Below are 57,671 nucleotides of genomic sequence, written 5' to 3'. Positions count from 1 at the left end.
GCTTGTTGATGGGATTGCGAGTCAGGGGCGAAACGGTCGAAGAAGTCACCGGCGCAGCCTCCGCAATGTGCAAGCGAATGCCGCAGGTCGAGGCGGCATGCGACCCCATCGATATCGCTAGCACGAGCGACACCGTTGCCTATTCGGTCGACGTGTCGACGTGCGCCTCCTTTATCGTCGCCGGCGCCGGCGTTCCTGTTGCCAGGCATGCCAACCGCGTTGCGTCCTCAGGTTCAGGCGCAGCAGACGTGTTGGCGCGTCTCGGGGTCAAGGTCGATCTTAAGCCTGAGGCCGTTGCACGTTGTGTGCACGAAGCCGGCATTGGCTTCTTGTTTGCGTCAGCCCACTATCCGGCGGCCCAGCGCGTTGGCCAGATCCGGACGGCACTTGGGACCCACACGATCTTTAATCTGCTAGGGCCTCTGTCCAATCCGGCCAGGGTCAAGCGGCAGACCGTTGGTGTATTCTCTCGCGAATGGATCCAGCCTCTGGCGTACGTGTTGAAGAACCTCGGTGCCGAATCGGTATGGGTGGTTCATGGCTCGGACGGGCTCGGCGAAATAACCCTCACCGGCCCGACCTTTGTTGCCGCGCTTGAGGCGGGTACAGTCCGCGTCTTCGAAGTGACGCCGGAACAAGCCGGGCTTCCCCGCTGCCGCAACGACGCGCTGGAGAGCGGCAGCGATGCCGAGGCTAATGCCGTCGCGTTGCAAAACGTGCTCGATGGCTCACCAGGTCGATTTCGCGACGCAGCACTTTTGAACGCGGCGGCGGCATTGATCGTGGCCGGCCGGGCCTCGACGCTGCAGGAAGGCGTAGCACTTGGACAAGATGCGCTTGACCGTGGCGCGGCAGCCGCTCGACTGAAGCGCTTGATCGCGGTTTCCAACGCGTGACAGCCGAGGAGATGTTCCAAAGTTCCGACGAAGGCCGACGCTCACAAGCGCGCACAGATTGCAGCTACGAATGGGCGTCGCTTCCGCGGGACATCGAGGAGCATGCGCCACCTGCCCGCGCCCAGATCAAAGCAATTCGCGTTAAGGGCGCGGTGCGGGAGCCAACCCTGTTCATCGGCGAGAGCCTATTGCAGTCCCCTATTGCCGAGGTGGGGACCCAACGGCGTGCGCTGCGCTCCAAAGGAGATAATCAGATGATGTCCTCGCAGAACGTGGAAGCACACGGATCTATCGCAATGATCGAACGCATCATTCGGAAGTTTCGCGAATTGATCGATAAAGATAGCTCCATCCCGCCGGAGCTGCGGGGTGTTCTGCACGCGACGCTCGATGAGCATCTTCTCGATGCAAAAAAGCGTGTTCTCTTATGAGTGCATTAAGCGCGCCGATGCCGCAACGCGGCGAGATATTGCACGTCCGTCAGGTCATCATTGAGCTGATCTAGAGGACATCGATGTCATACCCGGTCTCAATCCGTGAACGCTGGTCACACATTGCGACACCGCGCGCCCGATTGCAGGCGCAAGAGGAATCCAAGTCATCTCTGGGTAACGGAGGAATCATAAATGCAGTATAACTCCAGAGGCAGATCATGAGCCAGCAGTTCGTTCCTGTGGTTGGGGACATGCCGTCTGTCCAGCCGGCAGAGTTCCGTCAGGCCATGCGAAATCTGGCCAGCGGTGTGGCCATCGTAACGACCGGAAGGGCCGCCGGACGACGTGGACTGACGGTGAGTTCTGTAACGTCCATCTGCATGGAGCCGCCGTGCCTGCTCGTCGGCATCAATGCCCACTCTGAGGCGCATGATCAGATACTCGCGAGCGGCAGTTTTGGAATCAGTCTTCTCCGCGGTGATCAGAAGGACCTTGCGCTGAGTTTTGGCGGTCGGGAGGAGGCGAAAGGTGTTCACCGCTTCGATACCGCTTCCTGGGATCAGGGCGTCCTCGATGTACCGCTATTGGCGAACGCATTTTGCGCGCTCGAATGCGTTTTGTATGATCATAAGATGATTGGCACACATACGATCTTTATCGGACGAATTGTCGCGGCCCGGGCCGGTCACGGCAATCCATTGATCAACTACCAGGGCGCACTTCGACCCTTGCCGCCTGATCGAGTGCGGTTGTACAGAATGCCGTCAGGACGGCAGAAGCGTTGAACGGACGATCGATAGTGGAGCGGTAGTCATCGAACAATCGTCGGGGCAACTGGTGGATGGATTTGGTCTTTTACAGGGTTCAGCTTGTATTGAAAAGTCCGCGCACCTCGCGACTAACTAACGCCGTACGGCAGCTTGAGCCTGCATAGTCCCGACGAAAACTACCAGCCTTGGTAGCTCAGTTATCGTCGGCAGGCGCGTAGCATCATTGCCGCGGCAAGATCAGGGTTCGAAGTCACACTGCGTCACAACAATCGGCCAATCTGAAGATCTCCGTGCGCGATCCTGATGCGGGCAAGTGGATCGTACCATGATCTTGCGCGAGCGATGAAAGTCGAATTCGAGGGCGCCAGACAACTATGTCCAGCAACCCGTTTGAAACCTCGGCGATCCTCGATGGCATCCGTCGTTGGGTCGAGATCGAGTCCCCGACGGAGCGGCCGGATCAGGTCAACAAGCTGGCTGATCTCGTTACGGCGGGCTATCGCGACCTGCCGGCCAGCGTCGAGCGCGTTGCGGGGCGCAACGGCTGCGGCGATCACCTGGCCGCACGCTCGTCCTGGGGGCAGGACGTTCCGGGCATTCTGGTGCTGAGCCATCTCGACACCGTTCATCCGATAGGATTCATCGAACGGTTACCATTCAAGATCGAAGGCGACAGCGCGTTCGGCCCCGGCATCTACGACATGAAGGGCGGCGCCTATCTCGCCTATCATGCGTTCCGGCAGATCTGCGCCGATGACGCACGCCCGCCGCTCGGCATTACCCAGCTCTACGTATCGGACGAGGAGATCGGCAGCCCCACCTCGCGGACGCTGATCGAGGCCGAGGGCCGCAAGGCCAAATACGTGCTGGTGACCGAGCCCGCGCGCGAGGGCGGCAAGATCGTCACCGGACGCAAGGGCGTTGGCCGCTTCAAGGTGTCCATCAAGGGCGCACCGGCGCATGCCGGCACGCGTCGGAAGGACGGCCGCAGCGCAATCCGGGAACTCGGCAATGTGATCCAGACACTCGAGGCGATGAACGACCTCACGCGCGGCATCACCGTGAATGTCGGCGTCGTCCGCGGCGGCACCAAGCCGAACGTGATCGCCGAAGAGGCGTATGCGGAAGTCGACATGCGGGTGCCGACCATGGCTCATGCCGACGAGCTGGTGCCGAGGATCCTCCGAATGACTTCGCGCACCGATGGCGTCAGCGTGAAGGTGTCAGGCGAATTGAACCGTCCGCCGTATGAAAAGAGCAACGCCGGCGCCGCGCTCTACAAACACGCCAGGCAGCTTGCCGCCGGGATGGGATTCGAGCTGCTCGACGCGTTCAGCGGTGGCGGCTCCGACGGCAATTTCACCGCGCCGCTTACCGCGACCCTCGACGGCCTTGGCGTCGGCGGCAAGGGCGCGCATACGCATTATGAACAACTCTACATCTCATCGATTGAACCTCGCGCGCGGCTGCTGTATCGCCTCTATCAGACACTACGCTAATTCAAGCAACAGGCGAAGTCCGCGACCGCGACGTACGTTGGAAGAGAGCGGGCGGCACATCGCAACGGCTCGTCCCGCGAAGCCGCAAGTGCCATAGGCTGCCCGACCATCACGCCGACCTGATCGAAACGATGATCAGATCCACCACCTGGCACGGCAGCTCGGCTGCGGACAGAAGCGACCGAGCTGTTCAATGGTACAGCGGACGTCGCCGCAATTGGCGGCAGGCAGCGAGCACCCGATCGTGGACGCGCGAACGTTTCCGACAACGGACTTGTCGGCTGCGAAACTAACGGGAGGGCAGACTTTCTGACGCAGATCGCGCGCTGCAAGCTGTCCACTCACACCGGCGGTCGGTCCCGCCAAACCCTTTGGCATGTTCACACAGATTACCAGAAAGGGCTTGAATCGGACCTAACGTTAAGTTGTACGATCTTGAGGTTGGCACGCATCTTCCTCCGCCGCCGGGATTGTGAAGGATTGACGAATGTCTCAGCTGGTCAGAGCCGCCCCGCATTGGTTGGTCGTGATCTTCATTCCCGACGGCGTGTCGGTCGAAACAGCTATGCAGCGCGTCTTGACCGCGACCTTACGGCTCGCAGCTCGCTGCCAATGGTCGAGCATTCCAGAACCGATACTATGTGGCTGCCGTAAGCCGGGTCAGCAGCGAGCAGGTGAGGTCAGAAGAGATCAATGTAGACCTCGATGCAGCGCCCCCGCAGGGCGCCGCCGCTTCCCGACATTGAAGCCGAACCCTCCTCTGGCGGGACACCGCGCCAGAATCAGTTCACCGGACCGGCTTTTCGCTCTGTTCATACCGCCTTCCATGGCAGGGCATTCTCATCGCGCAAATGTGCGACAGACCGTGAGCCTGCGGAGGTTTTCAAAGGGGCCTGAGCTGCAAGTATCGCTCGGCGCGACCGGCGCGGGATCCGAAGAGATTGCCTGGCATTCTGGAGTAGCAGGTTGAAAAAGCCCGACGGCGTCAACAAGGTCCTGTTGTTCGACCATATTGAGGGCCAATGCCGGGCCATCATCGGCTTCAAGGATGGAGATACCAGAGCTGCCTATATGTGCGGCGATCCTGTCTGTCAAAAACCAGGCAAGAAGCAGTCGTCGTGGTGCGCCTATCACCACGCGCAGATGCACACGACCACTGCCGAGCAGAACAGATCGGGTGATCAATCGCCCGAGATTCCTCAAGCAATATCCATTGTTCGTGATCCATGACAACCATCAATAACTGTGTTGTCCTGCCAGGGCTGCGTGATCATAGCCTCTGCAACGGGGAGCCGGAGCATGTCCCGCGAAGCAGTTCCGAGCTCCGGCTGAAGCGCATCGAAACGAACGTATTGTGCGGAGCTGAGGCATACGGGGAATAAGTTGGATCTCTGCACACTGGTTGAGCGCAACGCGGCGTATGCTCCCGACAAAGCCGCGATACGTTTCGAAGGACAGACTCTAAGCTACGCCAGCCTCACTCGACGGATCGAGCGGGTCGCTCGCGCCCTCAAGAGCCAGCTCGGCGTCGAGAGAGGAGACCGGATCGCGATCCTCAGCCTCAACCGACCTGATTATCTCGTGCTGGTCTATGCCTGCGCGCGGCTCGGCGCAATTCTCGTACCGTTAAACTGGCGCCTTGCGGCCGCCGAGCAGCTTTTCATTCTGTCCGACTCCGGGGCACAGGTGCTGGTGCTTGAGCAGGCCTTCGACGCAGTCTTGCCTGTTGTGACGAGGCACCTGCCCGATGCTTCTCTCGTCGGGTTGGACTTTGCGCCTCTCGGCGGAAACAAGCTGGACGATCTCCTAGACGCAGACTGTGGTGACGGACGCAATCGACGTGCGGACCTGTCTTGCCCCCTTCTGATCGTCTACACTTCGGGCACCACAGGCCGACCGAAAGGCGCCGTGCTGCGTCAGGAAGCGTTGCTCTGGAACGGCATCATGAGTCAGCACATGCATGACCTCACCTCGGCCGATCACGCCTTGACTGTTTTGCCGCTCTTCCACGTCGGTGGCCTGAACATCCAGACGACGCCGAGTTTGCATCACGGCGCAACGGTCACTATCCACAGCCGCTTTACACCGGAGACCACGCTCGATGCGTTCGAGCGTGACCGGCCCACGCTGGCAGTCCTGGTGCCAGCCATGATGCAAGCCCTGACCAACAATGCCCGATGGGGCAGCACCGACCTGTCCGGGCTCAGAGCAATCTGTACCGGATCTACTATGGTGCCCCACCACCTTGTCGAGCTCTTTGTCGCACGTGGCGTGCCGGTCCTGCAGGTTTACGGTTCGACGGAGACCTGCCCGATCGCTGTGTATACGAAACTCGGCGGGGGTCTCGTGCCTGAGGGGTCAAGCGGGCTCGCCGGTCTTTGCTGCGAAGCTGCGATCATAGATGATGCTGGCAGCGAGCTGCCGCCCGGTGGTCCAGGCGAGATCGCAGTACGTGGGCCCAACGTCTTCTGCGGATACTGGGAGAATCAAGAGGCAACGCACGAGGCTCTGAATCGGGGCTGGTACCGCACTGGCGACATTGGTCGCCGCGACGCCGATGGATATTTCTGGATCCATGACCGCAAGAAGAACCTGATCATTTCCGGCGGAGAGAATATCTATCCGGCGGAAGTGGAACGTGTGCTTGTGGGCCATCCGGATGTTGCGGATTGCGCCGTCGTAGGTCGACCGCATCCGCGCTGGGAAGAAGTACCGGTCGCTTATGTGATCAGGCGACCGGGCGCCCCGATCGAAGCGGAAGCGCTGATGGCGCATGTCCAGTCACAGCTCGCCCGTTTCAAGGTACCGCGCGAGATCATTTTTACGCAACAGCTACCGAAAACAGCGTTGGGCAAGGTCCGGCATTTTATGCTGAAGGAAGCCGACACCCAATCAAGCTCGAAAGGCGACGGCAATTGAGGTCGGCGGATTGCAGGTTCCGCGTACCTTCCAGCGACACGGCAGGTGACATCGTGACGGCGCGAAATGACCTTTTCGGTCATGGCCACTACAGGTTGCGCGGCAGCCCACTTTGGCCGCCCCTCTCTGATCACATCCGAATGTGCGAAGGTCACTGATGCCGCGGATTATAATCATGAATGCCGGTACGGCCCAGATGTCGGGCTCCGATCTGACAGCAACTCAACTTTCGTTGGCCGCCAACTCGGCTTATCGTTCAGCGTGGTTTGCTCAGGAGGGCGACCTGATAGTCTCCCCGCTATCCATCCCGGCGGATCTGCTCTCCTATGTTGGCGCGACGCTTAATTTCGACGCCTCGAGTCTTTTGTTGCTTGTACCTGAAGGCAGCCGCGAAGTGCCGGTCCTCAATGATTGCACACTGCTGTCCAACAGCATTGTTGAGCGAATCAACAGCCATATTCGTCAGAAATCATCCTGGAGCATGTATCCCTGCTACTCCAGTGAAGGCGTCGCACGCCTGGCGGCCGTGCTGGGCATACCACAGACCGGGGACGACTTCGCTCTGCAGCGAGGGCCTGATCTGTTGAACCGCAAGAGCCACTTCCGCCAACTGGCGACAAGTGTCGCACTTCCGCTGCCCAATGGTTCCATAACGACGAACTCAAACGAACTGTTCCGAGCGGTCAGCTCGCTGCGGTCCGAGACCGGCAGCGTCATCGTAAAGCTGGACAATGGAGCCGGTGGGTCCGGAAATGTCATCCTGACCAGCAATGAAGGCGGTCCGCTGCCCGGGGCAAGAGATACCCGGCGGATTGCCTGGCCGTCGTTTGATTCTGACGCACTTTGGTCTGAGATGACAAATGCATCATGCAAGACGCTGGTCGTTGAATCGTACCACCTGGCGCGATCTCAGTTCTATCTCGAGTATGAAATCGAGGGTGATGGCTCAATCGCTTTCATCAACAGTGGGAACATTCGACTGCGTCGGAGCACGGATCGATCTGAAAGGGCTCTGATCTGGACAGGACTTGAGCTTCCAAGCGACCTGGGGAATGAGCAATGGTTGACTGCCCAGGCGCACGCCTACCGATTTGTGTCCCTTGCTCGTAGACTGGGATATCGCGGAATGATCAACATTGATGCCATTTTCTCGAACGACGGACGGCTGCTGTTTAATGAAGCGAACGGCCGGTGGGGTGGCGGCTCGGTGTTACACAGCATTGCCGTCCGGCTGCTGGGCTTCGACTATTCCGGCTACCACGTTGTTTTATCCGTGAGAAACGTTCGATCAAGCTCCCTCCAGACCGCGCATGATCGTTTCGTCAAGGACGGCTTTCTATTTGACCGCACGCGCAAGGAGGGTGTGATCCCGCTTGCCGCCGACCAAGAGGCTGGCACGGTGGAATGCGTTGTGATTGCGCGCGACAGGCCCGCGTCGCGCGATCTGCAGCACCGGCTGCTGTCGATGGCTTGATTGAGATCACAGGGGCTTGTCAAGCTCCTCCATTCATTCGAACTCGGCCCTGTGCCTGCAAAACCAAATCGAGAGATCAGCGCTCCTCAAGGCGCAGCCTGTGGTCGCGCTCATGCGCGGTTCAGCCGGCCGCCCGGCCTGGTGAGGACGGAATCGGTCCAGTGGCCTCTGTCAGCCCAAACCCCTCAGCCCTGAGCCGGTCCCGAAGTGTGCCGGCCGATCGGCGATGAGGCGCTCGAGGTGCAGCGGCTCATCGTCTGGCCGCTCGCCTTGCGCCAATGGTCCGATCAGCGCTCGCGTGGCGTCGACCACAAACACTCCCCAATCATGGCCGTTCCGATGCTGGGCCTTGCCGGCAGGTTGCAGGCGGGAGCCGAGACGTGGCGAGCTGCTCTGCAACGGTGCTGTTGCGGGAGCCGGAGGAATCATAATGATAGGCAGAGGCTTCAGCTGAGGGATCCGTTTCTGACGAGTGACCCCTGCAACAACCCGATCCCGCAAACGCCGTCGCAAAGCGCCCCCAGCATCCGGCTGTTTTGCGAGTTGTGGTAGCTGTCGAGAACCTGATGACCGCTGGGCTTCCTGCGCCCGGCGCGAGAACACGATCGCGCACGCGTCGGCAAACCTGCCCAGGACAGTGACGATGTCTTGTCCCGATCTTGCCCCGGAGCATCAGGCATCGCGGTTAGCCGCAGGCCGAGCAACATTGGCCTCGCAAAGGACAGCTGGTCGCCGGCCTGTTTGCGGTAACTCCATGAGGCAGAACGCGCAGAGCAGTTGCGTCCCGCCGATAAGCCGTCCACCGGCCACCTTCACGAGCGTCAAAGCAATTTCCATCAAGTGGATCAGCTGAATTGACGGCGCCGTCCAGAGTGTCCCGGCACGCTGGTCGCCTCGCTGCTCGTCGAAACGATGAACCTGGTTAGCGATGTTCGCCTGGTCGAAGAACCCGGCTTCCCGCCTTGAACCAATGTCCCGGCGCCGTTTCGGTCCAGTGGAACTTGGCAAAATCCGGCTGCACTGTTCAATGCGCGAGCCCGCGACACGGATCGTGAAGGGTCAAAGCTTCCGAGCGGCTTCAGCCGACGACCTTTAACGAGCCTGAGCGAAGGCCCATATTGCACAGCGACAGACGCCCCGCAGGACATCCACGGCAAGATGGGTCGATCTGCCGATCTCACCTCTTGAGAGCTCACCCGTTACTCGACTCATTCAAAGGCCATTCCCGCTAACTCACCTCACAGTGGTAGAGCTTTCGATGACGCGGCGGTTTGCACCGCTCCGTTTTGAACAGAAGTAGACCAGCGATCGGCGCTCGCCGGTGTGTACGGGCTTCACCTCATGCCGGAGCCTACATGTGGTAACAAGCACTGCCCCAAATGGCGGTCGAAATACCTGCTGTTCGTACGCGCTTGGATACACCACGAACTCACCCCCCTCGAAGTCTCGCGCGAGCTGCACAATCACTGAGTACTCAAAATCAGGGTCGCTGTCGGCATCCAAATGGATGCCAACGAAAGAACCAGGAGGCATACGATGCATCTGGCATCGGCGAATCACGAAATCTGGCGATCCTCCCAGGATCTTTTTTAGCGCGAAGCTACGGTCTTTCCTTTCAAGTAGTTCGATGATCTGCGCCGGCGCTGTACCGTTCACATTGGCAGGATTGCGACCAGGCGGATCGACCCTCACGCGTTTGACAAAGACGTTGTGCGAGTCACCGGCATCTCCCTGCCGCACTTCTTCTTCGGGAATCTCAGCCTGCAGCTGATCGATCCTCGTCAAGTCATCGTGGGTGAATAACGTCTGGGGGCCGACCACGACCGTACCTTTCACCAACAGCTCTATGCGGTATCTCGTCAGAGCCTCTTCTGATAGAAGACGGGATTTGTCACTCATTGTGCGAGCCATTCGAATTCACCTCCAGGTTTTGATTTTCAAGAGAGCATCCCAGGTCCCGGTGCATCGAGCGGAACGCTTGCTCCCAATGCTCGCCGTCGAACTCGTCTATTGCTATGCTTTCGATCGTTCTTTTATCCAGGCATCGAATATTCACGCTGAATCCGGAGGGGTTCGAGCGCGGCCTGTAGAATGGCTTAACGCCGCAAATCCGGCAAAAGGTGTGCCGAGCAATGTTCTTGTTGAACTGGTACGCAGTGAGGAATTCTTCGCCGCACTCGATGCCAAGCTTATCGCCAGGTACGAGCAGGTGCAGAAATCCGGACATTTGGCAGATTGAGCAATTGCATCGAACTGCAGCGAGCTCTCGCGGCGCTCGGACGTAGAACTTGACAGAACCACAATGACAACGACCACGGTGTTCGATCTCCGCTCGACAATCTCCCTCAAGTGAGACAATTCGGAGCAGATCGCGGCACCACTGCAAGCTGAGCCGATAGGCTCGATCGAATTCATGCAAAAAACAGCGATGACGGTCAGCCGGCACAAGTTCGCCGATGAGCCGGCTTGTCATATCTGCGTGATATTTCTCCGCGGGATCTTCTCCGCCGACATGGCTGCTGAAGTACTCGAGATCGTCAAACCGGGCATCAAAGGTTTTGACCAGAGTGCTCCACAGCGACTGGATCATCTCCGCAGCATGCAGCTCGAAAGCGACCATGCTGGCGCAACGCACCAGAGGGTCTTTCGCTGACAACCCCACGTAGAGCGAATGCAGGTATCGCTTCGTTGTGGCGCTATAGCTGGGCTGTATTGCCTTGCCGAGTAGTCGCGATGCATCCTTTCTAAGCAGGTTTGAGTGGAAGCTTTCAGTCACCAGAATATCAGGTAGCGCCGCCTTGCCGCCCTGGATAACTCGGCTATAACCACCCGTCTCATCCCAACAGATGAAATTTGCGACCACGCTGGTCAGTTCAATGTCCCTCGGAAGATCTCGATTGTGATGCATTGCATCGAATATGAGATCCTTTTGCGACCCCGCCTGCAGGTACGGGAACGCCTGTGACATCGCCAGGTATTCAGGCAGCAGGCTGGCAACCTGCTCTTCGGACATCTCTGCAGCGAACGGATGTGGGCCAAACAGATTTCGCGCGCGCTCAGTCAAATACTCGCAGAATATCTGCGGAGGCTGATCTGGTGTAAATCGAGAAGCTTGAGAAGACGTCATTTGAACCTTGGCCATGAGGAGAGAACGAGCCCTGAAGAAGCGACTTGCCGTCGGCACCAACTACTGGCTAGTCGAGATCAACGGGCTCCGCCGGCTCGATGGGGCTTGTGATCGCGTTCAACCATCCAGGCGAAATTCCCTTCTGCGCACCTTCGCGGCCACAGATAGCGGGGCATCATGAGCCCGGTCCTGTTCACGCATGGGAACCTGTCCATTGATTGAAGCGGCAACGATCCCGTCGGATTCCGATCCAGGGCAGTCCGATGCCGTGAATGGCCCGTGCGGCCAGGCATCGCGTGCAGAATCATGGTGAGATATTGTGCCGCGCACGCCATCGGGAGCGCTCATGCCACATGAGGCAGTGGGATATCTGATCGCGCGAGCGCTTGCCGCTGGGGACCCGTCGTGAAATGGATCAAGCCCTCGCGGTTGCTGCTCACTGCCGGTTCATGGCTCTCTGCGAGCCTGGTACGCCAAGGCCGGAACGAATCGCATCTGCCGGGCTCTTGAGGCCTTCGGCCGTCATCTGCGCGAGATTGTCGGCAGCTGGCCGGCACGAGAGTCTCGAAAAGACCGCCGCTGGTTTTTGCGCGTTCTGCGTCCACTCGTCCGCCCCCGTGTTCCTGTACCTTTCCAGCAATCGCCGTGCCAAACCTGGCCTCAGTCCTTAAGCTTTTGAATTACCTTGATAAAACATTCGCGCCGACTCGTCATTGCAGTGTATCGAGCCTGACAGGATTTGCGTGACTGTGGGAAAGCAAACAGGGAAGAAGTGCAGCCCCTGCCCACGAGGGGCATACGGCATTGATCGCGGAGAATGCTCGAGCATGCCTGATAGCTGGCCATGAGTTGGCGAAAGAAGAACCTCAGGCGCCGTCAAGTTTAATTTGAAGTAGAGCGAGCTTGCGGCGATTGATGGTGAGAAGAGCTGGTTGCTCCGCGAACAAATCCTGAAATCTGTGCACGATTGGCTGTCGCCAAAAATATGCCGAAAAGATCAGGCGCCTTCCGGTCGGTCGGTAATGTCTCCAACGACAAAGTCACGGCCTGATGCAATTGGGCTGGCGTGAGGTTTTCCGCAACCGGCCATTTTTGACGGGAAGGAAACTCGCGTGTCACAAACGTTGATTCAGCACGGGACGGTTAAATCGCGCATCAACGCGATCCTGCGTGCGACCAGCGGCAATTTCCTCGAGCAGTTCGACTTTTTCCTGTTTGGCTTTTACGCCAGCGCCATCGGACAAGCCTTCTTCCCATCGGGGAGCGAAACCGTCTCGTTGCTCAACACCTTCGGCGTGTTCTGGCTGGGCGCCTTAATGCGTCCAGTAGGCGCGATCGTCCTGGGGGCCTATATCGACCAGATCGGCCGGCGAAAAGGCCTGATCATCACACTATCGATCATGGCGATCGGCACTGTGATCATCGCCTTTTGTCCCGGTTATGCGACAATCGGCATTGCCGCCCCGATTGTCGTTCTCGCCGGACGGCTGTTGCAGGGTTTTTCTGCCGGCGTCGAGGTTGGCGGCGTTTCGGTCTACCTGGCGGAGATCGCAACCCCGGGCAATCGCGGGCTCTATACCTCGTTTCAATCGTCCAGCCAGCAGGTCGCGATCTTTGTCGCGGCGACCGTGGGCTACCTGCTGAACCAATCGATGCCGGCGGAAACCGTGGCCTCCTGGGGGTGGCGCATTCCGTTCTTTCTCGGCTGCCTTATCATCCCGCTTATCTTCTTTCTTCGTCGAACATTGGAGGAAACCCCGGAGTTTCTGGCGATGAAGAAGCATCCCAAGGCCCGCGAGATCTTTGCCTCGGCGCTGGTCAACTGGCGCACTGTCGTCCTCGGGATGATGATGGCGACCCTGACCACAACGACCTTTTATTTCGTCACGGTTTACACGCCCACGTTCGGCAAGACCGTCTTGAAGCTGTCTGGCCAGGACGCCCTCTTGGTGACGCTCCTGGTCGCCCTGACCAACTTCATCTGGAATCCAATTGGCGGCGCCGTCTCCGACCGTATCGGTCGCAAGCCAGTTCTGCTCACCATTGCCGGGCTTGCGTTGGTGACCGCGTATCCGGCTTTGAACTGGCTGGTAAGCGCTCCCACTTTCGGCAAGATGCTGGCGGTCGCGATGATGTTCTCGTTCTATTTTGGTACCTATAGCGGAACTATGCTGGGCGCCCTGGTTGAGGTCGTGCCTGCGCATGTGCGCACAACCTGCTTTTCGCTGGCCTTCGCCCTCGCGGCCGCCTTGTTTGGTACCTTTACGCCACTGGCCTCGACCTGGCTCATTGAGCGCACCAACGACAAGGCTTCACCCGGATTTTGGCTGATGTTTGCAGCCGCGCTCGGCATCATCGCGGCACTGACTATCTATCGGGGGACCGCCAAGCCATCCAGAGCTGCGGTGCCTTCGCGCCCTGAACCGCATGATAGCCCCTTGGGCGTGCAAACCGCATCGCGCTAGCATGATGATCCGGCTGCAGACGTGCTCCATCTTCGTCGTCACGACCACGTGCGAAGCTGTGGTCTCGACGCCTGTGAACACGACCATACGCCTGTGCAGTATTGTGCTCTAAATCCATAAGCCAACTGCTTGTCGATGCGGCTGGTCCGCGATGGACCAGCTGACTAGGCCGGGTGACCGCCTGAGCCGCGCCTGGACAGACATCAGGATTGAGGAAACTGACGGCGTCAGAGCAAATTGCGGTCCCTTGTCCAGGCGCCGCTTCATCACAGACGACCCAGCGATGCTTGATCTCTTCATTGATGAACCGCGACCGCCATGGCTTCGACCGATCGAACCGCACCAATATTCATTGTTCACCGCCTTGAGGAATCCGCCATTGTTCTGGTTCCACGGCAGCTTGCTCTTCTTGTAGTTTTCCATCGACTCGTCCGTCGAGGTCGTTGACAGGGTAGGATGGGTGTGCAGCGGCTCATCCACCAGCATTTCATAGACGCGATGGCGGTTGTCCAATTCGTCGCTGCGGTCTTGGTTGCTGTAGAACTTGCGATAGGCGGGCGCCTTGGCCGGCGTAGTGACGGTGTGGAAATAGTTCCAGATCAAATCGGTTTTCCACCAGGGGTCGCGGGTATGGGTGACGGACATGGAGACGTTCCATATTTCCATATAAGGTGTTCGGCTGCGGCGGCTGCGCAGCCTTTTCCCACTGCGGTCAGACCAGCCACGCTAAAAGGTTAGTCCCCGCGCGGTTGATGACGGTTGACCTGTCGCAGTGTGTCGGATTGCCGCAGGCATGAACCCGCTGAACCGCATTCAGTGGGGATGAAGCCCCGGACCTCGACAGCATCATCGCGCGCCAGTGCTCGGAATGGGGCAGATTCGATCGCAAGGAAATGGCAGCTCGTTGGGCGCAGCCTTACGCGAATGATTTTTAGCGTAGATCTCGGACGATCATCGACCGCCCGGCGCTTTCGCTCGGCAGCGGCTGGGCAGGCAGCTTGGCTTTGACGACGCTGCGGCAGCCGTTGGCTTTTCGGATTGAACATAGGTTGCAACGAAGTAGAGCAGGCCGGCGATACACGCGGTCGCCAGGCTCGCGACCAGTACGCGCATCCCACCTTGAAGCAGTAGCTTGCCTAGCTGGATCACCATGCCCATGAGATAAAGCTGAGTCGTTAATTGTCCGTACGACCGAGCCTGTTCGATGCAAGCAGCGAAGCTCCAAAATTCGGATTCGCGCACTGCCGTACGAAGCGGAAATTCTAGTGATTGCGCGTCAGGGACGATGAGGCGAAGCCTAGCGCGCTAGCGTTGGACTACAAGCCGTCCTTCGTCATAAGCGCGGAAACGCTCCTGCCAGACGAGATGATCTCAATCGACCGGAAGGCTGCAAAATGTCGGATTGGCTGTTGAGTACGCTAAGGAATCCGGCGACTTCCAAGCTGAATACACTCCGGGATCAGCGCTCGCTCCTCGGATATCCATCATCAACAAATGCCGGTGTCGGTGGTTGCGTGTCCAGGATTTGAAGTGCGTCAGGAGAAGCTCATGATGTCTAGCGGATGACAGTTCTGCCGAGGTAAGTCTTAGCCAGACGCCTCGTAGCAAGTCTTGGGTCCGAACCGGTAACGGCAGGACCAAGCGTAGACAGCAAGCGTGCAGGGTGTGTATTGGGCCACGTAATGGGATCGTCGCGGTCGCCGAGGCTGCTTCAAAAGTCGAAGGCAACACCGGGATCTGCGCTAAAGGCGAGCAGGTTCTGGGCCGCCGGGGTCGGAGACCACATCACGCGCGCACAGAAATCATGGGAACCTGAGAAACCCTGTCGTGTGCTCCGGCTCGTCACCGGAGGGGGAATTGGCCGAGCGAAAAGCAGAGGCTTCCTCAGGCACGGCGGGGTGGCGGATCGGCGCGTAGTACTGTCGATGGCGGCGAAGGCAACGAGTCGACCGGAGGGAAGGCCCCGACTGATGGGAAACTCCGGTGAGCAAGCACGGGACCGGACACAGAGCCGGGTCATCCTTCAGCCAATCTCACCAGGGTGAATGAGGCGGCCAAACGGTCGCGCCAGACCAGGTTCACGGCGCTGCTGCACCACGTTGACGTCGCTGCGCTCGAAAGGGCGTATCGACGGCTGCGGCGGCAGGCGGCGCCCGGGGCAGACGGGGCGACAGCGGAATCCTACAGGCAAGACCTCGAAGCTAATCTTCGCGATCAAGCCGACAGGGTCCATGGCGGCCGTTATCCTTCGACCTCGTCGAGAAAAACGACGGGGCGAGCTTAAGGCAAGACGCAATTTGGCTGTGTCAGTCCGGGCTCCAAACAAGCATCGCTTGCGTCGCCTCGCTCGCTTGCGCGACTTTGCTGGCCGGTATCACAGGCCGGTGGAAGTTTCAGATTCGGGCCCTGCCGGAAGGCTGCGTGATTTCGCGCATGATTATCCGTGTTGCCGCAAAGCACGTTGCAGACCATGCGCGAAGCAAATTCGCGGAGCGTCTTTCGTGGCTCCGTGAAACGATGGTCGGATCATCCTGGCTGTTCGTACTGGCGTAACCAGCCTGAGCCGCTTCGGGGCGCATAACGCGCATCTGCCTGTCGGGATGGCGCATCCTTCGATCGCTTTGATTTGTCGTCGGCATGGCTCTCCAGATCAAGCATCACGAACTTGACGCCGCAAGGTCGGCTTCGAGCTTGGGTTGGTGCGTGAAGATAGCGTCTATCAACGCCTGCGCCGGTTGCCCTGCTGCCTCCACCAGCGCCGCTTTCTCAGCGCGCGCAGAGGGAGCGAACACTCGCTTGACGACGGTTGGCGAGCCCTTGAGACCGCATTTGGAGACGTCCTCGACGCCGGCATCGTGCGCGCTCCATTTCACGATTGGCGCACGTGCGGCACGTAAGGCATCCGCCATCGCGCCGCGCCGGATCTGGTTTGTTGCCTCCAGCATGGTGATGAGACAGGGCAGCCTCGTCTGCAGCACCTGGACACCACCTTCGGAGCGTCGTTCCGCTTCAATTGTACGTGCGGCGAGATCCAGCGATCTGACCTTGGCGACGTAGGTTAGCTGCAGCACGCCCAGCCGCTTTGCGATGCCGGGCCCAACCTGCGCGGTATCACCGTCGATGGTCTGCTTGCCGGTGAAGATGAGGTTTGTCGGGCCATATTCCTTACCAATTTTTCGGATGGCTGTTGCCAGTGCATACGTCGTGGCCAGGGTGTCGGAGCCCGCAAAGCAACGATCGGTGAGCAGTACGGCGCGATCGGCGCCGTAGGTCAGCGCCTTTCTCAAAGAGTCTTCCGCCGATGGCGGGCCCATTGTAAGCACGGTTATTTCGCCCCCGAACCGATCGCGCAGCTCCAGCGCGGCCTCGAGCGCGAAAAGGTCATATGGGTTGATGATGGTCGGCACGCCCTGACGCATGATCGTATTGGTCACGGGGTGCACGCGGATCTGCGCAGAGTCGGGAACCTGTTTGATGCAGACGACATTGTGCACGGAGTTGCTCCAAAAGTTGCGACAGTTGCGAAGAGAACCAGCAAGTATTGTACCATCCCGGCCCACTTTGGAATCCGCTCGCTACCACAGAGGCTAGGACGAAGCCGATACGGCGCCCTCGCCCGGTGTTCGTGACGAGCAAATACCGACCGACACGCGTCGGGGCTGCGACAGCGCCGTTCCGCCGGGCACGTCAGCCGAGTGACGCCAGGATATCTCGCGGCAGATTACCGTCGTTCATCACGAGCGGCGGCGGATCGGTTGATGGCGAACGAAGCGCACCTGGCATCGGCGTCAGGCCGTCTGGCCTGTCAAGCGAAAGAAACGTCGTGAGGCGGGCGCAACCTGAGAACAAATTTTGGACAAGACAGATTCGATCGCGGCCGCGGCAGCGATGCTCGCGCTCAAGAACGTTCGTAACCTGACGACAGAGGCGACGCTGGGGCGCGGTTGCTCAACGGTGGTGCCGTCCACATTTCAAGCCGCCAGCACTGTCCGCCTCGATCCGCATAGAACCGAAGACGAAGGCAGCATGAGTATTGCCACTCACCAATCCGAGGTCGATCGACGAATTTCCTTGATACGTCGGTTGGTGTCGGTCAGGGGACCATCCGTTAGCTGGACCGTCTCGTGGTGATCTCTGCAGTCGTGGCGAACAAGCCCACCTCTTGCCAAGCCAACTCAACTCGCGTCGCAACCGCGACCCGGGCGGGATCGTTCCGCTCGCACCCAAGGCGACGCCGTGGGGCGAATCGTCCGACCCGGATCGATGAAATTGGACGCACGCAAGCCAGCCAAGATGTCCCCTCACAGCTATTCGCCTCAACTGTGATGGTCGCAGCTTCGACCGCGCTGGCCCTTGCGTTCAGAATCGCTTGATCTCGATTCCGTATTTCCTGAGCGCATAGCCAATCTGGCGCGGCGTTAGTCCCAGCAAGCGCGCCGCCTTTGCCTGCACCCAACCAGATTTTTCCATGGCCGCAATGACCCGCTCGCGATCGGCCATCTTTGCGCCACCTACGAGGGCTGTGCCGGGAGGAGGAGTCAGTGAGGCCAATTCGCTGCCGACGAGCGGACTCGGCGCGGTCGCTTCAGATAGCGGTGTGATGGACCTCGCGGGCACCGGCATGCTCGGTACGGGCGGCATTATCATCTCGTTCGATGTACTTTTCCATAATGTCGCGGAAAAGCACTGGCCGTGGCAACATGCAAAGTCATTTCTCACGATTGATGGTCCGGCGGACAGCGTCGCTGTGCGCTCAATGCAGTTTTCGAGCTCGCGGACATTGCCTGGAAAGCCGCAGTTCATCAGCACATCAATCGCACTCGCCTCCAACGTCAGCGTACGTCCGTTCTTATTGTTGAAATTCCTGAGGAATTCGCTGGCCAGCAGCGGAATATCACTGCGCCTTTCGCGCAGCGGTGGCAGGAGCAAGGGAACGACGTTAATCCGATAGTAAAGGTCTGCGCGGAACTCGCTCCTTACCACGGCCTCTTCAAGGTTCTTGTTGGTCGCCGCTATGATACGAACATCGATCTTGATGGTCTGGTTGCTGCCCACGCGTTCGAACTCCTGCTCTTGCAGGACTCGCAGCAACTTCGCCTGGAACGGCGCCGAGATCTCGCCGATCTCGTCAAGAAATAGAGTCCCTTTGTCAGCGAGCTCGAAGCGTCCCTTGCGCGAGCTGAACGCGCCGGTAAAGGCGCCTTTCTCATGACCAAATAATTCGGACTCCAGGACCGTCTCAGGCAGTGCCGCGCAATTCAGCTTGACGAAGGGCCGCTTGGCGCGAGACGATGATTCGTGAATGGCTTTGGCTGCGAGTTCCTTTCCGGTGCCGGACTCGCCGCGCAGCAGCACCGTGCTGTTCGATTTGGCTATGATCGCGATCTTCTCGAGCAGCCCGCGCAGCGCGGGGCTATCGCCAATGATGCCATGGGCGTGTAGCTTCTTACGCTCCCGCGCAGGCTGCCTAAGCTCAAATAATTGCTTTTGTGGCCGGTCCTTCTCCGCCATCAGTCGCTCGCGGTCGCAGCCGAACAGGCGATGCAGCTTCACTGTCTGTCCCACCAGATTGGCGACCATGGCGAGCAGCCGCGCATCGTGATCGAGCCGCAGACTCGATTTGTCGTCCCGGATACGGTCGACTGTCAGCGTACCTACGACCTTCGGGTCGATGCGAATTGGAACCCCGATGAACGACACTGGCATATTATCGGAGGCGCCGAGCACTTCGAGGTCCGCTGCGCTGAATGCCGGCTCGGCTACCACATTCTCGGCGACAAGAGGCCTCTCCGTCGCGACGATCTGATCGATTGCCTTTGGCAGGCGCATCCGGTAGCGCTCGTCGCTGCCTTCGCTCCACCCGCCGCCCACGGTAATCTCTGGCATTCCGTCATCGTCGAACAGGGAGACGATGCCGTGTCGCATCTGCACGAACGATTGCAGAAGATCGACGACGTTGGCCAACGTGACTTCAAGCCGGCAAGGAGCGGTAAGTATTTTCGAAATTTCGAATATGCCGGTCAGCGCGCTCTCGCACATCGGCTCGATGGAGAGCTCGCGCTCCGTCTCCGGTTGTGATGCGGATCTTTCGCGTGCGGAAGCGATATGCAGCATGAGGCGCTCTCCGTTGTTTTGATCATCCGCCTTGGCACTTTGTTCGGGTTTGCGAGCTTCGTTTTGCATGTCATTCTCGATCTAACGCCAAGTGTTGACGAGATGACATGGAAGCGTAACAGCTTTTCATGGCACGACGGTAAACTGACATTGCCTTGAGTTCATTTTTTTTGCGGAATGGATGCGCGACGTCAGCAGTAGAACTGCTGCAACTCAAGTCAGCTGCATTGCCAGGCCTGGCCAATTCACAGGTGTTGTCCGCCATTGATCGGGACCTCGGCCCCCGTGACGTAGCTCGCGGCATCCGGACATAGGAAGAAGGTGACGACCTTAGCCACTTCATCTGGCGTTCCCACTCTGCGCAGCGGGATGTTCGGTACGAGACGCGCTTCTGTGTCGGGCGACAACATATCCGTCCTGATTTCGCCGGGCGCGATTGCATTCACGCGAATGCCATGCGGTGCATAATCGTGGGCCATTTCGCGCGTGAGGCTTGCAAGCGCAGCTTTCGACGTCGCATAGGCGCTGCCGGCAAACGGGTGCACCCGCGAGCCCGGATCAAAGTCACGTTGACGATCGATCCTGACGCGGATTTCAGCTCGTCAAACAAACCCTGCGCCAGCAGGACCGGAGCCACCAGATTGAGATGGAACACCCGCATCCAGATTTCTGTTGACGTCGTCAGTGACGTCAGCCGGTCACCGTTGGGCGTTTTCGGTGAGATGCCGACATTATTCACCAGCGCGTGCAGAGGTGCGCCGGCCACGCGTTCATTAACCTGGGTGATCACGCGCGGCAGCATTCGATGGTTGCTGAGGTCGACCTCGATATGATCCTCATTCCGTGACTCCCACGGGCACCGCTCGCCGTCGAACGATTGGCGCGCGCAAGAAATAATGCGCCAGCCCGCCTCCGAAAACAGCTTGGCGGTGGCATGACCAATTCCGCGCGATGCCCCGGTCAGCAGCATCGCCTCGCGTTCTCCCCGATGGACGCGGGCTTTATCGGCGTGAAAGGGACAACCCAACTGTGTCTCGGGCAGCGGACCTCCAACCAGATCGTCATTTGGCAGATCGAGACCCACGCCCGCCTCCTCTCCTGTAGCGCCACTGGTAAACGCCTAGCAGGAATTTAGCCACCGCGATGCACACAAACGCGCTCCGGTTTTGCGTCCTAATGTCGCGCTCGCGGAACGCTTGGCCGATTCGAGACATGGTGCGTTTGCTTTGGGACAACGTTGGTGCCTCACCTACACAGCGCCAAGAGCCCACTCGCCTCTGCTAAAATCGGGCGACAGCGCTCCCTTTCGCGATCGCGTGAGCGGAGGAGCGAGGCGATGGACAGCGGCTCTCGTCGGAGCGACGAGCAGTTAGGATAGCCGCCGCGCCTAGTTCCGCGTGCGATCGAAACCTGACGCTACCAGCTTGGTACGTTAGGTTCGCGTCGGCGCTTTTCATCACGCAGCCGACTTTGCGGAAGCATTATTTTTCAAAGCTCAAGTTTCGGGATGTCGCGCGGGACTCGCTTGGCTGCGCATCTCGGCGTCAAGCTTGCCCGCAACTGGTGCTGACTTCACCGCACTGTCGCCTGTTGTGTCCAGCGGTGGCACGTCGCCGCGCAGATTGATTTCGCGACCACGAACTGGCGCACCGAATTTCAGCCCCACATAGTCGATCCCGAATGCGCCAGTCCCCGCAAGCAGTGGCCGGCCGCCGCGACGGAACTCGCCGGGTCAACGGAGAACTTTTCGGAAACTTCGCGATTGGCCACCGAGAAGCTTCCACTTGCGGGTCCGCGCGAGGTGAACACGAAGACGTGTTCCACCTGTTTAGCCGGTGGCAGCACGTTAAGGCCACTGTCGCCGAGTTCGTGCTTCAGCGGACGACATTCGGCCGCCGCATCTTTCTCTTCTCCAGTGGAACGTCGCGTCGGAGCGTCAGTTTGGGCAAAACAATAAATTGCCGCCCAGAAACAAAGTAAAATTACTGCTGGATGCAAAGAGCGGCCATCGGGTCGATGACGCAAGTTGCAACTTTCATACAGCCACGAGATCTTGCGAGGTTTCTTCAATCAAGATCAATCGGCTCGGATCGTTCAAATCGAATTCTATCACGCGCGGCGCAAAGAGGCGCGCATAGCGCGTGAAGGCGCTCGTCGGCGGGAAGCGAATCACAGTGTCGCATCGGGCAAGGAGACACATCTCGATGAGGGCGGAAAAGCCGCCCTCGGCCCCGAGCGCGGCGCTGTGCAACGGCCCGGCCTGAGGCGCCTGGAAACGTTTTGGGATCGTGAAAACATCAGGAAATATAGTCGAAACCTTCTCAAGGACGAGCGCGCTGTCCGTGCACAGGAAAGCCCTCACAGGTTTTGTGTGCGGCAACGCCCTGGCCTTATCAAGGGCATCACAGACCTGTCGCAAGGCGCGCTCCGGGTCGGCCCAGTAGGGAGCATGCCCCATAATATCCTCGCCGTTTCCGTGCCGAACATGAATGCCGATTACGCTGTACGGCGCAAAGTGCTCGCGGTAGACGGCATCAATCCGAGCCTGAATTTCAGATCGCGGTTTAATGCTCCGGAAAATTTCTCGCTCTGCTTCTTCATCGCAGCGCCACATCAGGCAGGCACCACACACAACAGTATTAGCGTCACTATCTTGCTGACTTTGGAACAGTTGATCGAGTTCGTCGCGCTCCCGGAAAATCTGCTCGTCCGGCCGATACACGCAGTCGATCGATGGCTTGTTCCACCAAGCCGGGAAGAATGGTCCCGGAAAAGAGCGCTGATTGATCTCATCGTCGCAAATCACCCGTACGCCGGCAATCTCTTCAACTGGTTCGAAGAACACTGGAAAGGCATTGATGAACGGCTGATCGAGATAGCAGGACCCCCGCCAATCGATGACCAGGTTCCGCCCGGTCCGCTGCGCAAAACGCCAGGCTGCCGCCAGCGACCACAGGCAGTCGCCGAATCCCGTGTGTCGTCGGGAGATAACGAACCGTTCGTTCATCGAACCGCCAAGCATCTGCATTACCTCGTTCCGGGCTCCTGGCTGGGCCAAAGACATCCCTGGAGACATCTCACGTTTCATCTCGTCCGACGTCATGGTCGGCAATCGCGGTGCCGCCGGCGAGTTGCTTCGATAAACCTTCATAGCAGCCGATTCCTGGGATGCCGGCGGATCTCTCGACGCTTTCCGTGTGTTCTTCTACTAAGCCACGTTAACTCGACATACTTGATTGCTGCCGTCGCACGCGGCGCGAGGCGGATGCAACCGCACGCCCCGCTGCTCCCACACGAGCCGCAACTCCTTCACGAGATCTTCACGGTCGGCCCGGCCCGGCGCAATTGCGTCGAGAAGGGTGCCGAGCGACGCCTCGCCCTCGATCTGCATCAGCAACTCGAAGAGTTCGCGTGAGATACGCATACTATCCCGACTCGAATGTCCCGTACGGATTTCGCTGACCGTCTCCTGACGATCTCCCGCCGTGTGAGACCGAACACGATGAAGTGACGCATATGGCGGCAATGAAACGCTCAGTGCACTCCAATCCTGCAGCGTTGCTGTTCGCTTCTTCACCAGGAACGGCCCGACCACAAGTCCGTCCAGGTCGGTCGTCAAGAACGTGACGATCGCATCTGAGACGGAGTCAACGATCGGCTCGGCATTATTGTTAAAGGACGTATTCAGAAGAACCGGGATTCCGGTTCGCTTCTTGAACGCATTGATCAAATCCCAATAGGTCGGATTTGTCTTGCGCGATACTGTTTGCAGCCGAGCGGTGCCATCAACGTGCGTGATCGCACCGAGCACGCTACGCTGGGCTTCACGCACGCGAACCACGAAGTTCATGAACGGGAGCTCGCTTGTGCCGCCTGGAAGCTCAAAGAACTCGCTCGCATCCTCCTCAAGTACAGACGGCGCAAACGGACGATAGCCCTCACGCTTTTTGACCATCGCGTTGATTCGGTTCTTGTTATCCGCTGGCCGTGGATCCGCAAGGATGCTGCGATTACCAAGCGCGCGAGGTCCGAACTCCGAGCGGCCCTGAACCCAGCCAATCACAGCGCCATCTGCCATCCAGTCGGCCGCACTGGCCGCTATGTCATCACTACGTTGAACATCAAGGTGCCCCGCCCATGCATTGAGCTCGTTTTCTACGGCTTGTTCGCTTCCGAGATCGGGTCCCCAATAGACGTGCGGCAGTCGCTCGCGCGGCGCTGGCCTGCCCAACTCGTTTGACATCATCAATGCGGCGCCGAGTGCGCAACCGGCGTCGTGCGCTGCGGGTTGGACGAAAATGTCGTCGAAAAGCCCCGAATAAAGCAGCTTGCCGTTCACCGTGCAGTTGTGGGCCACACCTCCCGCGAGGCACAAACGCGTCATTCCCGTCGCTTCGCGATAGTGCCGCAGGATGTGAAACACGATGCGCTCCAAGGCTTCCTGCAGCGAAGCGCTGACGTCTCGATGCTGCTGTGTGAATGGCATTCCCTTTCGCCGGACCTGGATGTTGCGAAGCAGGGCCGGACCGATTCGATCCAGGTGGACGCGATAGCCACCGTTGTCCAGCAACTCGTAGAACTGCATGAAGAGCTCGCGATAGGAAGCTGGATCACCGTAGGGCGCAAGCCCCATCACCTTGTACTCGTCAAACAACCCGTAGCCGAGATATCGGATTGTCTCGAGATAGAACAACCCCAGAGAGTTATGCTCGGGAAAGCCTGCAAGTTGCGTAATTTCGGTGCCAGATCCCACCGCCAATAGACCCGAAAGAAAATCGCCACCGCCATCGATCGCAAAAATGAGGCTTCGCTCGAACCCGGACATGGCAAACGCGCTCACGGCATGCGCTTCGTGGTGATTAACGAAGGAAACCCGCGACGCATCGATCTCAGCACCGAATTCCCGTGCCAGCAGCTGTCGCAGCAACAGTTTGGCATCCAGCGTGACGGGCTGAGAAACAAACAGGCGCTCGAGCATGGTATTGCAGTAAGCTTCAGTCGCGTAGAACGCGATACGGTCTATCTCCGCAAGCTCAACTCCAGCAGTGGAGAGACAGTATCGGATCGCATTGCCTGGAAACTTGTTGGAATGCTTGACCCGATTGAGGCGCTCCTCCTCGACCGCAGCGATCACGCGGCCATCCCGGACAAGAACCGCAGCGCCATCGTGTAGAAACGTATTCGGCAGGTCAGGCGAGCTTTCATAGATTCTGTCAAGACCGCCACTCACTCCGAGGCACAACATCTCGTTCTCCATCTGATCATGGCAGAACAGCCAACTGCCGTTCCACCAGCGTAGTTTCCATTATCCCGCTCCCTCGGCTGCGCGAACCACCCAGCACGACCAAGGCTCAGCAAAGTCCGTCTCGGCGCCTCGCCACAGGCGCTCTACCGATCGACCGAACAGACGGCGGCCGACGTCGCTTGACCGAAGACCTGAAGGCCAATGCAGCCGCGGCCGTGGCAGTCGGGCGCGCCTCAAAGCGATCGAATGAGGTGTCGTGACACTGCATCAACTGGATTTTCTCTGGCTTTCTCCGGACTTCATGTCAACGCAGCAGGCGGCGCCGAAACAGTGCCGTCGACACGAAGAAAGCCAATACCGCGTAAAGACAAAGCGCAACGACATGCATGCCAGCGCCGCCAGCGCCGCGCTCAAGCATCACCGGGCGAATGAGGTCGACCGAATGTGCGAGCGGCAGCAAGCCGGTCAGGTGCTGAAATGAGCCGGGCAGTTGGCTCATCGGGAAGACCGCGCCACACAAAAACACCATGGGCGTAAGGATAAGGGTCTGGTAAAAGACGAAGTAATCGTAGCTTGGCGCAAGAGATATGACGACCATGGCCAGGCTGGCGAAGACAAGCCCGGTAAGGGCGATTGTTGGAATGACATAGAAAATGGACGGCCAGGATGCATAACCGAGTGTGGCAGCGACAATCCCGATCGCTGTTCCAGCCAGGACGGACTTGCTGGCCGCCCACACCAACTCACCTAGAACGATATCGCCAAGCGTGAGCTGTGTTGACAGGATTGCCTCCCAGGTGCGCTTGGCGTCCATGCGTGCAAACGCTGCATACATCGTTTCAAACGTAGCTGAAGTCATGGCGCTGGTCGCGACCATGCCCGCCGCCAGAAATGCGATATACGAGGTCCCCTCGATGCGTCCGACGACTAGTCCAAGGCCAAAGCCAAGGCCAAACAGATTGGTTATGGGATCCGCGAGGTTGCCGAGAACCGATGCAAGTGCGACTTTCCTCCACGCCAGGAAGTTTCGGCGCCACACCGCGATCCAGTTGTAAGCGTTAGCGGGCATCACCGCCGCATAACTTTCACCCATTGCTCACTTCTCCATCTCGCGTCCGGTCAGCCGCAAAAACACGTCTTCGAGATTCGGTGGGCGCTGCAGAATGCGAAGGCCCGCTCGCCCTCGCAGGCGCGCGCGCACCTGCTCCGGATATGGCGCATAACAAAAGAGCGTCTCGCCGCTCACTTCGACGTGTCGCGCATAGGGCCTGATCAGCTCACAGAGCTCGTTTGGATCGCCGCCATAGACTTCAATCGCGTTGCAACCAATATGCTCGTCGATCAGCGCGTCGGGCTTGCCTTCGGCGATCTTGCGTCCACCCTCGAGGACACACAGTCGATCGCACAGGCGCTCGGCTTCTTCCATGAAGTGAGTCGTCAAGAGAATCGTCTTGCCACGCGCAAGCAGCACTCGCAGGCGTTCCCAGATCAGGTGGCGTGCGTGCGGATCCAGACCAGTCGTCGGCTCGTCCATCACGAGCAGATGCGGGTCATTGATTAGCGCACGCGCCAGGGTCAGTCGCCGTTTCATGCCACCAGACAGCTCAGAGACCCGCGCGTCCGCCTTGCTTTCGAGGCGCGCGAACTCGAGCAGCGATGGTATGATCGCCTCGATCTTGCGAGCGTTCATGCCGAAGTAGCGGCCAAACACCAGCAGGTTCTCTCGTACGGTGAACTCAAGTTCAAGGTTATCGAACTGCGGCACAACGCCAATGCGCACGCGTGCCACACGAGCGCGCGCTGGCACAGGCTCATTGAGTACCGTTATCTTTCCCGCGTCCGGCGAGATCATGCCGAGGAGCATACGCGCGACCGTGCTCTTGCCGGCGCCGTTGGGCCCGAGCAGGCCAAAGCACTCTCCGCGCGCAACCGAGAACGACAGCTCATTGACGATAATCCTGTCGCCAAACGACTTTCTGACGCCGGCAAGGTCGATTGCCAAGGTGGACATGTTCACCTTAGGCTGACAGAAGTCGTTCAGCCGACGATGACTTGCTTACGACCGGTTTGGTCCAGAGCAGGCCGTCGCACCAGACGTGCTCAACACGTCCCCATTGGCAGGCCGCGGCAGCGTCCGGAAAGAATCCACGCCCGTGGAGGTTTGCGCTCGTGTTGCAGAGCAGTGGAATGCCCGTGAGTTGCTCGAATTCAACGAGAAGCTCGGCGATTTTGTGCGGAGAGTTGCGCGAGATTGTCTGTAACCGCGCAGAGCCGTCCAGATGGACGACAGCGGGGATCCTGCCGCACCATTCCGGCCGGGTCTGGTGATCGAACAGCATGTAAGGATCTGGCGTACCCGGGCTGAAGATCTCTGGCGCCCGATCTTCCAGGCAAATCGGCGCCACAGGCCGGAAGTGCTCGCGACGCTTGATGTCATTGAGATGATCCTTCATTGCCGGGGACGTCGGAGCTGCGAGAATGCTTCTGCCACCCAACGCGCGCGGTCCAAGCTCGGCGCGTCCGGACAGGAAGATTGCCGGCTTGTTGTCGGCGAGAATGGCCGCAAGCTCCTGCAGACTGCACGGCGCGGCCTCCCATTCCGACGGAATCTCGCTGGCCTGCAGAGCCGGACCACTGTAAACAGACCATTCCAGTGGTCCAAACCCATTTTGCACGGCCATCGCTGCGCAAGCAGCACCGATTGCCGAGCCGCTGTCATTCGGGAAAGGCGGCACCCACACTTCATCGAACAGTCCCGTCTCGCGAAGCGCACTATTCCACTTGATGTTGAGGCCGCACCCACCGGCTACACATAGATTTCGCGCTCCCGGAAGCGAGGAGTGCCGCAGCAGAACCATCGCAATTTCCTGCACAATAAGGCGTTCCAGGAACACGTGGAACGAGGCAAGCACATCCTCCGCTTGCTTGCCCTTCAGTCGCAGTGCGCTAGCTTCGAAGAAGTCGTGCATAGCTGCAAGTGACGCTTCCGGATTGTTGATGTCCGCGCGGTAGCGACGAGCCTGCTCCGTGTCTGCGGCGAAGCGCTTTTTGTAGAGCTCCTGAAACACCGCGACGATGCTTTCGTCGACAGAGCCAAGCGCGATGTAAGCCATCAGCTTCCCGGCGATACCCAAGTCCCAATTGGTGCGACTCGGTTGCCGGTAGGGCCCGAAGTGAAGGCCCGCGGCGGCATAGGCGTGACCGATCATTGGAAACAGGCATCCAATGAGCCGCGCTCCGCGAGGTTCGACATAGTAAAGACGCGGAAAGATGCAGCCATCCCAGACCAGACAGAACGCCGGTTTTCCGGCACTGGCAAACGGGCTGGTGCTATATGCTGACGCGACGTGGCCCGTGACGTGCGGGTAACTTTTATAGGGAAACACCTTGTCGCTAAGGATCAGGCCAAAGCCGTCGACCGAATCAAGAAGACCCCCGGCATGGCGCTCGACATATGGCGCTCCTTTCAGCGCGATCGGCACGGCCCCGCTAAGCACCTGGAATCGCGATTCAATCTCTCCATCCCAGCCGTCGATGACGAACCGATCAATATCTCGCGGATCCAGGCCGTGCTCCGCCAAAGCAAGCACGACTGCATCGAGATTGTCGACGGATTGATAGCGTGGATTGTTGCCGCGCTTCTCTTGCTCGGTGCAAAAGACAAGCCGCCCGTCCTCGACGACGGCAATCGCCCCGTCATGTGTCAACTTGATGCCGCAAATGCGCATACGACCCCCTGGCCTAATGGCCGAACTTTGATTGTTCTGATGAGTGACTCGAATTCCGGAACAAGACGAGCAAGCAGTCTTCGCTGACCGACCCGGTATGGCAGTGCAGACGCTCGACCTCCGACAGGCGTTCCTTGAAGAGAGCAATCACCGTCTCGGCACCAGCAGCATGACCCCAGTGTTGACACGTGGCATCACGCGCAGACCCGAACACCAGAGCGCCATTTGGAGCAAGCATGCTCATCAAGTTGCAGACCGCCGCGTGCATCTCGGCAACGTCGTTGAGATAGTAGAGTACCTCGGCGACGACGATCAGATCGAACTGCTCAGCGGTCGAGAACTGTTGAATGTCGCAGGTTACCCACGTGATATGTGACCGGCTGCTAGTCCGCACGCGCGCTAGCTCAATCGCCTGCGGCATGACATCGACCACCGTGACGCGTTGGCAATGCGGCGCCAGTATTTCCGTGAATGCACCGGCTGCGCATCCGACTTCGAGGGCATGCGCAACATCCCCGTTACAACACGACATCCGGAGCATTTGCGCGTACCGTTCCTGCTCGAACGAACTGCTGTCGAGGTGCCATGGATCATCCACAGCCAACTCGCGCTCCAGTAGCTGACGGTTCTTGTGCAGGGTCATGAGTCCATCACCTATTTATAGGCAGTCGATCGATCGTCACCGCAAACACTTTCCGCCGCCGCCAAGCGCGATGGACGATCGGGAAACCCCGACTTACGAATCGCGCCGGAAACTCCCCCTGTACTCACAGGGCCTGGTCCAGCTTTCGGGCGCGGCGTGACGGCTTGCTTATCCCCTCCGGTCGGCACGTTGACAACGGTACGCGACAGCCAATCGCTATTGCTCAATGTACAAAGTGCATAGGCTTTCAGGGGAAGCAGGAGAAAGATGTTGATCGGCGTGTGAAGCGAGAAGCCGAGAAACCGCAGTTCTCCCGCGCGAGAGGCTGCCACACTGCACCGGACCATCGTCATCGCTGCGATTGTCAATCCCGTCCACCAGGGCACCGACCCTTCGACTGCAAGCTGGGCGAGTGCAGCCAGTGATGCTAAGGCGAGAAGCAAGGGACCGAGATTCTGTCCGATAACGTCCAGGGTTAGATAGCCATCTAGCTCTGGCAGCAGGCGCAATGCAAGAAAGGTGTCCCGAAAGGTACTGCGTGCCCAGCGGAGTTGTTGACGCAGGTATGGCCCAAGGCTGTCCGGGACAACTGTTGCCGCGATCGCGTCCGGTACATACTCGGTTCGAAACCCCGCCTTGAGCATGAGGATCGTCAGATGGCGGTCCTCGCCGAAATCACTTGGCTTGCCACGAAAGAATTGCGCTTCGTATTGATCAAGCAGCAGAGCGAGCGCAGAGCGACGATACATCGCGCATGGACCACAGCAGCACATAACGGCACCGAAGCGAGCCTGTGCCGCGCGCTCTTCGTTGCACGCCAACCAGTATTCCATGTCGATCAGCTTGGTCAGCCAGGTTTCGCCGCGATTGCTCGCAATCAACTGGCCCATCGCCGCACCGATTTCCTGGTCTTGCATCTTCAATGCAAGCTTCGTGACGACGTCAGCGGCAAGTATCGTATCCGAGTCGACGTTGAGCACCAGGTCCCCGGATGAGCTGCGTATTGCAGCGATCTGCGCCTTGCGCTTTCCAACGTTTCTGGCCAGCAAGATGATGCTGAACCGCGGATCGTTGGCATAGGCGCTGTGTACAGGCTCGACAAGGTCGCGATTTGCGGATCCATCGTCGACCACATAGACTTTCAGTTTTCCCGCGTAGTCTTGACTTGCAAGCGAGTCCAGACATTCGGCGAGCGTGTTTGGATCCTCATTGAAGCAAGGCACGATGATATCCACGCTGGGCGGAGCCAGCTCGGCTTGTTCCGGATCGTCTTGCGGCAATGAGGTGTTCGCCGGCCGCGCATAAAGCGCTTGCGCGCTCTTGTAGACAGTCGAGAGCAGCGCATAAGACGAAACGGCGACAGCGCTGGTTGTAGCGAGCAGGTCCATAGGGTGCCAGTTTTTGTTCAGTGAAGTTGAGGGAGCGGACGGATTACAAACCCGCGCTGTTGTAATGTCGGGATCAGGTATGAAAGCGCCGCCACCGTCTGATCGCGCAGGGCGGCATCAGTGCACGGTGTCTCCTCGCCAGGAGGATGTCCGTCGTGCAGGAGCACAATTGCACCCGGGCGAACGGCCGCCAGCACTGAACGCACAATCCTATCAATCCCAGGACGCGACCAATCTCTCGGATCGACCGACCAGTGCACAGCTGCAAGGCCAGCTCTCGCTGTTGTGGTCAGCACCTGCTGGGTCCATATGCCGTAGGGTGCTCGCATATGCCTGGGTGAGGCCTGCGGGCATGCCGAACGGATCGCCTTACTCGCCGTCAGCAGTTCATCGTGGACCTCTGCTGGGTCGCATCTCGACAGATCCGGGTGCGTCATCGTGTGGTTTGCAACTTCGTGCCCTTCCGCGATCATTCGTCGAATGAGTTCAGGCCGGTCGGCCGCGTACGTGCCGATCACGAAGAACGTCGCCGGCACCTGATGTTGCGTGAGCACGTCAAGGACCTCTGGCGTGCAAAAAGGGTTTGGCCCATCGTCGAAGGTCAAATAGACAGAACGGCCTCCGCTCAGGTCAGCGTAGTCGCAACGGACGGCAGACAGCGGGACGATCTCTTTCACAGCTCAGGCCCGTTCCGATCGATGATCGTGCCGGCAGGCCACTCGCTTAGTGAGCATCCAACCGGGAAAACCAGCACAAGCACCTCTTCGAGGCGGATCGGCGACAAGTCGGAATACACATCCGGATGCGTGGACCGGACGCGGATGCCGGACATGAGGGTTGCCAGCCCCCGCCTTCCAACCAGTCGGGTAAGATGCTTCTCGAGCGCTGGCCGCACAGTACCAAAGCCGAATGGGACCCCAAGCTCTTGCAGCACAGGATACATCACGCGCATTGAGTGGCTAACTCCAAGCCCCTCAAGATCCGGCCGCACCGCATATAGCCCCAGCTCCGCCACGAGTAGATCGACCGCACCAATCTTGATGAACCGTCGGAGTGCTCCGATGTGAGCAGCCACCCCGCGCGCGTCGTAACCAATCGCGCGGACCTCTGGCCTTGCACCGGCCCAACTTCGGTTGCCTTCGAATGGCTGCGCATTGAAAGCACCGGTCGGCCCGTAACTCTTGCGGAAGAACTCGGCGAGCTCGGCATGATCGGCGAGCCGCAGCTCGCTTTCCCAGCGAACGCTCCACTGGACTTGAGAGCGCGCAGAAGGCGCTTGCGCAGTCCGGGATACGGCAATGTTCACGGCGGGCTTCCCTGCGCCAGTGAGGTCAACAACGGAGATGGTCACGTGAGCTCGCTAGTCGCCGAACCGCTGATCAATACTGAAACGCGCGGCCATGCGGCATCGGAGCCCGCTCCCATCGCCAGCACCGCGTCGGAACACACTGCTTGGAATGGCGTCTTCGCTATAGACGAGCTGATCGCACGGTTCGCGCTTATCGTCCCATCCAATGCCTGCCGGAGATATGCCAGGACAGGCCGACGAGGCGATTGGATTGCCCAGAACCTATCTGCAGCATGGAACGGCTCCGCCTCGTCCAAGATCGCTATCGACGCTGCGCAGTCTGAGGACAGGCCTTCGATGCGTGAGACCTCATCGAGGGCGCGTCCGATTGTCAGCAGATCAACCTGGTTCTTATGCATCTTCGACACACCCCGAATGCGATTGACAGGCGAGCCAGTTGAACTGTCGCCGGATGGACTTGGCATCCGCAATTCGCGCCTGCCGCCCGGTCACGACACTAAGGTGAGGTTGGGCGCGCTTCCAAGTGTACGCGGGTAATGAAATACACATACGATGGTTTATCGGGACCTTCCTAGCGTCGCATCGAGCGCTCGTCGCACCGAGAAGACGCACGCAACCCCTATGGTGCGCCGATAGCCGCCGCCTAAACCGATGCGGCAGGTGCTCGCACGTCCATGAGTTTTTCTCGGAGCCCGCGCAACGACCAGCAGCCATCGTGGTATGCCTTTCCAAACTGATGTTTGCTATCGAACATCCCGCAACTTGGTAAAATCGATTCTTTCGATAGAACACATTCACACGATGGATGGACTCACAGCATGCGGTTCAAGGGACTCGATCTAAACCTTCTCGTTGCGCTCGATTCTCTGATGACGGAGCGCAATCTCACAGCGGCGGCGCGCAAGATTAACCTGAGCCAGCCCGCTATGAGCGCAGCAGTCGCGCGGCTGCGCACCTATTTCCGCGATGAACTGTTTACGATGAGGGGTCGCGAACTCGTCCCAACATCTGGCGCAGAGGCCCTTGCGGGACCGGTTCGCGAGGCCCTGCTGCACATCCAGCTTTCGATCATTTCGCGGGACGCCTTCGACCCGATTCAGTCGAGCCGTCGCTTCAGGATCATTCTCTCCGATTTCATGACAATCGTCTTTTTTCGGAGAATTGTGGATCGTATCGCACAGGAAGCTCCCGCAGTCCGCTTCGAATTGCTGCCATTTTCCGATGAACCGGACGAGCTGCTCCGCCGGGGCGAGGTCGACTTTCTCATTCTGCCGGAATTGTTCATGTCGAGCGCGCATCCTAAGGCCACGCTATTCGACGAGACCCTCGTATGCGTGGGATGCCGCACGAACAAGCAGCTGCCACAACAGCTTACGTTCAAGAAATATATTTCGATGGGGCACGTTACGGCGAAGTTCGGACGGGCGCTGAGACCCAACATCGAAGAATGGTTCTTGCTTGAGCACGGCCTCAAGAGACGCATTGAGGTCGTTGTGCAGGGCTTTAGCCTGATTCCGCCGATATTGTTAGACACCTGCCGGATAGGGACAATGCCCTTACGGCTCGCCAGATACTTCGAAAAGCGGATGCCCCTGCGGATCGTCGAGCCACCGCTCCCCCTGCCCGCATTCACCGAGGCCGTGCAGTGGCCTACGTTGCACAACACCGATCCAGCGAGCATTTGGATGCGGCGGATATTGTTGGAGGAGGCATCCAACATGGACTCTGCGCGTCAAGAGCCCCCAAATCGCAGGCGCTGCTAGAGCGGTTTTCGGTTGATCTGGATCGGAACAGTAAGGGGGTTCCCAGAGGCGCGCAAATCAGATTCGAGTTGCTTTGACAGCAACGGCGAGGTCGCGCGATGGCGAAGGGACTCGAGGCACCCTCAGGGCGCGGGCGGTCGCGCTTGTCGAGGACGGCGAGAGCAGACGGGAAGCGGCGCGAGCGCTCGGTCTCGGCGCCTCGACCGCAATCCGCTGGATCGAGCGCTGGGCGACAACGGGTAGTGTCGCGGCACTACCCGGCACGGTCCACAGTCGCTCGCCGCTCGAGGCGCATCGCCAATGGCTGCTTGATCTGGTCGCAGCGGAGCCGGACTTGACGCTCGAAGAGATTCGCGCGCGGCTCAAGTCCGAGAAGCGGCTGAAAATCGGCACGACCTCGATCTGGCGCTTCTACGAACGCCACGATATCACGTTCAAAAAAAACTCTGCACGCCGCCGAACAGGATCGTCCTGATGTCGCTGCAGCGCGTGCCGAGCTGAAGGTCGAGCAATCCAAGCTTGATGCGCCGCGCCTCGTCTTTATCGACGAGACGGCGGTTACGACCAAGATGGTCCGACATCGCGGCCGCTCACCGCGTGGCGAGCGTCTCGTTGCGAGCGTGCCGCACGGCCACTGGAAGACGCTGACGCTCGTTGCCGCGTTGCGCATCAATGGCCTGACGGCGCCTTATGTCATTGACGGCGCGATGGATGGGCCATCGTTCCTCGCTTATGTTGAGCAGATCCTCGCGCCGACGCTGCGCAAAGGCGATATTGTCTTCATGGATAACCGGCGCACCCACAAGATCGACGGCGTTCGCCAGGCGGTCGAAGCGGTCGGCGCCAAGGTGCGCTATTTGCCGGCCCACTCGCCGGACCTCAATCCGATCGAAATGGCATTCTCGAAGCTGACGACGGCGCTGCGCAAGGGTGCCGCTCGCACCGTGACAACGCTGATGAAGCTGATCGGCACGCTCATCAGAACATTTGCACCCCGAGCAGTGCGCGAACTACTTTCGCATGCCGAATACGCGTAGCGGCCCATATCAAGTGGAAAACGCTCTCGGTTTACCAAGAGCCGCTCTCGGCACGTTGCAGGTATACTACTAGGGTCTGTACCTAATAAGCGCCGCGTGATTCGCCTGCCTTGAACGTTTTGATTCGAGGGTGAGCGAATGCGCGCGGGTTTGTTTTGGCTGAATGATAGGCAATGGGCGCGTATTGAGCCTCATCTGCCGACGGGGCTAAAGGGACCGGAGCGGGACGACGACCGCCGCATCATCAGCGGGATCACTCAAATGCTGCAGTCGGGGGCGCGATGGCGCGATTGCCCTCGCGAATACGGTCCTTACGCGACCGTCTACAATCGCTTCAACCGCTGGGCCAAGCGTGGGCGATGGTGCACCATCTCTGACGCACTGGCCAAGCCCGGCAAAGATGCCGTCGCGTTGTCGCTCGACTCGACCTTGATTAAAGCTCACCGGTGTACCTCCGGCGCAAAAGGGGGAGAGCATAACCAAGCCATCGGCCGCTCGCGCGGGGCCGCACGACAATAATCCATGCGCTAAGCGATCCGCTCTGCCGACCGGTCGTCCTGCATCTGCCCCCCGGCCAGGATGCCGCGGCGGCGCTCGATGTTTTGGCGCTCGCGCCGCCGATGAGCGCGCTCCTCGCCGACAAAGGGTATGACAGCGACAACCTTCGCGACGAAATCGTGCGTCGCGGCGCCAAGCCCGTCATTCCCAACAAATCCAACCGCGTCGTCATCCATCGCTTCAACAAGCGCGCCTACAAAGGCCGAAATGTCATCGAGCGCTGCTTTGCAGGCTCGAGGGCCTCCGGCGAATCGCCACCCGATACGACAAGCACGCCCGGAATTTCTTGACCGCTGTTCATCTCGCCGCTCTCGCGCCGTGCGAGACGATGAAATGAGAAGGCGGCCGCGCACGTCGAAGGATCTCTAGGATCGAGACTCAATTGAGCCTGTTTGGCTCGCCAACTAAACCGCTTGAACCTCACACCGCGTCAGGATGTAGGCTACCCGCCGTGACTAACGCTGCGGTACGCGGCCATGGACAGGGACGCATCGGCGAACTTACGGCTCTGGCCCGATACGCACTGGGGCTGGTCTGCCAACAATAAATTGGCCGGGTCGTGTTGCGAGCGTCGCCGGAGCGGCGAGATCGATCAGCTTCAGGGCCCCCGGAGGCTTCCAGGCAACTGGCGGTCAGCCGATCGCTTGCTCGCTGTTCTTGCGATGGTCCGCGCGTGACGAGGCTCCACCATCTGCGCTTCGGGACTAGCGAATACTGACAGAGACTTCGCAAGATCTGTCTCGCCGTTTCCGTAAGGATGCTCGCAAAGTGCGCGAACCTTGTATCCGGACGCGTATCTCAATGCGCGCAATTTAGGCTTGTTGTGCTCGAACCGATTGTTGCTGGATAATGGTCCGGTAGTTTCACTGCATGGATGGCTATCATTGCCGTTGTTTAGCTTGTTCGCACGTCGGCATCGGGCCTGATGTGCGAACGGCGGCTTAAGCCGACTGTTGCCGTTGGTTTTAAAGGGTCCAGCAGCAGAGACGGAACGCGAGGCGCGCGCTGCCTCGCTCAAGCTAGGTCTTTACGTTGCTGCCCTGCCTCCGGGCGCACCAGCCTCGATACACACACCAGGGCCCGCTCGGGCTGCTCGCCGTCAACTCTCAGAATCAGTAGTGCTCCTAATGAGCGGAGACGATTCGGCTTCGCCGGAGTCGCACCATCACGCACGGCGAACGCGGTTCTGATCGATTGAGCAGATGACGACAATTGCCGTGCGCTTTCGAAGCGAAGGATTCACGCACCTGTTGCCCTGTCGCATCACCTTAGAGTGCATCGCATCTTCATTGCGCTGCGCCGCCGGTCTGACTTCTTTTGGCCCCACCGCGGCCAAACGCCTTGACGACGTCCGCTATCCCTGCCGCAACGACAAACAAGGAGCTGAACGTTGGAGCAATACAGCGGTGCATTCGATCCCGAAGAACTCTCCGCCTTGGGAAGCCTTTTTGATGGCGCAGTCACGGCGTTACCGCCACCGATGCGAACTCCTGAAAATCGAACAGTGATCGCCAAACTCATCTTGGAGCGTACAGCGGCTGGCGATTTCCAACTGCAAGGCCTGATGACCTTGTTGGTCGCCATTTCCCCTCAGGGTTGATCGCCCGCCATTATGAGGATAGTCACCACTCTTGCGCTGGAATGGAAGACGATCCAGCTAGAGCTTTGAAATAGCTTGAATCATACGTCACGTCAGGTTGTAGGCTTTGAAATTGAACAACATGAGCAAAGCTACACCACGAAGGCGTCGATGGCGCATTGGCGAACTTGCGGAGGCGACCGGAGTAACGGTACGCACGCTGCATCACTATGAGCACACGGGACTCCTAGCCGCCTCAGAGCGTACGGACGGCGGCCACCGGATGTACGACCGCGAAAGCGTTCAACGGGTTCATCAGATTCGGGCGCTACGTGGGCTTGGCTTCTCACTTGGCGAGATCCGTAAAGCTATGGATGGCACGGCTTCGCTCACGGACCTACTGCGCAAACATTTGGAGGGGATTGAACGTCAGGTCGTTCATGCAACCCTGTTGCGAGATCGTATACGCAACATGACGACAGACAGTGAAATCCAGGTAAGTGTAGATGAGCTGCCTGCCACTTTGGATGCGATGTCCCAGGTCGAGGCGCGTAGTCGGACGTCCCGATGCCCATGCAAGTTAGCCGCAGATCGCGAGGAGCGGTGGCGACGGATTCGCGATGACCTCCGTGATTGCATGGATAGGGGCGAGCCTCCTTGCGGCGAGCGCGCAAAGGCTGTCGCGGCTGCGGCGCGCTTGCTGATCACCGAAATCGCCGGAGCCGATTCACGCGTTTCGACGATCCTGAAGGTCCTTGCACGGTTAAGTGCCCCCCGCAGTCTGGCCGGTTGGGATCCCTGCCTGATGCAATATCTCAATCTCGCCCTCGCCGGATTGGAGGAGCAGCCCTACTGATGGCCTCACGCTGGCTGCGCACATGATTGCCGATTGGCCTTGGTCAAGATGAAAGCGCGATGACGTGTCGATTGATCTGGCGGCTCTGATGTCCGCTGGCAGTTTTACGGCTCAACCGGGCAGATCTTCCCGGCCATGGCCTGTCGATCCGCCCTCCCCTGACGCATTGATCGAACGCTCCCTTCAAAAAGGGGCTTGAACCGCACGTAACGTCAGATTGTAGGCTCTACCGTGGTTGCAGCCTGGCCGAACTGACGCATGGCTTCGCTTGGCAGACCGCATCGACCTGCAGGCACGTCTGACCGCAAGGCTGGCGGTTCACTTCAGGTGAGCATTGGGAGATCTACAATGTTTAATGGGCATTACGCTTCAGCTGCAAGTGCAGCGCTTCTCTTCTGCGTCCGCGGGTAAGGGCATTGCCGATGTGGTTGCGGCACAGCTTCAGAGATCGGGTGCACACATCATTCGGCAAAGCCGATGTAACCGGCGAAAGGGATTATGCGGCGCTGGTCTCAAGACTCCAAGAAGGATGGGGTGGGGTCGCCTATATCGGCGGCAATCACACCGAAATTGGACTGATCGTAAGCCAGTCGTCAGACGCAGCTGCCGGCCTCATCGTCATGGCGAACGAGCCGTTGATGACTTCTGAGTTCTGGGACATCACCAGCAGTGCCGGAACTGACACGTTGTTTACCTTCATGCCTGGCACCACTAAGAATGCCAGTGTGACCGGCATTGCGGCCAGTCTCAGAGCTTCCAACCTTTCCGTCGAAGGCGACACGTTGTACGCCTATCCAGCCGTCCAAGCATGGGCAGAGGCGGTGAAGCGAGCCGGCTCCTTCAATGCTGCGCGGGTCGCCGACGCACTGCGTTCACGGCCGATCGGTACCGCGATTGGCCCGGTCCGGTTCGATACGAGACAACGCGGCCCCTGGTTCTCTCGTTTACCGCTGGCGCGACGGGCGTGTTGAAGCTGTCTCGCACAATTGATCGACACGAACATAGCTTGCCTAAACTCAGCCAGTGACACAGATGATGATACGCTCTCAGGACGTTGGTGCAGCGATACTCACGTGCTCTTTAATACTCGCGGCTTTTGGAGCACTTTTCGCGCTCGCTGCAGCGCTCGCAGCGCTACCCGATGTCGGCGAGGAGGAGCTACGTCCGATGATAGACAGATAGTACCCGTGCCAAGGCTCAGTGTTGCTACTCGTCCTTGCCAAGCCTTTTGATCGGCCGATGTTGGCCGCGTTGGTTCATCGGCTTCTTCTTCAAATCAGCTCATCCATCCTGTCTGCAGCGGTTCTGATGGGCGCTGTCGCGAAGTGCTCGCGGTTATGCTTCACACAACAGTAGCTATGAAACTCGATTTGCAGCGACAATTTCTCTATCGAGCTCGCATGCTGACAAATGCACTTGCACTACGAAACTTTAGGGAGTCCACGTGCTGCGAAACACTGCAAACTGTATGCTTCCATGGCGCTCCGGTGGTCGCCCGTTGGTCGTTCTGCCATACCCCGACATCAATGAGAACCCATTCCCGCTGCCCGACGCCCTAATGCAAGGCTCACTGGTTGCCGCCATCGAACGGCACTGCCGATATCCAAGGGACGACTTCACCTTGAGGCAAACAGCCGCCAGGCCGCCCATGGCGAGGCACCAATCGGGTGGCTTTACAAGATCCAGAATGTTTTCAACATGAATGTGATCAGCCATACCATCGGCCTCCGCATCCCTGGACATCGTTGTGCTCTCGAGGACAACCGTCGGCCTATCCGGCATGAACGGCAGGCAGTTGCAGCCGACTTCGCTGAACTCGAGCTTTCTGTAACGCCTTCCGACACGCGCTTCATGCTAGAGCGTGCGGCAGATGACCTCTCATTGAGTATTTCTTCCAGCTGGAGTGCAAGTCCGGCCCAAAGAATGGCGGACCGATGAAGCAATCAAGATTCACGGAAGAGCAAATTGTCGCGATATTGAAGGAGCTTGAGGCTGGCGCGAAAGCAGCTGATTTAGCTCGCACGCACGGGACCACTGAAGCTGCGATCTACAATTGGAAAGCCAAGTTCTGCGGCATGGACGTTTCTGCGGCCAAGCAGTTGAAGGCCCTGGAAGATGAGAACGCGAATCTCAAGAAGCTTATGGTCGAGCACATGCTCGTTGTGGCGGCGCTTCGCGAGCGGCTATCAGACTAGTGGTCGGGACCGCCATCTGCAGCTCCTCATGACCCAATCACATCGTGCAAGCTCAGAGCGACGCCCCCGAAGAGAACGACCCTAGGCGGTCAAATGACGCACGAAACTGTCTTCGAGCGCGACGGCATGAAGCAACCAGGACTCCCGTCCTACAATCGGAGATGATCGAGTGAAAAGCGGCCTGCCCTTCAAGACTAACCTGCGGCATTTTCGACCACTTGGACGACGACGGCCGCGATGTCGCACGACGATACGAAGATCGTCTCAAGTTGGCGGAGGTGTGCGATTCTCTGGGCTTTTAGGCTTATCACCTGGCCGAGCACCACTGCACGCCACATGGCAGAGGGCCGTCGCCAACTCTGTTCCTATCAAGCGTCGCGCAGCGCACCTTGAGACTGCGCGTTGGTCCGCTTGTCCTGTTGCTCAACCTCTATCATCCATTGCGCGCATTCGAAGAGATCTGCATGCTTGACCAATTGAGCGGCGGCAGGCTCGAGATCGGTGTCGGAGCCGATCGAATGGGGCCATTTCGGCATCAGTGCGGACGCGGCGCCAGGCCGTTATAAGGAGGCCAGCGAAATCCTCAATATTGCGCTGAAGGGCATACGTTATCCTATCAGGGACACCATTTTGAGCTGAGCAAGATTCCTTTAACTTTGAGGCCTCATCAGCGTCCATATCCGCCAACCTGGATCGCGAGTAATCGGGCCGAGTCGGCACATTGGGCCGCTGCAAATGGTGCCAATCTGGCTTGCATAGGCCACTCCTGTGTTGTCCGAAATGTTACGGATGCGTTCCGCTCCCATCGAGCGCACAATGCAACCGCGGACGGGCGAGAGCCGTTTCTTGGGCTGGTTCGCATGATCGTGATTGCGCAGTCTTACCAAGACGCTCATGCGGCCGCCGAAACTGCTTAGCGAAGATGGCTGGAGCGCTTTAAATTCCTTTACTAGCTGAATGCCATTCCGACACCGCCTACCCTGCCGCTGAGCTTCGATGCAGCGCTTGAGAGCGAATTGTGCGTCGTCGGAACGCCGGCTTCCGTCCGATAGCTTCTTCTTGATCAGATGGAGGAAGCAGGTGCCAACTACCTGCTTTGCCAGCTTGCATTCGGGAACCTTCCGCTGGAGGTTTCTCTCTACACCGCAACCACAATCCAATCCGAAATCATGGCTAGCTTTGGCTGATAATGTGGACCGCGCATCGCGACCTCCGTCTATCATCGGCCGTCCTGCCGAAAACGCGTATCGGCCTACGATCAGGGCCACCTGCCTTGCTCAGGTGACGGTCCACAGACGAAAATAAGGACACCGGAGCGCCGCCTCGAGCACCGTCTCCCGGCCACTCGACCGATGTCGCCGGCTGAAGTGCGCCTCGCCACCCTCTTCTCCGGTGCCCCCGGCCTGGAGGAGACGCGGCACCAAACGCACCGGGCAACGCGCAAGAATCGAACAACAGAACGCCCGCACGCCGCGGACACATGTCGGAAAGCAGACGAGCAGTGTCCGAAATATGCCACGCGACTGGAAACCAAGGACCACAATAAGCGGACAGTACTGCGGTTAGAACGCTCCTTATCTTGAGGCTGCGAAAGGTGCTGAACGGTCACTGCGCGATGTCGTTGTAGCAGCGATTAGCACGACCGATCTTCCGATTGCCTAGAAGAGCTACCGCTATTGATCGACTCCAGACAACACGTGAAATCCGGCGGCGAAGCATGCGACAACGTATGTCTATTTCACGCGATGCAGAGCCATTCGACTTGAGTGTGGCATAAAGACGCCCGGTCATCCGAACTTCAACAAGCGCCTATATAATCGTCAGTGTAGGGCCGAGAGCAGCTCGATACGCGAGCGACCCGACCTCTTACGTGCTGGGCCAGCCCACACGCCTCGTATCTGGACCTCGAGTGGAGTTTTGAGATGGACCAGACCTTATCCGAACAAGTCCAAGCGCTAGAGCCTCTCGTGAGCGTTGCGTTTGACAAGGCGTGGCGCTTTGTTGAAAAGGATCCGTTCCTGGCGCACAATCTCAAGACGGTCCTTCATAGCCGATTGCGCGCTTTCCTGGAGCGTTCGGTAAGGAACGGCGAGCGGAATACAGTGCATCTTGCAAACGAGGCAATACGCAATTTACGCGCCGAACTGGCGTCGTCGCCCAAGCAATAGGGTTCCCCGGTACCTCAACTTGCGGGAAAGACCGGCTTCATTACGGTTCGCTGCGGTGTTATGCAGCAGACAAAAGCCGGGATTGGTCGTGTGCGAGCTGAGTTTCCCCCGCTCATATTCTGCGCCCGCTGGAGGCGATCACGTCCTCGACCACAGTTGCGTGTGCATCTCTCGCGGCCCGCGAGATTTAGTCAGCCCGAAGCCAGAGGACCGCTGCGACGAGCCGGCATAGGCGCGCTTCCCTACTTCGCTAGATGACGGATGCGATACTCCTGCCCTTGGTCCAGCACGGACTTGCCCAACGTCAAAGGTGGCGCTTCGTCAAGTGCGCCGCGTCGCCAAGCGACGCTCAGCAAAACAATGGCTAAAGAATGAGCCGGGCTGCAATTCGGAGCATTATCTTTAGTGCCCATCCGAGCGCGTCAAGATCAGGGAACACCATGCAAAACGTCGAACCATCTAGTCCAAAGGTCGAGATCTTTGCGAGTTGGATCGGTGATCGCCGCGCCAGCTCCGATTGCAAACGGTCGCATCGCCGTCGTGCACTTGGGATGAGCTTGATCGCCCCCAAACGCGTGTTTTGATCAGCGCTCTTCGTCTGTGAGGACACTCGCTGAACAGGACCGAGCACCGGCAAGTCTTGCGGAGCTTGGCTTTGGAGCTCGTTAGTGACGTGCGAGCCGAGCACGTCATATGGTCATCATGAATGGATCACGCTCTAAGAAGGAATACGCTGCACGATTGAAGATTGTCGCTCCTTTCAACGTTGTTTGATCTGAATTCGCCTTTCCCGCACTGCGAAGTTGTCTCCCTCTCAGGTCATAGCACCTCGCTCGAGGCTGTGCATGGCGATGGTTGCGCGCTCCACAATCTGACGCGGCGTTCGATTCGACCCACTTCTTCCGAAAGAGTTTTGTGCCGCAGTTTCAGCAATCGCAATGATGTTGTTAAGACGCACGGTGCCGGGGATCAAAAAGAACGACACTCGAAATGAAGAATTTGCTGACCCTGACTGCAAGCATCGGCGCACTCAGTGCGGCCGCTCCCGCATTTGGCGCGGACTTCGCCGTGCAGCCCGGCAACATCAAGGCGCCCCGCGCTGATCGCACCCGCAGTCAACGACTTGACCGGTTACTATATCGGTATCAATGGTGGCTGGGGCTCGAGCCACAATCGCTGGGATTTCAACGGCGTCACTTCCGAGGGCGGCTATAATTCGACTGGCGGCACCATCGGAGGCCATATTGGCTATCGTTGGCAGATCTTCAACACGGTCTATGGCATCGAAGGCAACTGGGCCGACTTCAGCGGCTCAAATGTCAGGACCGCCTTCCCAGCAGACACCATTGGTACCAAGGCAGGTGCCTTCGGCTTGCTCACCGGCCACATCGGCTACGCGTTCAATGCCGTGCTGCTTTACGCCAAGGGCGGTGCCGCGGTGACCAGCAACACCTATCACGTCAACTCAGTGGCTGCTAGGCCGAGATTGCCAGAATCAACGATGTGCGCTGGGGCGGCGCGCTCGGCGCCTGTATCGAAGTCAGCCTCACACCGAGCTAGTCAGCCGGCGTCGAGTACGACCACCTGTCCATGCAGGGCAGCAACGTAACCTTTCTAACAGCCGTTGGCGCCGACCGCATCCGCCGGGACGTCGAGCTCATCACGGCACGACTCAGTTACAAGTTCGGTCCGGTGTTTGCCCAATAGTGATCGCCACGCGGCGGTGAATCGAGAGCCCCGACCATCGGTGGGGGCTCTTCCCTCAGGCACTTCCAACGGCCCCCCTGCTGCACTGTCCGAAGCACCAGGCTCGAGCTGGTCCAAGCTAGATCACTGGCTGGATGGCACGACGTCCCCGGGGCCTCCAACGGTGGCGCTCCAAGTCAGTTGATCCGACACGTCATCGACGTTTACGGAGCTCAACAACCTGACGCGGCGTGAGATTTAATATCGGTTGTCTCGACGGAGCGCTGCGTCTGCAGTTTCGGTAGATAGTATCATGCTGAGACTTGCCAGAGGCAGGGAGCAGCAATTTAGCCAGTTGGCGCTTGCCCAAGAATTTAGAGAACATTGAGGCGAATGGCCATAACGATCGCCTGGATCCGGCTGGTCGCGCCCAGCTTTCGCATCGCATTCTTGATATGAAAATTGACTGTATTCTCGCTGATTTGCAGTATCCTCCCAATTTCCCAAGACGATTTGCCCTCTGACACCCACCGCATGCAACCGATCTCCCGTTGCGATAGTGCAACTTTTTTCTCACCGCTATTATTGCAGGGGCGAGCGATCTCGCCATAGGCGGTGTGAAAGTGCCAGGCCAGTGCGTTAAGATGGCCGATGCGGTCCTGAGGATCAGTATCATCGGACGGCGATGCAAACGACACCACAGATACTCGGCCCAGGGGACCAAACAATGGCACGCTCATGCCATGCTTCAGTCCTGCCTCTCTCGCCTCGTCCAGTACACGCTTCTCGTCGGGTTGAAGTTGATAGTGGTCGGCTAGTTGATCCCACAAAAACGGCCTTGAAAGCATCGGGGTCCGCCGGACCACCGGATCGATAGTATGGTATTTGCGTTTGAAGTATCGGTCGCACCACTCTGGCGGCCACTTCACAGCCACGGTCGGGGGTGGATACTCCGCCAACCGAAGTGGCTCGATGAAGTTGAGGGCGCTGTAAGCCACTTCACTGAAGCCCTCTTCGGTCGCACAGCTTACAAGAAGCTCGAATAGTGCTCTGAGCGAATGCGTCTGGTTTGCGCATTCAGTGAAGCAGAAAAGGTCCATGGTGGGCGCCTCAGGACGCCGATTAAGGTCGGTGTCACGGCGTTCGATTACGCTTGTTTCAGGCGGAGCCAAGTTCCATTGCATGACCTGAACTCTTGGGTTTGCTCTTCGTGAACTCTGCAGCGCTCGCATGCTGCGTCAGACGTCATTGCCGAATTCGTTGCCTGCCGTCAGCTGCGGCGCGTGATCATCCCCATCACACAGGCGGGGTGCCGCCGCTATCTTTCGTCGGAGGCTGCACGCCGAAGCCACAGCGCCGATGCCCATTCAATGTGATCTGTCCGGAGCGCCGATGACGCACTGGCGAAACCGAAAATCGCCGCGGCGTCTGTGTTGATGGTCGGCGCCCTCGATGCCGAGCTGACGCGCAATTGCCCCGTCAATAGCGGCAGTGACAGAAGATCTGACGGCTGGTCTGGCGGAGCTGTCCGACCAGCCGATCGGACACGATCCGACGTCCCCTGGAGACTCAGTTGGCGATAGGCACCAAACAACATCAGCGGCTACGACATCGACACTTCTCAGATTGGATTGCAGGACGCCGGGGTTCTGCCCGAAGAGCGCTTCGCCTTGTCTCAACGCCGAGCACGAGGAGGTCCTGGGCGCTGACCTTCGCGATCCAGGTGAGGTAGAGCACGCTGACGCGATTGGCGCGGCCGAGCTCGACCTGCGGGGTATCGGCATCGACCCTGCCGGCGAACACGACACGAGCGTCATTTGTCTGCCCCATCTTGCGCATGGGCATCGCAAGCCTGTGGTTGTTCCTCCGCCTTCCGGCATCGAGAACGCGCTCGGTGAGCAACAGGGACCAGTCGACGCGGAAGGTAACCGCCCAGCATGATTGCCCGGCGTCTGAGCGGGTCCATTGGGCAGGGCGAGCGCAAATGAACCGAAGGGGTAGATAATGGCCGCGTCAGGGGCGCAACGGGAGATACGCGGAGTCGCGAGACGTGCTTGATGCAGAGGACACTTTGCATGCGCATCTCCAGAAGGGAGAGAACGTGGGATCACAACAGCAAGTGTCGTACCAACTTTTGGGTTCGCGAGAATCAAACGTCCCGACAAGGGCTCGAAAGGCGGACGTTCGGTTCCGTGCATTCAGCGCATTGAAGCAATTATGACATCGGGAGGAAACGCGACAGCGCGATTTGCGCGAGCCGCGGCACTAGTTGACCTTGATCAGGGAGAGTGCAGCTCTATAGCGACGGGCGCCTCGGGTCTCTCTTGGCCTCCAGCTCGCCAGTGCGCCTGCCGCAGCCTTCCAACTCTGACCCGAAAACACGCAGAAGGCCGCGCCAATCTCGTTGCCGGCTCGCGCGTCAACTATGTCGAGAAGCTTGGTGAAGACGGTCTGCAAGCCTTCGCAATCAAGGTTCTGAGCAAGTTAGCTTAGGTCCATGCTTGCGGCCCGCTCGTTATGGAGATGTCAGGGATAATGACGTGCTGGGCGCCAGGAGGTCGCAATCAATTCGAAACTGGCGAAAGATGAAGGCGCGGCAAAGAGCCGCACCGCCACGAAGCAGTCAAATGTCCGCGCACGTCTCTTATGAAATCAGCCGCGCCCCATCCGTTCACCCGACGCGCCCCGCTGACGAGTTCGACGCCTTCGCGCCATTGCAGAACCAGAACGGCGTTTGCTGGCGCATTGTGGATCGACCTCAATCAGCTGGATCTGTGGGATCGTTCTAACCTCGTCCTGCGCCAACGCTCGGGATCTTCCACTTGATGCCGTTGGCACCGAGACGGACGGGATGATCGACGCCTCACTTGGCGGCCCGTGCGAAACAGTGAGAGCTGCATGTGCATCGGATTGATCTGGCATCGCCAATGAGGACCCGCACTGCATAATTGCGCGGGCTCTCGCGAGCATCGATAGCTGCATGAGCGATCGCAGAAACAAATGACATGAAGTGCTGAAGCAGAACAAACTAGCGCAGATAGTGTCCACATGTGAGAAAGCTGGCCGGCTCGTCTTCGCGATAAGCCGGGCCTGAAACCTGGTTGTGAATTGGCGCGCTGCTTGGATTTGGCGACGGGACGCTGCCGAAGCAAGGCGCCCCGACGCACTTTGCAGGGGTTGGAAGTGCGCCGGGCCCGCCCCAACATCATCAGTACATCCGTGACGATGCTTGCGGAAATGAAACAAGCAGCGTGGCGGAACTGAGGCTCATCCATTTTTTTAGCGTGGAGCCAAAAATGTTTTCATGCACGGCTCATAGCGACTTGAATCTCACGTAACGTCAGGTTGTACCATCTCGCACTCGGCGGTTTCACCTAACAGGCAACTTCTTGTCCCGACATCGCCAGGCTTGGAACGGGGTGCATGCTGCTCGTGGCATCGGCCGGAGCGGTGCTGCGCATGGCGACTCGCTTCGCGGACTTGCACTAGACATGCCTCGCTGCGATGAGACGAGATGGCTGGATCGTACCCGCCGCTCGCAGCGCAACAGGCGGTTGGCGGGGGCCGCGCGAAAGTATCTCGTCGCTCAACGTTATCATGGATGATCAAGACGTTCATTTTCGCAGCGAACTTCGATCTTGGTGCTTTTGCCTGGTGGCCTCCGAAGCGCCAGTTGCAGTTCCTTCGCTCACATTAAGACGATCGTAGCGAAACTGGAGAGGCTCGGGCCAGAGCGCAAATGCAGTTTGTGCGATGCTGGCGGCAGTCGATGGTCGGTTGGGCTCCCGAATTCGACGGTAAAGAGCACGAATTGCCCTTGTCAGCGATCTCTCAGATATTACGTGTGTTTCGTTTATTACAGATTGAGATCGCTGGTGGTAGAAACTTCGACCGCCTGAAGATTGAAGGTAGCGATCGCGACAAGACGTGTAAGGAAGCCAACTTTCTGGACCGCGCCGCGATGCTCGAACACGGTGGTCGTTTCGTCATCAACGCTGATGCCACTTGCGGCAGAAATGCCGCCGTCCCTGCTACGTGCCATGAAAAGCATTCTCACAGCGCTGGCTGAAACAGGTGAGGTTCTCCTTCTCAAATCAGACCCCGAGATCTCGCCCGAGAAGGCGGCCGAAATTCTCGGCATCTCACGGCCGCTGGTCTATCGGCGGATGGATTCGGGCGAACTCCCTTTCCCGGTTGGTCGGAACGCACTGTCGGATTCTCGCCAACGACGTCATCATCCTGAAGCAGCTCGAGCATCGCCAGCGCGGCTTCGCGCGGGCGCTTGGTTCTGATGCAGAGGAGGGCGAACCCGCAGGTCCCGCGACGAAATCCGAGGACAACGTCCGACGCTCTTCCAATCGCGCCTGCAGACCAAATAACATCAATCAACTCGTTCTCGGCACCACGAACGCTCGATACCGCCGAACGATGAGTGCGATCGATCGTGTGGCGTGCATCACCGCGATGGATTGGCAAAATTGGATCGCACATGTTGTAATGTTCTTACGGAAGTGCGGCCCGAGCTTGTTTTAGAGTTTGCTCGGCTCCACGCTATTCCCATCCACCACCTGGCTGCCTGTTATGGATCGATCAAGTCGGCCACCGCCGAAAGCAGTCCTGCACTCGAGAGCGCACTGGAAGGGCTGGCGTAAACTGCTTGGCCGAACGCTCGACGGGCTCTCGGACCTCAAGCAGCGGGGCCAGCCGGTCCCCGATTGGGTGCTGGGCGGCGGCAGCAGAGCCCTCATGCTCTGCGCCGATCACCGGCTGAGCCGGGACATTGATGCGTTCATCAACGACCCAATATCTTGCCTTGTTGTCACCAGAGACCCACCGACGTGTGGAACTGCACCGAATGGGACAGGCCGCCCACTATCTCAAGCTCAGATATCCCGAGGGTGAAAATCGACTTCATCGTCAGCGACGCATTTTCGGGCCTTTATCCTGTCGAAAGAGAATTCGACCTGACGTCAATTCGACCGCGATGGAAGGCAAGATTATGGTCGAGCCTCCGGTCGAAATCGCGCTCAAGAAGATGTGCCATCGGGCGACGATGCTGAAGCTTCGTGACATATTCGATCTCGCAGTCGTCAAGAACATCGACGGCGACGCCCTCGTCGCAAATTTAGGTGCAGTCGCTTCGAAGAAGAATGACCTCCTTCAACGTGTCAACAGCATCCGCCTCGACCACCTGAAAGCCGATCTTGCAGAGCTCGACATCAAGCCCGGATGGGAGCATGAGCAGGAAACATGTCTCGACACTGCTCGCGCGCTCGTGGGGCAGATTCCAAAAAAGGCTAATTACGATAAATAGCGCGGGAGCAGAGGCAATCGGCGGCGGCACCGAAAATTGCGAGCGTAGCACCTCAAGGCAAATCGATACTTCAGTTCGGGAACTTTCTTACAGCAGAGCACAAGCAACTAAATTGGCTGGAATCTGTCGAAGATCTCGTCTTCGATGAGATGAAGCCAAGCGCAGGAGATCGGCCATAAATCGAACCACATCTGATACTGCGTGAGCGTTGTGGTTGAAAGAGATTCACGCGGCCCTGCTCTGCTGGACGAGCTCGTATTCGGCGCTGCCAAGCGCAGATTGGCTCGCCGGGCGGGCGGCGCCGTTTATCAACACGTTGAGGTCCAGAAGTATCAAGCTGCAAACATCAAGGCCGCTGAAAACATCACGCCTGACTTCTTTAATCAGGCCTTTGGCGCGAGACTCGCGGTACGCGACGAGATCTCCTATTTCCCGAAAAACAGGTGCGATTTTCGGCTTGCGCCTTCGAACCACGAAACGGGCGATCAGCCGGCGCTCTTCGGCGTGCCGTGAAAGTGCACCGCGCCGTGGATACTTTATCCAGATGACTTTTTCCGATCCCTCAGACCTATCTGCATTTTTCACGGACCACGACGGACCGGGATAGTACCGAGCCATCGCTCTATGCCGCCTCCATTCGCGTCAGGCAATACGGCCGTCCTGTCGTCGAACAGGGGGCGTTCGGCCTCGTCATCGGGTTAAAGACCGAAGGGCGGCACTCGCCGGCAATCTGCAGGCCCGGTTCTAGCGCGACCTCGACCAGCGCGATCGCGCGATCCATCTGTCCGATCTCGTGGTGATACTGAACATTTTCTTTCTCGCGCGTAGCAAGGCACCCGGCAATGGCATTGCGGCGACTCCCGAACCGCGCGAACGCGAGGAGCCCACCCGGCTCGAGCACTGGAACATCGATGTATTCTTAAACGAGTGCTCTATTGCGAGGCGATCGCCAAGTCAGTCTCATCTGGAGAATGCCAAGCGCCTGGTGACCATCGGCGTCCACGCCATCGCCGATGCCGCCAAGGAGGTGCTCAGGCGCGTCGACGGCTGAAACTGGCGCGCGCGGGGACCTCTAGTCGCTTCAGCCATGCTGATGTGGGGAGTTCATTCTACCACCAGCATCCAAATGATTGCCAGCGAGCGGCTCTCGCTGCCGCGCTCTGTCGCTCATCCGCCCGCTGGCGGGCACATCGAGATGGACCCCCGATCTTATGAACAAAATGGGCGGCGCGTTGACATAGCGCAAGGACAGAGGAGACGGCATCGGCCAGCTTTATATTGTATGAGCATGGGAAAGTTAAGCCTTGCAGACTTCACTCCTGAACAAGTATTGCGATGCTCGCGTGCCTTGGTACACCATCTACCCAACCGTACCGGATTTCTCCGCGACGGTCGCCGCCAAGACTTGTGAGACATGGTTGAGTCGGCTGCCACCCGACGAACCCGTATCGCTCTATCTGCACGTTCCGTTCTGCCGCTCGATCTGCTGGTATTGCGGCTTCCCCACGAGCCTCGCTCGCAGCGAACGGCCGATCCGCAATTATTTGGCGGTGCTGCGGGAGGAAATTCGTTTGGTCGCAGAACAAGCGCCGCGCTCTCTGCCCGTCAACGACGTGCATTTCGGCGGCGGAACGCCGACCACTATCGCGCCCGCGGATTTCCTGGCCTTGATGGAGCTGCTGCGCAGCTGCTTCGCGTTTAGCAAATCGGCTATCCTCGCTATCGAGATCGACCCGCGCGCGTTCACGGCCGACATGGCCGAAACCTTAGGAGCGGCCGGGATCGGCCGCGCGAGCATCGGCGTGCAAAGCTTCGACCCCATGGTTCAAAGGGCAGTCAACCGCCTGCAAAGCGAGGCGCAGGTGGCTTCTGCCGTCGAAAGCCTTCGCCAGCATGGAATTAGCCGCATCAACTTCGACCTCCTCTTCGGACTGCCGCATCAGACGGTACAGTCCTGCGTAAATTCCGCGAGGACGGCCGTGGCCATGCGGCCCGACCGGCTGGCCGTTTTCGGCTATGCCCACGTTCCCTCCTATATGAAACGTCAGCGCCAGATCGACGAGGCGGCGCTGCCGGACAGCGTTGCCCGTGCCGAGCAAGCCGCGGCCATGGCAGATACGCTGGTCTCCGCCGGCTACCGCCAAATCGGGCTCGACCATTTCGCCTTGCCGGACGACGAGCTCGCGCTGGCGCAGAAAGCCGGTCAGCTGCGCCGCAACTCCCTGGGTTATTCGGCTGATACGTGCAAGACCGTGATCGGATTCGGTCCGTCGGCCATCGGCCGGCTGCAGAATGGTTACGTCCAGAACGAGATCGCAACCGCTTCCTATAACCAACACATCAGAGCTGGCCGTCTGGCAACCTCAAAAGGCCACCGCCTCACCGCTGAAGATCGCCTCCGGGCCGCAATCATCGAGCGTCTGATGTGCGATTTCCAGGCCGACGTACCGGCGATCTGCGCTGCCCACGGATTTGATCCGATTCCCTTTCTCGATTCAGCTGACCGCCTGGGAATGCTTGCTGACGACGGGATAGTGGACATCAAAGGGGGTTTCATCCGCGTCAAGCAGGAGCACCGTTTTGTCATTCGCGCAGTTGCCGCCGCGTTCGACGCTTACCTCGACCGCATACCCTATTGACAAAGCCACGCATATGAGCAGGTCCGCAACGTAAGAACTCTTCGCGAACAAGCGATCGAAGAAGCGACTCCGGCAGCCAGCCGAGATTTCGAGGATGCAGTGCACTGGGATGACACGATCTTTCAGGTAAGGCCGAGGGCTGATTAGCGGCGCGGCGGATTCCGCCGTGCAGGGCCGTGCCTCGATCATGCGGTCTGCCTACCTGCCCCAGAGTGCTCTCGAACGATGGTGACGTCCTGGGCGAACGCGCCCTTGGGGACGCTGGCGCCCTCGCAAGCTTCGGGTATCTTACGGCCACAAGGCGCTTTGCGAGACTACGGCCCACCCCCTCGAGCGCAGCCAGGGACTCGACCATGCCTGTAGCGTTCCGAGAGATCAAAGCTCGCCTGCCTTCGGTCGTGCGATCACTGGCGCGCCTCCGACGGAAACAGCTCCCTGTAGTTTGGACCGCCCGAGGCGTTTCCTGGCCGGGCTCGAAACCGCCTGGGCCGGCGACGAAGGAGCAACGAAAGGAGCAGAAGTGACAGGTGCCAGATTCTGCAACGAGACGATCCGCAACGTCAGCACGGTGATCTGATCCAGGATCCCTTTGAGGTCCTCCCGCTGGGCATCGATCCGGCGGTTGAGTTCTGCGATCTCATCGCCAGCCTTCTGCTGTGCCCATTTTATTTCGGACAGGGATGCCCTGCCCTCCATTGACAGGCCCATCGTTGAAGCGACTTGGCGGGCTACCGGCGTCTCGACAAACACCTCGAGGTTGGCCCAAAACCATGCGCCAGCAGCACACGAGCCGAGAAGGACAAGTACGAGCACCGAAACCCGGAAAATGGGTCTTGAGGGGCTGTGCAAGAGCGGCGGCAAATCCGAAGCGGCCGCTTGATCAATCATCCCCATCGTCCCTCGCCCAACATCCCCATTCCGATACGCTTGTTTGGTCGACGCGAGAGCTTGCGATGCTCATCGCTCCAGGGCGAAGCGAGCGTCGACAGAATCATTCTTCGCAATCTCCCCCGATGGTTTGAGCCCCTTTTGGGTCCTATAAAGCGCCACTTCTTGAGCAACGCAAACAGAGATTTTGCGCGGGACACCTGGATCATAATGCCACCCGTGAGTAATAGCTCTCGTCTTCGTCGGCGATGTCGCAGCATTTTCCCGTCATTCAGAAGACCCCTTGCAGATTTTCTTACCTTGCCGGCGCCCGAATGCGAGCCGGCCACTGAAGTGTCTTCGCGATGGAGCTCCGCCTTCCGCCTTACCTTGTCCAGCAACTCATCCGGGACGCGCCACGCAAAGCGCGAGCGCTGAGCGCTCGAGCCACAATGCCAGATTGGGCCGGCAAGGATTGCAAATGGTCAACTACCAATCTCGGCAGGTTGCTCGAGATGACGGGCACTGGCAAGCGGGAGCAACGAACGCCGCGCACGTCAAGGACTCGGAATGCAAGACGGATTTGACCGCGCCAACGGAGCCGATGGATTTACCAACTGCTCGCTCGCAGCCATCAAAGCTGCTCGAAGGGTGATTCGTCCGTTCTCCCGTGCCACCATGATGGACGTTGTGGTGCGATCGCCGACAGAACAGCTTGCAACGCTCTCTGGGCTACGCGCCTGTCAATCGTCTCCTCTCGCGGTGATCACGATTCCAACGAAGCTTCATCAAGCCACGCCTCGCGCACAGCGAGCCCTGCTTTTTGCCGACCGGCGTTTCGTCGAGAAAGACGCGTTCCACAAAAAGCCCGGGCCGCGCCAAACTCCTCTACCCAGTGGCCGAGCAAAGCGTTCGCTCGCAATGTCTTGGTGGCAAGACAGCGAGGCTCCGCACGCTCGTCGTCAGCGTCTCGCCGATCCAGCGCGCCGCTCGCTCCCGCGCGACGGCGCATGATGCACAAACAGGTTGCAGACCATGGTCGCGCCCGCGAGTGACGAAATCCACGAAGACTAAGCGGATCTCGCCGAGATCGACGGCCTCTTATTTTAGGGCGACACCCCCCGCCCTCTCACGCGAACAGTTGGGTGTCCACTGGGGGCCAATCAAGCCGGAGTTCAACCCATTCATGGCTAGCAGACACGGACCAGAAGTACACTATGCCTGATTGCCGTCCCAGGACGACATCGCCTCGGACATACTGGGCAACGGCAGCACTTGCTTTGAACTTTCGACCGACCGGGAAGCAACGTGGGCTTTCTATCGCACTTTCACTGGCGGCTTGCCTGGTCGGCAATTCCGCGCCGGCACAAACCGCTAACGAGCTTGAGCCCAAGAGCGACGCTGCGGATCAGGCCAGCAAAAGCAGAACTCAAAGGGCTTCCGATCGGGCCACAAGGTTCCCGACCGGCCTGATCGGTCAGGCAACCGGCCCCCGTGCCTTGGCGCCAGCCGCAAGTCCCGATATGCCTCTCGCAAAGCGCAGCAATGCCGACAGGATTGCTCGGACGAGAGCGCAAAAGACGATCGGCCCCTTCGCAAGCTACGATAATCTGCGTGAAAAAGGGATGTGGCTCAACATACCTGGCCCTGCCGATACGATTGACCAGGACACGGGCGGCGTTAGATCCGCGCTGGCGGATGTCGGCATCGGCTATATCGGCTGGACACATAACACCTTTGCAAACAACCAGCTGCCGAATGCAGCCAGAAGCACTATCGCAAACCAGCTCTATATGGGCCAGAATCCGACATTTGCTTCGGCGAACTTTCTGATCCTCACCTACGATCTCAGCCGGTTTGGTATTCCCGATGGCCAGATTGTCGTAGGAGCCGAGCAGCAGTACTCGACATGGGATCGTCCGGGGCCGGATAGAGTGGGACTCAATACGCTCGCCTACTACCAAACTTTCTTCGACAGAAAACTCGAACTCAAACTTGGTTATCTGAGAAATCAAAATGAGTTCACCGGCACATTGTTCGGAGGGATTACAGGATCGAACATGTCTGCCTTGCTCCAGGCAGGGATGAGCACCAATGCCGCACCCACGCCGGCGGTCAACCTGAAGTACAATTTTGACGATCGCTTGTACAACAAAGTCTCCGTCCAGCGCTCGATCAGTCCAGATGGGCCCTATGCCCAGATAACCGAGAATCCCACCGGCTTGAACTGGAGCACGGCCAATACAGGCATTCTTTTCGTTGATGAACTTGGCTACAAGAGCAAGGCTGCTCCCGGCGTAGCGGACACGTGGCTGCGGGCGGGCGCTGGTTTCAACAGCAGCCGCTACAAGAATTTGGCGGATCCGGATCAACAAAGGCATACCGCGAACGATTTCTACTACATCGCGGCTGATAGGCAGCTCTGGCAGAGTGACGTCCAGGGAACGCCATCTCGCGGCATCTATGGCGGATTCTCCATCATGGGAGCTCCGCCAGACCTAAACAGGATCAGCCAGTATTACGAGCTTCGTCTTTATGCGAAGGGACCTTTTGATAGCCGGCCCAGTGATCTGATTGCTCTCGTTGCCACCAACACCGCCTGGAGCAAGTTTGCAGTGGATGCTGCCTTGGCAAAAGGGCAGCTTGCGCATCGCGATACCACTGCAATTACGGGAACATATACCGCGCATTTCGCTCCGGGGATATATGCAAGCGTCGGACTGTCATACGTGCATAACCCGGCAAGCGTTACACACACGCCCCAAACAGAACACGCCCTCAATCTGTTGGTGTCTACCTTGATATTCTTCTAATTCATCGAGGATGCCCACAATTCGGCTGCCAGCCTCTCGGTTCGGAAAAATTGCGCGCAAGTTCTTTCAACGCACCGACGAGACGAACCAGCAGCCGGCTCTCCAGTGATCTAAGAGCCTCCTGACCAGATTTCGGCTACAGCTCCTTATCCGCAGGCTGCCCCGCTAGACAAGGGGAGCCGGGGTGAGGTTCCAAGAATCAGCTGAGACAGATAGGGAATGTCGCGCACGGTCCGGCGAACCATTAGCGCGACGAGAACAATCGCTGTTCCGAGAATTCCCGCCACGGCCAACCTGGTTGTGAGATCCGAAAGTTCCCCGTACTGCATCGAATCCATAAGACGAAATACCGTGCCCTGGATCAAGTACAGCACCAGCGTGCTCTGTCCCATTTCCACGGCGATAAAGCGGACCACTCGATTTGATCGGCCAACTCTCCAGCATTGAAGGAAGAGCTCAATCATGATCGCTGAGGCCGCTGCAGAGCCAAAGAACATCAGAAGCACGTTTTTTGCCGACTGCATATCTTGGACCAGGACGAGATTGTTGTAGACGTAAGTGTCTTTGCGCCAGGCTAGGAAGCACGCCAAAGCCGCTATCGAGAGAGGCACGATCAAGAGCGGCTTGAGTGATCGCGTTATGCTCTTCCACCAGTCTCTCGACTGCGCAAATGAGTATCCCAAGCAGAAAAACGGGTAAGTATACTTTATGACAGGAAATATGGAGAATGTCAGAGGTGCAAGTGCGACCAGAATGACCGATACGAATAAGACCCAGAGCGACCTATGACTGAAGACCGAAAGAATTTTGACGAGAAGAAAAGAAACGAACGCGGCCCAGATGAACCAGTATGTGCCGGCGAAATCGTTTAGAAATTGCAAAATGTTCCCTGATGCGTCAGGCGCACGGGGAAGCACGGCCAACTTTGCTGTCTCCAGCAGAACGCACCAAAACAGCATGGGCACCAAGAGCTGCATCGCCCGATCACCGATGGCTTGCGTCAACGACTTTCGCAATAGCGCTCGGCAAGAAAGATATCCGCTTATCGCCATAAAGAGAGGCATGTGGAACATGTAGATCCATTTGAACCATGGCGAATCCCAAAAGCCTTCCGCTGGGTAGAGGATATATTGGATCAGGTGACCGACGATCACCAAAATGATGAGCACTCCTTTGGCGAAATCCAAACCTAAATCGCGATCGTTTGCCTCTGGCGTATCAGGCACGGTCGATCCAGTTACATTTCGCGATGTATCAAGCATCTCGGCATCCCTCTTTCCAACGAGCCGGATACCCGTCTGACGTTGGCATAGCTGCTGCCACCAAGTACTGGCCGGAAGCTGCATCATCAAGCCGGTGATCCATCATGCTCATCAATTCGTAGTCGCAAGCCAGCATCAAAGACATCCCTGTCGTCGCAGGTCCACTCTCCGGAACGCGGCTTTGAAGCTAGCCGTTCAGGTCGGCTGGAATATCGGGGCGCTGGCGAACCAGGCGTACGAAGGTCGGCCGCGGCCTGACGGCGTCCAAGACGACGCCAGATCTACCATTTTTCTTAGGGCCAAGTTTCATGAGATGCCGCGCTATACGGGAGCAAGGGATGCCCGGTCCAAGAGAGATAGGCTGAGCGGCCGAACATCGGTATCCGGTGGTCAACCTCCTATTATGAAAAGCACTTCGCCGCTGCCGCTTTTGCTGTCCATCCGACCGATGATCGTGGAGGCAATTGCCATCTAGTACCCCTTTTCTTGGAACGTGAGTCGGGATTCAAGGTCAGAAGGATTCTGAGAGCAAGAGAAGCCCTTCTTTCCCAGACGGACGCGTATCACTCAGCTCTGATTCCGGGTGCTAGCGTCTACGCTCCGATAGCTGGCTGGGCGCCAATGTTCAATTATATGGAGGTGGGCGATCGGTATAAAGAAAGATGGAACGAGCTATACGAGGGTTTACCGATCTAAGTCCACCTCACTTCGATCGGCTCGCCAGATCGAGCGGACATCTTGCAGGGTGTAGCGAGCGGAAGAGTTGTTTGCAACGCACTGCGAGGACTTTCCATAGCGGCAATACCAAACTCGAGCATGAAGGCCTAACCCGCATTTCTCACACGGCGCATTGATCTGCGACGGGTATTGGTGGAGCGTCGCGAAGGCGACGAGGGCCGTGGCGCCGGAGGCGCGGGCGAGGA

Annotated in this window: 40 protein-coding genes and 4 pseudogenes (1 of these 44 running past the window's edge); 25 read left to right on the top strand and 19 right to left on the bottom strand. The window is 58.7% G+C overall.

Annotation, left to right across the window (positions count from 1 at the left end):
• From trpD to ABIB78_RS34385, 7 genes are all read left to right on the top strand, one after another.
• On the top strand, positions 1-896 hold the 3' portion of the coding sequence (trpD, locus tag ABIB78_RS34415) for an anthranilate phosphoribosyltransferase (protein ID WP_429032961.1). 121 nt of this gene lie to the left of the window's left edge; 896 of the gene's 1,017 nt are visible here — the last part of the coding sequence; its start codon lies off the left edge, out of view; its stop codon occupies positions 894-896.
• Positions 893-1,327, top strand: a complete 435-nt coding sequence (locus tag ABIB78_RS34410) for a hypothetical protein (RefSeq protein ID WP_429032958.1) — start codon at positions 893-895, stop codon at positions 1,325-1,327. Before trpD ends, ABIB78_RS34410 begins: the two co-directional genes overlap by 4 nt.
• A gap of 221 nt (positions 1,328-1,548) precedes the next feature.
• Positions 1,549-2,115: a flavin reductase family protein gene (locus ABIB78_RS34405; RefSeq protein WP_429032956.1), complete on the top strand. Its 567-nt coding sequence runs from the start codon at positions 1,549-1,551 to the stop codon at positions 2,113-2,115.
• Positions 2,116-2,474: 359 nt separating this feature from the next.
• Positions 2,475-3,599 carry a M20 family metallopeptidase gene (locus ABIB78_RS34400; protein WP_429032953.1) on the top strand — a complete coding sequence of 375 codons (1,125 nt, stop codon included), beginning with the start codon at positions 2,475-2,477 and terminating at the stop codon, positions 3,597-3,599.
• A gap of 966 nt (positions 3,600-4,565) precedes the next feature.
• On the top strand, positions 4,566-4,829 hold the full coding sequence (locus ABIB78_RS34395) for a hypothetical protein (RefSeq protein WP_429032950.1): 264 nt from the start codon (positions 4,566-4,568) through the stop codon (positions 4,827-4,829).
• A 153-nt stretch (positions 4,830-4,982) separates the two neighbouring features.
• On the top strand, positions 4,983-6,518 hold the full coding sequence (locus ABIB78_RS34390) for a class I adenylate-forming enzyme family protein (RefSeq protein ID WP_429032948.1): 1,536 nt from the start codon (positions 4,983-4,985) through the stop codon (positions 6,516-6,518).
• A 175-nt stretch (positions 6,519-6,693) separates the two neighbouring features.
• Positions 6,694-7,992, top strand: a complete 1,299-nt coding sequence (locus tag ABIB78_RS34385; RefSeq protein WP_429032946.1) for a peptide ligase PGM1-related protein — start codon at positions 6,694-6,696, stop codon at positions 7,990-7,992.
• 1,233 nt (positions 7,993-9,225) lie between these two features.
• Here ABIB78_RS34385 and ABIB78_RS34380 read toward each other — a convergent pair.
• Positions 9,226-9,891, bottom strand: coding sequence for a 2OG-Fe(II) oxygenase (locus ABIB78_RS34380; RefSeq protein WP_429032943.1), 666 nt, complete (start codon positions 9,889-9,891; stop codon positions 9,226-9,228).
• A complete protein-coding gene (locus ABIB78_RS34375; protein WP_429032941.1) occupies positions 9,884-11,134 on the bottom strand; it encodes a GFA family protein in 1,251 nt (416 codons plus the stop codon). The genes ABIB78_RS34380 and ABIB78_RS34375 overlap by 8 nt, the downstream gene beginning before the upstream one ends.
• A gap of 1,097 nt (positions 11,135-12,231) precedes the next feature.
• Between ABIB78_RS34375 and ABIB78_RS34370 the strand changes: the two genes are divergently transcribed.
• Entirely contained in the window at positions 12,232-13,584 is a 1,353-nt protein-coding gene (locus ABIB78_RS34370) for an MFS transporter (protein ID WP_429032939.1), read from the top strand.
• A 108-nt stretch (positions 13,585-13,692) separates the two neighbouring features.
• Here the strand turns inward: ABIB78_RS34370 and ABIB78_RS34365 are convergent, their stop codons facing one another.
• The 3 genes from ABIB78_RS34365 to ABIB78_RS34355 all read right to left on the bottom strand — a co-directional run bounded on the left by ABIB78_RS34365 (position 13,693) and on the right by ABIB78_RS34355 (position 17,078).
• Positions 13,693-14,229, bottom strand: coding sequence for a hypothetical protein (locus ABIB78_RS34365; RefSeq protein ID WP_429032937.1), 537 nt, complete (start codon positions 14,227-14,229; stop codon positions 13,693-13,695).
• A 1,635-nt stretch (positions 14,230-15,864) separates the two neighbouring features.
• On the bottom strand, positions 15,865-16,056 hold the full coding sequence (locus tag ABIB78_RS34360) for a hypothetical protein (RefSeq protein WP_429032935.1): 192 nt from the start codon (positions 16,054-16,056) through the stop codon (positions 15,865-15,867).
• A gap of 185 nt (positions 16,057-16,241) precedes the next feature.
• Positions 16,242-17,078: an electron transfer flavoprotein subunit beta/FixA family protein gene (locus ABIB78_RS34355; RefSeq protein ID WP_429032933.1), complete on the bottom strand. Its 837-nt coding sequence runs from the start codon at positions 17,076-17,078 to the stop codon at positions 16,242-16,244.
• Positions 17,079-17,436: 358 nt separating this feature from the next.
• On the opposite strand from ABIB78_RS34355, the gene ABIB78_RS34350 reads away from it, so the two are divergent.
• Positions 17,437-17,715: a hypothetical protein gene (locus tag ABIB78_RS34350; RefSeq protein ID WP_429032931.1), complete on the top strand. Its 279-nt coding sequence runs from the start codon at positions 17,437-17,439 to the stop codon at positions 17,713-17,715.
• A gap of 228 nt (positions 17,716-17,943) precedes the next feature.
• On the opposite strand, the gene nifA is transcribed toward ABIB78_RS34350, so the two are convergent.
• From nifA to ABIB78_RS34295, 11 genes and pseudogenes are all read right to left on the bottom strand, one after another.
• Positions 17,944-19,767, bottom strand: a complete 1,824-nt coding sequence (gene nifA / locus ABIB78_RS34345) for a nif-specific transcriptional activator NifA (protein WP_429032929.1) — start codon at positions 19,765-19,767, stop codon at positions 17,944-17,946.
• Between the two features lie 176 nt (positions 19,768-19,943).
• Positions 19,944-20,782, bottom strand: a pseudogene (locus ABIB78_RS34340) (SDR family NAD(P)-dependent oxidoreductase).
• A gap of 951 nt (positions 20,783-21,733) precedes the next feature.
• Positions 21,734-22,849 carry a nodulation protein NodZ gene (locus tag ABIB78_RS34335; RefSeq protein ID WP_429032926.1) on the bottom strand — a complete coding sequence of 372 codons (1,116 nt, stop codon included), beginning with the start codon at positions 22,847-22,849 and terminating at the stop codon, positions 21,734-21,736.
• 57 nt (positions 22,850-22,906) lie between these two features.
• Entirely contained in the window at positions 22,907-24,943 is a 2,037-nt protein-coding gene (locus tag ABIB78_RS34330) for a carbamoyltransferase family protein (protein ID WP_429032923.1), read from the bottom strand.
• Between the two features lie 304 nt (positions 24,944-25,247).
• Entirely contained in the window at positions 25,248-26,036 is a 789-nt protein-coding gene (locus ABIB78_RS34325; RefSeq protein WP_429032921.1) for an ABC transporter permease, read from the bottom strand.
• A gap of 3 nt (positions 26,037-26,039) precedes the next feature.
• A complete protein-coding gene (gene nodI, locus ABIB78_RS34320; RefSeq protein WP_429032918.1) occupies positions 26,040-26,960 on the bottom strand; it encodes a nodulation factor ABC transporter ATP-binding protein NodI in 921 nt (306 codons plus the stop codon).
• Position 26,961: 1 nt separating this feature from the next.
• Positions 26,962-28,671, bottom strand: a complete 1,710-nt coding sequence (gene nodU / locus ABIB78_RS34315; RefSeq protein ID WP_429032915.1) for a nodulation protein NodU — start codon at positions 28,669-28,671, stop codon at positions 26,962-26,964.
• 13 nt (positions 28,672-28,684) lie between these two features.
• Positions 28,685-29,314, bottom strand: a complete 630-nt coding sequence (nodS, locus tag ABIB78_RS34310; protein ID WP_429032912.1) for a nodulation methyltransferase NodS — start codon at positions 29,312-29,314, stop codon at positions 28,685-28,687.
• Positions 29,315-29,325: 11 nt separating this feature from the next.
• The gene (gene nodC, locus ABIB78_RS34305; RefSeq protein WP_429032909.1) at positions 29,326-30,702 is read right to left on the bottom strand and encodes a chitooligosaccharide synthase NodC; all 1,377 of its coding nucleotides are present in this window, start codon (positions 30,700-30,702) and stop codon (positions 29,326-29,328) included.
• A 17-nt stretch (positions 30,703-30,719) separates the two neighbouring features.
• On the bottom strand, positions 30,720-31,379 hold the full coding sequence (gene nodB, locus ABIB78_RS34300; protein ID WP_429032906.1) for a chitooligosaccharide deacetylase NodB: 660 nt from the start codon (positions 31,377-31,379) through the stop codon (positions 30,720-30,722).
• Complete coding sequence (locus ABIB78_RS34295; RefSeq protein WP_429032992.1) at positions 31,376-32,008, bottom strand: NodA family N-acyltransferase; 633 nt, start codon at positions 32,006-32,008, stop codon at positions 31,376-31,378. Before ABIB78_RS34295 ends, nodB begins: the two co-directional genes overlap by 4 nt.
• Positions 32,009-32,829: 821 nt before the next feature.
• Here ABIB78_RS34295 and nodD1 point away from each other — a divergent pair.
• The 10 genes and pseudogenes from nodD1 to ABIB78_RS34245 all read left to right on the top strand — a co-directional run bounded on the left by nodD1 (position 32,830) and on the right by ABIB78_RS34245 (position 43,776).
• The gene (gene nodD1 / locus ABIB78_RS34290) at positions 32,830-33,774 is read left to right on the top strand and encodes a transcriptional regulator NodD1 (RefSeq protein ID WP_429032904.1); all 945 of its coding nucleotides are present in this window, start codon (positions 32,830-32,832) and stop codon (positions 33,772-33,774) included.
• A gap of 73 nt (positions 33,775-33,847) precedes the next feature.
• Positions 33,848-34,811, top strand: a protein-coding gene (locus tag ABIB78_RS34285) for an IS630 family transposase (protein ID WP_429032902.1) whose coding sequence is annotated in 2 segments (ribosomal slippage) — positions 33,848-34,210 and positions 34,212-34,811 — 963 coding nt in all. Because the reading frame shifts where the segments join, the coding sequence is not laid out codon by codon here.
• A 138-nt stretch (positions 34,812-34,949) separates the two neighbouring features.
• Positions 34,950-35,706, top strand: a pseudogene (locus ABIB78_RS34280) (IS5 family transposase).
• A 1,053-nt stretch (positions 35,707-36,759) separates the two neighbouring features.
• Positions 36,760-36,969, top strand: coding sequence for a hypothetical protein (locus tag ABIB78_RS34275; protein ID WP_429032899.1), 210 nt, complete (start codon positions 36,760-36,762; stop codon positions 36,967-36,969).
• A 121-nt stretch (positions 36,970-37,090) separates the two neighbouring features.
• Positions 37,091-37,804 (top strand): MerR family transcriptional regulator, encoded by a 714-nt coding sequence (locus ABIB78_RS34270; protein ID WP_429032990.1) that lies wholly within the window; start codon positions 37,091-37,093, stop codon positions 37,802-37,804.
• Positions 37,805-38,256: 452 nt separating this feature from the next.
• Entirely contained in the window at positions 38,257-38,775 is a 519-nt protein-coding gene (locus ABIB78_RS34265) for an ABC transporter substrate-binding protein (RefSeq protein ID WP_429032897.1), read from the top strand.
• Between the two features lie 963 nt (positions 38,776-39,738).
• Positions 39,739-39,993: pseudogene (locus ABIB78_RS34260) on the top strand (transposase); the annotation flags it as partial.
• 317 nt (positions 39,994-40,310) lie between these two features.
• A pseudogene (locus ABIB78_RS34255) lies at positions 40,311-40,916 on the top strand (LLM class flavin-dependent oxidoreductase).
• A 1,005-nt stretch (positions 40,917-41,921) separates the two neighbouring features.
• Positions 41,922-42,167, top strand: a complete 246-nt coding sequence (locus ABIB78_RS34250) for a hypothetical protein (RefSeq protein ID WP_429032894.1) — start codon at positions 41,922-41,924, stop codon at positions 42,165-42,167.
• 1,123 nt (positions 42,168-43,290) lie between these two features.
• On the top strand, positions 43,291-43,776 hold the full coding sequence (locus ABIB78_RS34245; protein ID WP_429032893.1) for an outer membrane protein: 486 nt from the start codon (positions 43,291-43,293) through the stop codon (positions 43,774-43,776).
• Positions 43,777-44,227: 451 nt separating this feature from the next.
• Here the strand turns inward: ABIB78_RS34245 and ABIB78_RS34240 are convergent, their stop codons facing one another.
• On the bottom strand, positions 44,228-44,953 hold the full coding sequence (locus tag ABIB78_RS34240) for a LuxR family transcriptional regulator (protein ID WP_429032987.1): 726 nt from the start codon (positions 44,951-44,953) through the stop codon (positions 44,228-44,230).
• A 2,669-nt stretch (positions 44,954-47,622) separates the two neighbouring features.
• Here ABIB78_RS34240 and ABIB78_RS34235 point away from each other — a divergent pair.
• From ABIB78_RS34235 to hemN, 5 genes are all read left to right on the top strand, one after another.
• A complete protein-coding gene (locus ABIB78_RS34235) occupies positions 47,623-47,922 on the top strand; it encodes a hypothetical protein (RefSeq protein WP_429032891.1) in 300 nt (99 codons plus the stop codon).
• A gap of 786 nt (positions 47,923-48,708) precedes the next feature.
• Positions 48,709-49,167 carry a nucleotidyl transferase AbiEii/AbiGii toxin family protein gene (locus tag ABIB78_RS34230; protein ID WP_429032888.1) on the top strand — a complete coding sequence of 153 codons (459 nt, stop codon included), beginning with the start codon at positions 48,709-48,711 and terminating at the stop codon, positions 49,165-49,167.
• A 201-nt stretch (positions 49,168-49,368) separates the two neighbouring features.
• Positions 49,369-49,680 (top strand): hypothetical protein, encoded by a 312-nt coding sequence (locus ABIB78_RS34225; RefSeq protein WP_429032886.1) that lies wholly within the window; start codon positions 49,369-49,371, stop codon positions 49,678-49,680.
• A 283-nt stretch (positions 49,681-49,963) separates the two neighbouring features.
• Complete coding sequence (locus ABIB78_RS34220; RefSeq protein ID WP_429032884.1) at positions 49,964-50,218, top strand: hypothetical protein; 255 nt, start codon at positions 49,964-49,966, stop codon at positions 50,216-50,218.
• Between the two features lie 253 nt (positions 50,219-50,471).
• Complete coding sequence (gene hemN, locus ABIB78_RS34215; protein ID WP_429032881.1) at positions 50,472-51,806, top strand: oxygen-independent coproporphyrinogen III oxidase; 1,335 nt, start codon at positions 50,472-50,474, stop codon at positions 51,804-51,806.
• A 375-nt stretch (positions 51,807-52,181) separates the two neighbouring features.
• Here hemN and ABIB78_RS34210 read toward each other — a convergent pair whose 3' ends face one another.
• Entirely contained in the window at positions 52,182-52,694 is a 513-nt protein-coding gene (locus ABIB78_RS34210) for a hypothetical protein (RefSeq protein WP_429032879.1), read from the bottom strand.
• Between the two features lie 1,259 nt (positions 52,695-53,953).
• On the opposite strand from ABIB78_RS34210, the gene ABIB78_RS34205 reads away from it, so the two are divergent.
• Entirely contained in the window at positions 53,954-55,486 is a 1,533-nt protein-coding gene (locus ABIB78_RS34205) for a carbohydrate porin (RefSeq protein WP_429032877.1), read from the top strand.
• A gap of 146 nt (positions 55,487-55,632) precedes the next feature.
• Here ABIB78_RS34205 and nolL read toward each other — a convergent pair whose 3' ends face one another.
• Complete coding sequence (gene nolL, locus ABIB78_RS34200; RefSeq protein ID WP_429032986.1) at positions 55,633-56,748, bottom strand: nodulation factor fucose acetyltransferase NolL; 1,116 nt, start codon at positions 56,746-56,748, stop codon at positions 55,633-55,635.
• Positions 56,749-57,671: the final 923 nt, after the last annotated feature.

It is taken from the genome of Bradyrhizobium sp. I1.14.4 (assembly GCF_050435825.1).
In the GTDB taxonomy this organism is placed as follows: Bacteria; Pseudomonadota; Alphaproteobacteria; order Rhizobiales; family Xanthobacteraceae; genus Bradyrhizobium.
Note: the sequence above shows the minus strand (reverse complement) of the source record. Positions and strands in the feature narration are given on the sequence as shown.

What these genes read in the sequence shown, in the direction of transcription:
- ABIB78_RS34400 (WP_429032953.1), top strand. Translation starts at nt 2,475, where the DNA reads ATGTCCAGCAACCCGTTTGAAACCTCGGCGATCCTCGATGGCATCCGT.
- nolL (WP_429032986.1), bottom strand. Translation starts at nt 56,748, where the DNA reads ATGCTTGATACATCGCGAAATGTAACTGGATCGACCGTGCCTGATACG.
- ABIB78_RS34230 (WP_429032888.1), top strand. Translation starts at nt 48,709, where the DNA reads ATGGGACAGGCCGCCCACTATCTCAAGCTCAGATATCCCGAGGGTGAA.
- ABIB78_RS34325 (WP_429032921.1), bottom strand. Translation starts at nt 26,036, where the DNA reads ATGGGTGAAAGTTATGCGGCGGTGATGCCCGCTAACGCTTACAACTGG.
- nifA (WP_429032929.1), bottom strand. Translation starts at nt 19,767, where the DNA reads ATGCAAAACGAAGCTCGCAAACCCGAACAAAGTGCCAAGGCGGATGAT.
- ABIB78_RS34250 (WP_429032894.1), top strand. Translation starts at nt 41,922, where the DNA reads ATGGACCAGACCTTATCCGAACAAGTCCAAGCGCTAGAGCCTCTCGTG.
- nodU (WP_429032915.1), bottom strand. Translation starts at nt 28,671, where the DNA reads ATGCGCATTTGCGGCATCAAGTTGACACATGACGGGGCGATTGCCGTC.
- ABIB78_RS34365 (WP_429032937.1), bottom strand. Translation starts at nt 14,229, where the DNA reads ATGTCCGTCACCCATACCCGCGACCCCTGGTGGAAAACCGATTTGATC.
- ABIB78_RS34360 (WP_429032935.1), bottom strand. Translation starts at nt 16,056, where the DNA reads ATGGTCTGCAACGTGCTTTGCGGCAACACGGATAATCATGCGCGAAAT.
- ABIB78_RS34235 (WP_429032891.1), top strand. Translation starts at nt 47,623, where the DNA reads ATGGTCGGTTGGGCTCCCGAATTCGACGGTAAAGAGCACGAATTGCCC.
- ABIB78_RS34380 (WP_429032943.1), bottom strand. Translation starts at nt 9,891, where the DNA reads ATGAGTGACAAATCCCGTCTTCTATCAGAAGAGGCTCTGACGAGATAC.
- ABIB78_RS34240 (WP_429032987.1), bottom strand. Translation starts at nt 44,953, where the DNA reads ATGGACCTTTTCTGCTTCACTGAATGCGCAAACCAGACGCATTCGCTC.
- ABIB78_RS34330 (WP_429032923.1), bottom strand. Translation starts at nt 24,943, where the DNA reads ATGTTGTGCCTCGGAGTGAGTGGCGGTCTTGACAGAATCTATGAAAGC.
- nodD1 (WP_429032904.1), top strand. Translation starts at nt 32,830, where the DNA reads ATGCGGTTCAAGGGACTCGATCTAAACCTTCTCGTTGCGCTCGATTCT.
- ABIB78_RS34405 (WP_429032956.1), top strand. Translation starts at nt 1,549, where the DNA reads ATGAGCCAGCAGTTCGTTCCTGTGGTTGGGGACATGCCGTCTGTCCAG.
- ABIB78_RS34270 (WP_429032990.1), top strand. Translation starts at nt 37,091, where the DNA reads ATGAGCAAAGCTACACCACGAAGGCGTCGATGGCGCATTGGCGAACTT.
- ABIB78_RS34375 (WP_429032941.1), bottom strand. Translation starts at nt 11,134, where the DNA reads ATGGCCAAGGTTCAAATGACGTCTTCTCAAGCTTCTCGATTTACACCA.
- ABIB78_RS34335 (WP_429032926.1), bottom strand. Translation starts at nt 22,849, where the DNA reads ATGAAGGTTTATCGAAGCAACTCGCCGGCGGCACCGCGATTGCCGACC.
- nodS (WP_429032912.1), bottom strand. Translation starts at nt 29,314, where the DNA reads ATGACCCTGCACAAGAACCGTCAGCTACTGGAGCGCGAGTTGGCTGTG.
- ABIB78_RS34210 (WP_429032879.1), bottom strand. Translation starts at nt 52,694, where the DNA reads ATGATTGATCAAGCGGCCGCTTCGGATTTGCCGCCGCTCTTGCACAGC.
- ABIB78_RS34385 (WP_429032946.1), top strand. Translation starts at nt 6,694, where the DNA reads ATGAATGCCGGTACGGCCCAGATGTCGGGCTCCGATCTGACAGCAACT.
- nodC (WP_429032909.1), bottom strand. Translation starts at nt 30,702, where the DNA reads ATGGACCTGCTCGCTACAACCAGCGCTGTCGCCGTTTCGTCTTATGCG.